This is a genomic window from Streptomyces sp. NPDC057280 (assembly GCF_042668605.1).
Lineage (GTDB): Bacteria > Actinomycetota > Actinomycetes > Streptomycetales > Streptomycetaceae > Streptomyces.
Window position 1 is genome coordinate 393,596 of record NZ_JBHUYR010000005.1, and the last position, 56,957, is coordinate 450,552.

At 71.1% G+C, this 56,957-nt stretch carries 47 protein-coding genes, 1 tRNA gene and 3 pseudogenes (2 of these 51 running past the window's edge); 26 read left to right on the forward strand and 25 right to left on the reverse strand.

The window, feature by feature from the left end; genetic code table 11:
- The 3 genes from ACFUO4_RS29325 to ACFUO4_RS29335 all read left to right on the forward strand — a co-directional run.
- Nucleotides 1-896, forward strand: partial view of a PQQ-binding-like beta-propeller repeat protein gene (locus ACFUO4_RS29325; protein ID WP_383490540.1) — the 3' portion only. Its footprint begins 883 nt before the window's first position; only the last 896 of its 1,779 coding nucleotides appear in the window; its start codon lies off the left edge, out of view; it ends in the stop codon at nt 894-896.
- A 46-nt stretch (nt 897-942) separates the two neighbouring features.
- Nucleotides 943-2,853 (forward strand): PQQ-binding-like beta-propeller repeat protein, encoded by a 1,911-nt coding sequence (locus ACFUO4_RS29330; RefSeq protein WP_383490542.1) that lies wholly within the window; start codon nt 943-945, stop codon nt 2,851-2,853.
- A 223-nt stretch (nt 2,854-3,076) separates the two neighbouring features.
- Entirely contained in the window at nt 3,077-3,784 is a 708-nt protein-coding gene (locus tag ACFUO4_RS29335) for a response regulator transcription factor (RefSeq protein ID WP_126272570.1), read from the forward strand.
- A 30-nt stretch (nt 3,785-3,814) separates the two neighbouring features.
- Here ACFUO4_RS29335 and ACFUO4_RS29340 read toward each other — a convergent pair whose 3' ends face one another.
- Both ACFUO4_RS29340 and ACFUO4_RS29345 read right to left on the reverse strand, forming a co-directional pair.
- Nucleotides 3,815-4,171 carry a hypothetical protein gene (locus ACFUO4_RS29340; protein WP_383490544.1) on the reverse strand — a complete coding sequence of 119 codons (357 nt, stop codon included), beginning with the start codon at nt 4,169-4,171 and terminating at the stop codon, nt 3,815-3,817.
- Between the two features lie 33 nt (nt 4,172-4,204).
- The gene (locus ACFUO4_RS29345; RefSeq protein WP_383490546.1) at nt 4,205-5,893 is read right to left on the reverse strand and encodes a sodium:solute symporter family protein; all 1,689 of its coding nucleotides are present in this window, start codon (nt 5,891-5,893) and stop codon (nt 4,205-4,207) included.
- Between the two features lie 109 nt (nt 5,894-6,002).
- On the opposite strand from ACFUO4_RS29345, the gene galT reads away from it, so the two are divergent.
- The 3 genes from galT to galK are packed head-to-tail and all read left to right on the forward strand — an operon-like array spanning nt 6,003 to nt 9,183.
- Nucleotides 6,003-7,064 carry a galactose-1-phosphate uridylyltransferase gene (gene galT / locus ACFUO4_RS29350; protein WP_383490548.1) on the forward strand — a complete coding sequence of 354 codons (1,062 nt, stop codon included), beginning with the start codon at nt 6,003-6,005 and terminating at the stop codon, nt 7,062-7,064.
- Nucleotides 7,061-8,029, forward strand: a complete 969-nt coding sequence (galE, locus tag ACFUO4_RS29355; RefSeq protein ID WP_383490550.1) for a UDP-glucose 4-epimerase GalE — start codon at nt 7,061-7,063, stop codon at nt 8,027-8,029. The genes galT and galE overlap by 4 nt, the downstream gene beginning before the upstream one ends.
- Nucleotides 8,029-9,183, forward strand: coding sequence for a galactokinase (gene galK, locus ACFUO4_RS29360; RefSeq protein ID WP_383490552.1), 1,155 nt, complete (start codon nt 8,029-8,031; stop codon nt 9,181-9,183). The genes galE and galK overlap by 1 nt, the downstream gene beginning before the upstream one ends.
- On the opposite strand, the gene ACFUO4_RS29365 is transcribed toward galK, so the two are convergent.
- Nucleotides 9,157-9,642 (reverse strand): GNAT family N-acetyltransferase, encoded by a 486-nt coding sequence (locus tag ACFUO4_RS29365; RefSeq protein ID WP_383490553.1) that lies wholly within the window; start codon nt 9,640-9,642, stop codon nt 9,157-9,159. The genes galK and ACFUO4_RS29365 overlap by 27 nt on opposite strands.
- Nucleotides 9,643-9,905: 263 nt before the next feature.
- Between ACFUO4_RS29365 and ACFUO4_RS29370 the strand changes: the two are divergent.
- A pseudogene (locus ACFUO4_RS29370) lies at nt 9,906-10,731 on the forward strand (LuxR C-terminal-related transcriptional regulator); the annotation flags it as partial.
- On the opposite strand, the gene tamR reads toward ACFUO4_RS29370, so the two are convergent.
- Entirely contained in the window at nt 10,693-11,190 is a 498-nt protein-coding gene (gene tamR, locus ACFUO4_RS29375) for a MarR family transcriptional regulator TamR (protein ID WP_383490759.1), read from the reverse strand. The pseudogene ACFUO4_RS29370 and the gene tamR overlap by 39 nt on opposite strands.
- Nucleotides 11,191-11,279: 89 nt before the next feature.
- Here tamR and ACFUO4_RS29380 point away from each other — a divergent pair, with 89 nt between their 5' ends.
- From ACFUO4_RS29380 to ACFUO4_RS29390, 3 genes are read left to right on the forward strand one after another with little or no spacing between them, the layout of a single operon-like run.
- Nucleotides 11,280-12,074 carry a trans-aconitate 2-methyltransferase gene (locus tag ACFUO4_RS29380; protein WP_383490555.1) on the forward strand — a complete coding sequence of 265 codons (795 nt, stop codon included), beginning with the start codon at nt 11,280-11,282 and terminating at the stop codon, nt 12,072-12,074.
- 35 nt (nt 12,075-12,109) lie between these two features.
- On the forward strand, nt 12,110-12,472 hold the full coding sequence (locus tag ACFUO4_RS29385; RefSeq protein WP_383490557.1) for a glyoxalase: 363 nt from the start codon (nt 12,110-12,112) through the stop codon (nt 12,470-12,472).
- A gap of 60 nt (nt 12,473-12,532) precedes the next feature.
- Nucleotides 12,533-12,706 (forward strand): CsbD family protein, encoded by a 174-nt coding sequence (locus ACFUO4_RS29390; RefSeq protein ID WP_383490559.1) that lies wholly within the window; start codon nt 12,533-12,535, stop codon nt 12,704-12,706.
- A gap of 28 nt (nt 12,707-12,734) precedes the next feature.
- Here ACFUO4_RS29390 and ACFUO4_RS29395 read toward each other — a convergent pair whose 3' ends face one another.
- Both ACFUO4_RS29395 and ACFUO4_RS29400 read right to left on the reverse strand, forming a co-directional pair.
- Nucleotides 12,735-13,412 (reverse strand): TetR/AcrR family transcriptional regulator, encoded by a 678-nt coding sequence (locus ACFUO4_RS29395; RefSeq protein ID WP_079311418.1) that lies wholly within the window; start codon nt 13,410-13,412, stop codon nt 12,735-12,737.
- Nucleotides 13,409-14,419, reverse strand: a complete 1,011-nt coding sequence (locus tag ACFUO4_RS29400) for a fatty acid desaturase (RefSeq protein ID WP_079311417.1) — start codon at nt 14,417-14,419, stop codon at nt 13,409-13,411. Before ACFUO4_RS29400 ends, ACFUO4_RS29395 begins: the two co-directional genes overlap by 4 nt.
- Nucleotides 14,420-14,722: 303 nt before the next feature.
- Here ACFUO4_RS29400 and ppc point away from each other — a divergent pair, with 303 nt between their 5' ends.
- Nucleotides 14,723-17,458, forward strand: coding sequence for a phosphoenolpyruvate carboxylase (gene ppc, locus ACFUO4_RS29405; protein WP_079311416.1), 2,736 nt, complete (start codon nt 14,723-14,725; stop codon nt 17,456-17,458).
- Nucleotides 17,459-17,603: 145 nt separating this feature from the next.
- Here the strand turns inward: ppc and ACFUO4_RS29410 are convergent, their stop codons facing one another.
- The 8 genes and pseudogenes from ACFUO4_RS29410 to ACFUO4_RS29445 all read right to left on the reverse strand — a co-directional run bounded on the left by ACFUO4_RS29410 (nt 17,604) and on the right by ACFUO4_RS29445 (nt 24,102).
- Nucleotides 17,604-18,287 (reverse strand): LPXTG cell wall anchor domain-containing protein, encoded by a 684-nt coding sequence (locus ACFUO4_RS29410; protein ID WP_383490562.1) that lies wholly within the window; start codon nt 18,285-18,287, stop codon nt 17,604-17,606.
- A 135-nt stretch (nt 18,288-18,422) separates the two neighbouring features.
- A complete protein-coding gene (locus ACFUO4_RS29415) occupies nt 18,423-18,929 on the reverse strand; it encodes a hypothetical protein (protein WP_383490564.1) in 507 nt (168 codons plus the stop codon).
- 52 nt (nt 18,930-18,981) lie between these two features.
- Complete coding sequence (gene pth / locus ACFUO4_RS29420; RefSeq protein ID WP_079311413.1) at nt 18,982-19,584, reverse strand: aminoacyl-tRNA hydrolase; 603 nt, start codon at nt 19,582-19,584, stop codon at nt 18,982-18,984.
- 95 nt (nt 19,585-19,679) lie between these two features.
- A complete protein-coding gene (locus tag ACFUO4_RS29425; RefSeq protein WP_079311412.1) occupies nt 19,680-20,273 on the reverse strand; it encodes a 50S ribosomal protein L25/general stress protein Ctc in 594 nt (197 codons plus the stop codon).
- Between the two features lie 201 nt (nt 20,274-20,474).
- Nucleotides 20,475-21,455 carry a ribose-phosphate diphosphokinase gene (locus tag ACFUO4_RS29430; RefSeq protein ID WP_059196110.1) on the reverse strand — a complete coding sequence of 327 codons (981 nt, stop codon included), beginning with the start codon at nt 21,453-21,455 and terminating at the stop codon, nt 20,475-20,477.
- A gap of 134 nt (nt 21,456-21,589) precedes the next feature.
- The gene (gene glmU / locus ACFUO4_RS29435) at nt 21,590-23,038 is read right to left on the reverse strand and encodes a bifunctional UDP-N-acetylglucosamine diphosphorylase/glucosamine-1-phosphate N-acetyltransferase GlmU (RefSeq protein WP_383490567.1); all 1,449 of its coding nucleotides are present in this window, start codon (nt 23,036-23,038) and stop codon (nt 21,590-21,592) included.
- A gap of 115 nt (nt 23,039-23,153) precedes the next feature.
- Nucleotides 23,154-23,224: transfer RNA gene (locus ACFUO4_RS29440), tRNA-Gln, on the reverse strand.
- 6 nt (nt 23,225-23,230) lie between these two features.
- Nucleotides 23,231-24,102: pseudogene (locus ACFUO4_RS29445) on the reverse strand (hypothetical protein).
- A 167-nt stretch (nt 24,103-24,269) separates the two neighbouring features.
- Between ACFUO4_RS29445 and ACFUO4_RS29450 the strand changes: the two are divergent.
- Entirely contained in the window at nt 24,270-25,580 is a 1,311-nt protein-coding gene (locus ACFUO4_RS29450) for a sensor histidine kinase (protein ID WP_079311409.1), read from the forward strand.
- Nucleotides 25,581-25,610: 30 nt separating this feature from the next.
- Here ACFUO4_RS29450 and ACFUO4_RS29455 read toward each other — a convergent pair whose 3' ends face one another.
- Together ACFUO4_RS29455 and ACFUO4_RS29460 are read right to left on the reverse strand one after the other, a co-directional pair.
- Nucleotides 25,611-26,105, reverse strand: coding sequence for an SUKH-3 domain-containing protein (locus ACFUO4_RS29455; RefSeq protein ID WP_383490569.1), 495 nt, complete (start codon nt 26,103-26,105; stop codon nt 25,611-25,613).
- Between the two features lie 150 nt (nt 26,106-26,255).
- Nucleotides 26,256-26,849, reverse strand: a complete 594-nt coding sequence (locus ACFUO4_RS29460) for a YwqJ-related putative deaminase (protein ID WP_383490571.1) — start codon at nt 26,847-26,849, stop codon at nt 26,256-26,258.
- 373 nt (nt 26,850-27,222) lie between these two features.
- On the opposite strand from ACFUO4_RS29460, the gene ACFUO4_RS29465 reads away from it, so the two are divergent.
- The 3 genes from ACFUO4_RS29465 to ACFUO4_RS29475 all read left to right on the forward strand — a co-directional run bounded on the left by ACFUO4_RS29465 (nt 27,223) and on the right by ACFUO4_RS29475 (nt 32,710).
- Complete coding sequence (locus ACFUO4_RS29465; protein WP_383490573.1) at nt 27,223-28,266, forward strand: SMI1/KNR4 family protein; 1,044 nt, start codon at nt 27,223-27,225, stop codon at nt 28,264-28,266.
- Between the two features lie 8 nt (nt 28,267-28,274).
- The gene (locus ACFUO4_RS29470; RefSeq protein ID WP_383490575.1) at nt 28,275-31,511 is read left to right on the forward strand and encodes an SUKH-4 family immunity protein; all 3,237 of its coding nucleotides are present in this window, start codon (nt 28,275-28,277) and stop codon (nt 31,509-31,511) included.
- Between the two features lie 311 nt (nt 31,512-31,822).
- Nucleotides 31,823-32,710 (forward strand): cellulose-binding protein, encoded by an 888-nt coding sequence (locus tag ACFUO4_RS29475; protein ID WP_383490577.1) that lies wholly within the window; start codon nt 31,823-31,825, stop codon nt 32,708-32,710.
- Between the two features lie 193 nt (nt 32,711-32,903).
- Here ACFUO4_RS29475 and ACFUO4_RS29480 read toward each other — a convergent pair.
- The 5 genes and pseudogenes from ACFUO4_RS29480 to ACFUO4_RS29500 all read right to left on the reverse strand — a co-directional run.
- A pseudogene (locus ACFUO4_RS29480) lies at nt 32,904-33,068 on the reverse strand (RNA polymerase subunit sigma-24); the annotation flags it as partial.
- A gap of 154 nt (nt 33,069-33,222) precedes the next feature.
- Nucleotides 33,223-34,833 (reverse strand): cation acetate symporter, encoded by a 1,611-nt coding sequence (locus ACFUO4_RS29485; protein ID WP_383490579.1) that lies wholly within the window; start codon nt 34,831-34,833, stop codon nt 33,223-33,225.
- Nucleotides 34,830-35,267 (reverse strand): DUF485 domain-containing protein, encoded by a 438-nt coding sequence (locus ACFUO4_RS29490; protein ID WP_079312858.1) that lies wholly within the window; start codon nt 35,265-35,267, stop codon nt 34,830-34,832. Before ACFUO4_RS29490 ends, ACFUO4_RS29485 begins: the two co-directional genes overlap by 4 nt.
- A 223-nt stretch (nt 35,268-35,490) precedes the next feature.
- Nucleotides 35,491-35,991, reverse strand: coding sequence for a GNAT family N-acetyltransferase (locus ACFUO4_RS29495; RefSeq protein ID WP_383490581.1), 501 nt, complete (start codon nt 35,989-35,991; stop codon nt 35,491-35,493).
- A 19-nt stretch (nt 35,992-36,010) separates the two neighbouring features.
- Nucleotides 36,011-37,513, reverse strand: a complete 1,503-nt coding sequence (locus tag ACFUO4_RS29500; protein WP_383490583.1) for an MFS transporter — start codon at nt 37,511-37,513, stop codon at nt 36,011-36,013.
- 413 nt (nt 37,514-37,926) lie between these two features.
- Here ACFUO4_RS29500 and ACFUO4_RS29505 point away from each other — a divergent pair, with 413 nt between their 5' ends.
- The 3 genes from ACFUO4_RS29505 to mfd all read left to right on the forward strand — a co-directional run bounded on the left by ACFUO4_RS29505 (nt 37,927) and on the right by mfd (nt 45,065).
- Entirely contained in the window at nt 37,927-38,715 is a 789-nt protein-coding gene (locus tag ACFUO4_RS29505; RefSeq protein WP_079312862.1) for an ABC transporter ATP-binding protein, read from the forward strand.
- The gene (locus ACFUO4_RS29510) at nt 38,712-41,276 is read left to right on the forward strand and encodes an ABC transporter permease (RefSeq protein WP_383490585.1); all 2,565 of its coding nucleotides are present in this window, start codon (nt 38,712-38,714) and stop codon (nt 41,274-41,276) included. The genes ACFUO4_RS29505 and ACFUO4_RS29510 overlap by 4 nt, the downstream gene beginning before the upstream one ends.
- Nucleotides 41,277-41,516: 240 nt before the next feature.
- Nucleotides 41,517-45,065, forward strand: a complete 3,549-nt coding sequence (mfd, locus tag ACFUO4_RS29515) for a transcription-repair coupling factor (protein WP_383490587.1) — start codon at nt 41,517-41,519, stop codon at nt 45,063-45,065.
- A gap of 145 nt (nt 45,066-45,210) precedes the next feature.
- Here mfd and ACFUO4_RS29520 read toward each other — a convergent pair whose 3' ends face one another.
- Nucleotides 45,211-45,795 (reverse strand): TetR/AcrR family transcriptional regulator, encoded by a 585-nt coding sequence (locus tag ACFUO4_RS29520; protein ID WP_383490589.1) that lies wholly within the window; start codon nt 45,793-45,795, stop codon nt 45,211-45,213.
- A 139-nt stretch (nt 45,796-45,934) separates the two neighbouring features.
- Between ACFUO4_RS29520 and ACFUO4_RS29525 the strand changes: the two genes are divergently transcribed.
- Entirely contained in the window at nt 45,935-46,834 is a 900-nt protein-coding gene (locus tag ACFUO4_RS29525; RefSeq protein WP_383490591.1) for a hypothetical protein, read from the forward strand.
- Nucleotides 46,835-47,096: 262 nt separating this feature from the next.
- On the opposite strand, the gene ACFUO4_RS29530 is transcribed toward ACFUO4_RS29525, so the two are convergent.
- Complete coding sequence (locus tag ACFUO4_RS29530; protein ID WP_079312993.1) at nt 47,097-47,282, reverse strand: antitoxin; 186 nt, start codon at nt 47,280-47,282, stop codon at nt 47,097-47,099.
- Between the two features lie 202 nt (nt 47,283-47,484).
- On the opposite strand from ACFUO4_RS29530, the gene ACFUO4_RS29535 reads away from it, so the two are divergent.
- Nucleotides 47,485-48,216, forward strand: coding sequence for an HNH endonuclease family protein (locus ACFUO4_RS29535; protein WP_079313001.1), 732 nt, complete (start codon nt 47,485-47,487; stop codon nt 48,214-48,216).
- A 146-nt stretch (nt 48,217-48,362) separates the two neighbouring features.
- A complete protein-coding gene (locus ACFUO4_RS29540) occupies nt 48,363-49,106 on the forward strand; it encodes an N-acetyltransferase (protein ID WP_383490593.1) in 744 nt (247 codons plus the stop codon).
- A gap of 12 nt (nt 49,107-49,118) precedes the next feature.
- Here the strand turns inward: ACFUO4_RS29540 and ACFUO4_RS29545 are convergent, their stop codons facing one another.
- Both ACFUO4_RS29545 and ACFUO4_RS29550 read right to left on the reverse strand, forming a co-directional pair.
- A complete protein-coding gene (locus tag ACFUO4_RS29545) occupies nt 49,119-49,922 on the reverse strand; it encodes a hypothetical protein (protein WP_383490595.1) in 804 nt (267 codons plus the stop codon).
- Nucleotides 49,923-50,024: 102 nt separating this feature from the next.
- Nucleotides 50,025-50,720 (reverse strand): hypothetical protein, encoded by a 696-nt coding sequence (locus ACFUO4_RS29550; protein ID WP_383490597.1) that lies wholly within the window; start codon nt 50,718-50,720, stop codon nt 50,025-50,027.
- 234 nt (nt 50,721-50,954) lie between these two features.
- Between ACFUO4_RS29550 and ACFUO4_RS29555 the strand changes: the two genes are divergently transcribed.
- The 5 genes from ACFUO4_RS29555 to ACFUO4_RS29575 all read left to right on the forward strand — a co-directional run.
- Nucleotides 50,955-53,201 (forward strand): N-6 DNA methylase, encoded by a 2,247-nt coding sequence (locus ACFUO4_RS29555; protein ID WP_383490599.1) that lies wholly within the window; start codon nt 50,955-50,957, stop codon nt 53,199-53,201.
- A 235-nt stretch (nt 53,202-53,436) separates the two neighbouring features.
- A complete protein-coding gene (locus tag ACFUO4_RS29560; RefSeq protein ID WP_383490601.1) occupies nt 53,437-54,099 on the forward strand; it encodes a hypothetical protein in 663 nt (220 codons plus the stop codon).
- Between the two features lie 38 nt (nt 54,100-54,137).
- Nucleotides 54,138-55,631, forward strand: coding sequence for a protein kinase (locus ACFUO4_RS29565; RefSeq protein WP_383490762.1), 1,494 nt, complete (start codon nt 54,138-54,140; stop codon nt 55,629-55,631).
- A gap of 167 nt (nt 55,632-55,798) precedes the next feature.
- Nucleotides 55,799-56,443 (forward strand): SurA N-terminal domain-containing protein, encoded by a 645-nt coding sequence (locus tag ACFUO4_RS29570; RefSeq protein WP_383490603.1) that lies wholly within the window; start codon nt 55,799-55,801, stop codon nt 56,441-56,443.
- Between the two features lie 123 nt (nt 56,444-56,566).
- Nucleotides 56,567-56,957, forward strand: partial view of a nucleoside triphosphate pyrophosphohydrolase gene (locus ACFUO4_RS29575; protein ID WP_383490605.1) — the 5' end (the start) only. It continues 605 nt past the right edge of the window; only the first 391 of its 996 coding nucleotides appear in the window; it begins with the start codon at nt 56,567-56,569; the stop codon falls past the right edge of the window.

Genomic DNA, 56,957 nt, shown 5'->3' on the forward strand with positions numbered 1-56,957 from the left:
AGGGCTGGACCGGTGAGGTCGCCGACGGCGACCTGTTCGACTCCACGCTCCAGATCGAGCTGACCATCACCGGCAAGACCCTGATGGTGGGCCGCTCGATGTCCGGCACCGCCTACGACGTCACCACCGGCAAGAAGCTGTTCGACAAGGAGAAGTACGGCGACGCCTGCTTCCCCAGCGCCTTCGCCGGCGGGCCCAGGCTGATCGCCGTCTCCTCCTGTGACGCCTCCGGGCAGAACGAGCACGACGAGGTGCAGGAACTGGACCCGACGACCGGCAAGGCCAGGTGGACCCAGAAGTTCGACAAGGGCTGGCGGGTCGCGCGCGCGTACTCCGTCGACCCGCTCGTCATCTACAGCACCAACGAGGACAAGAACGCCTGGAACATCTCCACGTTCACCTCGGGCGGCAAGTTCCGCTCCCAGGTCGCCTTCGACGAGAACTTCAAGCCCGCCTGCGACTGGGCGATCTTCGCGCGCGACCTGACCGGCTGCACCGGCACGGTCGCCGACGCCAACACCCTCTACCTGCCCACCGAGGCGACGACCGGCGCGAACGAGATCGTCGCGGTCAACCTCGCGAACGGCAAGGAGAAGTGGCGCGTGAAGTCCCCCGCGGACGACACGATGCTGCCGCTGAAGATCGAGAACGGCAAGCTCATCGCGTACGTCGAGCCGTCGTACGACGCGGGCGGCCAGGTCGTGTCCATCGCGACGACCGGCACCGACCACAAGCCGGCGAAGCTGCTCCAGAACCCGGCGTCCGTCGCCAAGGTCGAGGACGGCTTCTACTCCAAGGCCATCGACTGGGTCGGCGGACGCTTCTACCTCTCGACCACCCGGCTGAGCGGCGACGACGACGCGCAGGAGAAGTTGATGCTCGCTTACGGCAAGTAGCCCTCCCGCCCCGTCACCCGCCCCCGTTTCCCCGAGGTACTCCGCCATGACCCAGCCGCCGCCCCCGCCGAACCAGCCCCCGCCCGGGGGAGGCTTCGGCCCGCCCCAGGACCAGCCGCCGCAGACCCCGCCGCCCGCACAGCAGCCCGGCTTCGGCGCACCCCAGACACCTCCGGCTCCGCAGCCGCAGCCCGGCTACGGATACCCGCAGGCACCGCAGGCACCGCAGACGCCCCCGCCCCCGCAGGGCCCGCCGCAGTCCCCGCCCGGCCAGGGCTACGGCTACCCGGGCCAGCCGCAACCGCCGCAGCCGCAGCAGCCGTACGGCCAGCAGCCCGCCCCGGCACCGAACCCGTACGGCCAGCCGCAGCCCAACGCCTACGGTCAGCAGCCCGGCGGCTACGGCCAGCCGCAGCCGAACCCCTATGGCCAGCAGCCCGGTTACGGCTACCAGCAGCCCACCATGCCGCTCCAGCCGCAGGCCGGGCAGCCGGCCGGCGGGCGGAGGATCAACTCGCAGCTGGCGATCATCGTCGCGGCGGTCGTGGCGATCGCCCTGATCGTCGGCGGCGGCCTGTGGTACGCCAACTCCTCGGACGACGACGGCAAGAAGGACACCGCGAACAGCGGCGGCGGCACCGGCGGTGGCGGCGACGAGAAGGGCGGCACCGGCGGCACCGGCAGCAAGGGCGAGGAGAAGGTCCCGGCGAACACCGCCGCCTCCGTCCTCTTCCAGGTCCCGCAGCCCGAGGTCAAGGCCGACACCACCATCACGGTCAACGGCTCCTGGCTGACCGACACCGTCTACGCCAAGAGCGGCATCGCCGAGGTCGTCGGCTACGACCCCGACAAGGGCACCGAGAAGTGGACGATCAAGCTGCCCGGCCCGGTGTGCGCGGCCAGCCGCCAGATGACCGACAAGCATCTGACCGCCATCGCCTACGAGCCCGCGATGCCGACCAAGGAGAAGCCGACGGCCGGGTGCAGCCAGGTCTCGGCGATCGACCTCGACGCGGGCAAGCAGCTGTGGACGAAGACCGCCAAGGCCGGTGACCGGCTGATCCCCTGGGACAACGTCACGGTCAGCGCGAACACCGTCGCCACCGGCTCCACCAGCGGCGGCGCGGCCTGGGACATCACCACCGGCAAGTCCCTGTGGACGCCGAAGCCGACCGACTCCTGCTACGACTCGGGCTACGGCGGCGGCGCGAAGCTGGTCGCGGTCCGCAAGTGCGGTGACTACGACGCCCGTCAGCTGCACATCCAGACCATCGACCCGGCGTCCGGGAAGGTGATCTCGGAGTACAAGATGTCGCAGGGCATCGAGTACGCGAGCATCGTCTCCACCGAGCCGCTCGTGGTCGCCGCCGAGGTCGGCGAGGACACCGGCGCCAGCGGTATCTCCGACGTCTTCTCCATCGACAACAAGACCGGCAAGCTGCGCACCCGTATCTCCCTGCCGGGCGACGAGTACGCGGCCCGGTGCGACGGCATCTACCGGCCCGAGTACTGCTTCCGGATCGCCGTCGGCAACGACCGGCTGTACGTGCCGACGGAGGAGCACCAGGGCGCCGGCAGCGACTACAGCCGCACCAACGAGATCGTCGCCTTCGACCTGGGCACGGGGAAGCAGACCGGCCAGCGCGCCGACGCGGGCGACGGCTACACCATCAGCCCGCTGCGCATGGACGGCGGCAACCTGATCGCGTACAAGCGCCCGCCGTACGACAGGGGCGGGCAGATCGTCAGCATCGACGGCGGCACCTTCAAGGAGACCAAGCTTCTGGAGAACCCGGCGACGGAGGCGGTGCGCGACGTGGAGACGAGCATGTCCCCCGAATCGTCCGAGTTCATCTATCACGACGGCCGGCTGTTCATGTCGGAGGTCTACGCGAGCGATTTCGGCAGCAGTACGGGTGAGAAGGAGTACCTGGCGATCGCCTTCGGCGCCAAGTGATCGCGCAGTCGTCTCTTCGCACTGCCCCGTCCCTGCTCAGGGGCGGGGCAGTGCGCGTACCACCCATCAATCTCGAATGACGGAAATTCCGTCGATCCGGGGCACTTCTCACCAGTAGGGGCAGCGCAACGTCGAACAAGCGTGTAGCTTCCGGGGGCATGAAGAGCGGGGGAGCCGGGAGGGGGCTCCTGTCCGTGCGGAGGGGGGACTGGGGGGTTGCTCGATGGGAGTGCGGCTCATGGTGGTCGACGACCACCGACTGCTGGCCGAGGCACTGGCCTCGGCGTTGAAACTGCGGGGGCATCGGGTCCTCGCCGCGGCGGCACCGGCCGCGGGGGCGGCGGAGCTGGTGATCACCCGGGCGCCGGAGGTGTGCCTGCTGGGCACGGCGACCCCGGCCGAGCCGGGCATCTTCGACCCGGTGGTGAAGATCAAGCGGGACCGTCCGCAGGTGGCGGTCCTGGTGCTGGGCCCGGTACCGAGCCCGCGCGGCATCGCGGCGGCCTTCGCCGCGGGCGCCTCGGGTTACGTACGGCACGACGAGCGCATCGAGGGCGTCGAGCGGGCGATCATGAAGGCGCGGGCGGGCGAGGCGGCGGTGGCACCTCAGCTGCTGCAAGGGGCCTTCAGTGAACTGCTCAACCCCGCCGCCCAGCCCGACGACGAGGGCCAGCGGCTGCTGCAGATGCTCACCCCGCGGGAGGTGGAGGTCCTGGTCCGGGTCGCCGACGGCGAGGACACCCGGCTGATCGCGGCGGGCATGGGCATCGCCCCGTCCACGGCCCGCACCCATGTGCAGCGGGTGCTGATGAAGCTGGGGGTCGGATCGAGGCTGGAGGCGGCGGCGCTGGCGGCCCGCACGGGTCTGCTGGACCGGGCGGGCCCGGTGCCGCACTCTCCTCCCGACCTGGGAGCGGGGCCGGAGTCGTAGCGGACTCCGGCCCCGTCCGGGACCAGGGGGCTATGCGCCCGGGCGGCCACCGGGGTGGGCGCCCGGCCCGTCGCCCGTCACGTCCTCCGGAGTGACCTCGGGCGTGGCCGGGGGCGTGGGCCGCAGCTTCAGCCACGCCAGGAAGAAGATGCCGAGGAGCAGCATCCCGATCCCGGTCCACAGGTTGATGTTGACGCCCTCGGCCTTGTCGAGGGTGGCGTCGGAGGGGTTGATGCCGGCGATCGTGACGATGACGCCGTACAGCACGAACAGGCCGCCGATGATGCGGCGCAGGTCGAAGATGCGGGCCGCGGTGGCCGACTTGGCCTGGAGTTCGGCGACTTCCCGCTGGACGTCCTGCTCGGAGTATCCGTGGTGCTCAGACATGGTTCCTCAATCTCCCTTCCCAGCAGAGTGCCCTCAGAACGAGAACGGGATGTAGCAGGCCGCGGCCAGCACGATCGCACCCCAGCCCAGCAGGGCCGGCCTGCGGTACCAGGCGTCGTCGCCCTCGCCGGGCGGCTCGGACATGCCGGGGGAGCGGGTGCCGTAGACCAGACCCTGGAGCTCCTCGACCGGCTTCGGCGCGGTGAACAGCGACACCGCGACCATCACGACCGCGCCCGCGACGAAGCCGACGATCGCGGAGACGAAGTTGGCGCCCTGGTCGGAGGGGATGTCGATGATGCCCTGCTTGTAGATCCAGAAGTAGTTGACCATCGCCGCGACGGTGCCCGCGAGCAGGCCCCAGAAGCCGGACTTCACCGACGCCCGCTTCCAGAACATGCCGACGATGAAGACCACGAACATCGGCACGTTGAAGAAGGAGAACAGCGTCTGGAGGTAGCTCATGATGTTGGAGAAGGACGAGGCGAGGAACGCCGTGCCCACCGACGCGCACACGCCGATCACCGTGATCAGCCGGCCGAAGCGCACGTAGTACTCGTCCTCGCGGCCCTTGACGACGTACCGCCCCCAGATGTCGTTGGTGAACACCGTGTTGAAGGACGACACGTTGGCCGCCATGCCCGCCATGAACGCGGCCAGCAGACCGGTCACGGCGATGCCGAGCACGCCGTTCGGCAGCAGTTGCTCCATCAGGTAGGGGATGGCGTCGTTGTACTGGTAGCCGGACTTCTCCGTGCCGAAGCCGGGGATCAGGGCGGCGGCGGTCAGGCCCGGGATCATCACCAGGAAGACGATGAAGATCTTGGGGAACGCGGCGATCAGCGGGGTTCGCTGGGCGGCGCTCAGGTTCTTCGCGGACAGGGCGCGCTGGACCTCGGCGAAGTTCGTCGTCCAGTAGCCGAAGCTCAGCACGAAGCCCAGGCCGAGCACGATCGTCAGCCAGTTCGCGCCCAGCGGGTTGTCCGAGCCGATGCCCGTACCGCCCCAGGCGGTGGTGAAGTCGGCGCCGTGCTGCGCCGTCAGCTTGTCGGTCAGGCCGTCCCAGCCGCCGACCTTCTTCAGGCCCAGCACCACGATCGGGATGAGCGCCGCGAGGATCACGAAGAACTGCAGCACCTCGTTGTAGATCGCGGAGGAGAGACCGCCGAGGGTGATGTACGCCAGCACGAACGCGCCGGCGACCACGATCGCCACCCACTGCGGCCAGCCCAGCAGCGCCTCGACGACGATCGCGAGGGCGTACAGGTTCACCCCGGCGATCAGGATGGCGGCGAAGGCGAACAGGGCCGAACTCAACAGGTGTGCCCATTTGTCGAAGCGCAGCAGCAGCATCTCGGGGACCGAGCGGACCTTGCTGCCGTAGTAGAAGGGCATCATCACCAGGCCCAGGAAGACCATGGCCGGGATGGCGCCGATCCAGTACCAGTGCACGGTGTACGCGCCGTACTGGGCGCTGTTGGCGGCCATGCCGAGGATCTCGGTGGCGGCCAGGTTGGCCGAGATGAAGGCGAGGCCGGTGATCCAGGCGGGCAGTGAGCGGCCCGAGAGGAAGAAGTCGAGGCTGGTCTTCACCGATCTGCGGGCGGCGAAGCCGATGCCCAGGACGACGACGAAGTAGATGGCCAGGATCGTGTAGTCGAGCCAGTTCGTGGGGAGACGTAGCTCGGCCGCCAGATTTGTGACGTCTGTGGGGTTTTGCATGGGGGGATTGAACCCTTCGGCTGGCGCTCTTTGTTTGATTCTGATGTTGACGGTGCTGTCGAGTTATGGTTACTTGTGTTTAGTTCTGTTTGAGTGAAGGAGTCCGGCGGTGAAGAAGACCTCGACCCGGTTGGCCGACGGTCGCGAGCTCATCTACTACGACCTGCGCGACGACACCGTGCGGGACGCGGTCGACCGCCGCCCGCTGGAGCGGACCGTCACCACGTCCGAGATCCGCCGCGACCCGCTGCTCGGCGACTCGGTGGCCATCGCCTCGCACCGGCAGGGCCGCACCTACCACCCGCCGGCCGACGAGTGCCCCCTGTGCCCGTCCGAGGGCGACCGGCTGAGCGAGATCCCGGACTCCTCGTACGACGTCGTCGTCTTCGAGAACCGTTTCCCCTCCCTGGCCGGCGACTCCGGCCGCTGCGAGGTCGTCTGCTTCACCTCCGACCACAACGCGTCCTTCGCCGACCTCACCGAGGAGCAGGCGCGTCTGGTCCTGGAGGCGTGGACGGACCGGACGTCCGAGCTGTCGCATCTGCCCTCCGTTGAGCAGGTGTTCTGCTTCGAGAACCGCGGCGCCGAGATCGGTGTGACCCTCGGACATCCGCACGGGCAGATCTACGCGTACCCGTTCACCACGCCTCGCACCGCCCTGATGCTGCGCCAGGTGGCCCAGCACAAGGAGGCGACCGGCGGCGGGAACCTCTTCGACAGCGTGCTGGAGAGCGAACTCGCCGGTGAGCGGGTCGTCCTGGAGAGTGAACACTGGGCCGCGTTCGTGCCGTACGCCGCGCACTGGCCCTACGAGGTCCACCTGTACCCCAAGCGCCGGGTACCGGACCTGCTCGGCCTCGACGAGGACGCGCGCTCAGAATTCCCCCAGGTTTATCTGGAACTCTTGAGGCGCTTCGACCGGATCTTCGGTGAAGGAGAGCCCGCCACGCCCTACATCGCCGCCTGGCACCAGGCGCCGTTCGGGCAGCTGGAGGAGTTCGAGGGTGTCAGCCGTGACGACTTCGCGCTCCACCTCGAGCTTTTCACCATCCGCCGCACCTCCGGCAAGCTGAAGTTCCTCGCGGGTTCCGAGTCCGGCATGAGCGTGTTCATCAACGACATCCGGCCGGAGGCCGCGGCCGAGCGACTGCGAGAGGTAGCGAGTTCATGAGCGGTAAGTACCTGGTGACGGGCGGCGCGGGCTACGTCGGCAGCGTCGTCGCCCAGCACCTGCTGGAGGCGGGCCACGAGGTCGTCGTCCTCGACAACCTCTCCACCGGCTTCCGCGAGGGCGTCCCGGCCGGCGCCACCTTCATCGAGGGCGACATCCGCGACGCCGCCAAGTGGCTCGACGCCTCCTTCGACGGCGTCCTGCACTTCGCCGCGTTCTCCCAGGTCGGCGAGTCGGTCGTCAAGCCCGAGAAGTACTGGGACAACAACGTCGCCGGCACCATGGCGCTGCTCGGCGCGATGCGCGAGGCCGGCGTCCGCACGCTCGTCTTCTCCTCCACGGCCGCCACCTACGGCGAGCCGGAGCAGGTCCCGATCGTCGAGACCGCGCCGACGAAGCCGACCAACCCCTACGGCGCCTCCAAGCTCGCCGTCGACCACATGATCACCGGCGAGGCGGCGGCCCACGGCCTCGGCGCGGTCTCCCTGCGCTACTTCAACGTCGCGGGCGCGTACGGCAATTACGGCGAGCGGCACGACCCGGAGTCGCACCTCATCCCGCTGGTCCTCCAGGTCGCCCAGGGCAGGCGCGACGCCATCTCCGTCTTCGGCGAGGACTACCCGACGCCGGACGGCACCTGCGTCCGCGACTACATCCACGTCGCGGACCTGGCCGAGGCCCACCTCCTCGCCGTCGCGGCCGCCAACCCCGGCGAGCACCTGATCTGCAACCTCGGCAACGGCGAGGGCTTCTCCGTCCGGCAGGTCATCGAGACCGTCCGCCAGGTCACCGGCCACCCGATCCCCGAGGTCGTGGCCCCCCGTCGCGGCGGCGACCCGGCGACCCTGGTGGCCTCGGCCGTCACCGCCCGCGAGAAGCTGGGCTGGAACCCGTCCCGCGCGGATCTCGCGGGGATCGTCGCGGACGCGTGGGAGTTCGCGCAGAACATCTCGAGGGAGCAGTAGTGCGGGCACAGCAGGTCCGGGCCGGTTTCGTGGAGCTCTACGGCACCGAGCCCGAAGGTGTCTGGTCGGCGCCGGGGCGCGTCAACCTCATCGGTGAGCACACCGACTACAACGACGGCTTCGTGATGCCCTTCGCGCTGCCGCACACCGCCCTCGCCGCGGTCTCCCGCCGCGACGACGGCGTGCTGCGGCTGCACTCGGCGGACGTCGACGGCGGGGTCGTGGAACTCCGGCCGGACGAGCTGACCCCGGAGTCGGACCGCGACTGGACCGCGTACCCGGCGGGCGTGGTCTGGGCCCTGCGCGAGGCGGGCCACGCCGTGACCGGCGCGGACATCCACCTCACCTCGACGGTCCCGTCGGGCGCGGGCCTGTCCTCCTCCGCGGCGCTTGAGGTCGTCGTGGCGCTGGCCCTGAACGACCTGTACGAACTGGGCCTGCAGCGCTGGCAGCTGGCCCGCCTGTGCCAGCGCGCCGAGAACGTCTACGTCGGCGCCCCCACCGGCATCATGGACCAGACGGCGTCGGCGTGCTGCGAGGAGGGCCACGCGCTCTTCCTCGACACCCGCGACCTGTCCCAGAAGCAGATCCCCTTCGACCTGGCCGCCGAGGGCATGCGCCTGCTGGTCGTCGACACCCAGGTCAAGCACTCCCACAGCGAGGGCGAGTACGGCAAGCGCCGCGCCGGCTGCGAGCGGGGCGCGGCCCTGCTGGGCGTCGACGCCCTGCGGGACATCCCCTACGCCGACCTCGACGCGGCCCTCGCCCGGCTCGGCGACGACGAGGAGGCGGTCCGTCTGGTCCGGCACGTCGTCACCGAGGACGAGCGGGTGGAGAAGGTCGTCGACCTGCTCGAGTCGGGTCAGACGCGGGCGATCGGCCCGGTGCTGGTGGCCGGTCACGCCTCGCTGCGCGACGACTTCCGCATCTCCTGCCCGGAGCTGGACCTCGTCGTCGACACGGCCCTGAGCGCGGGCGCCCTGGGCTCCCGGATGACCGGCGGCGGCTTCGGCGGCTCGGCGATCGTGCTGGCGGACGTGGCCGACGTGGACACCATCACCAAGGCGGTCGAAGAGGCCTTCGCCGCGGCCGGGTTCACGGCGCCGCGCGTGTTCGAGGCGGTGCCCTCACCGGGGGCGCGCAGGCTGGCCTGACCCCGGACCGAGCCGCTTGGTGAGGGTGTACTCCGTGATCCCCGGCGGGTAGTCGGGGATCACGCACACCACGTCGTACCCCCGCTTCCGGTAGAACTCCGGCGCCTGGAAGTCCCACGTCTCCACCCGGGACATCGCGCACCCCCGTTCCTCACGGGCGACCCGCTCCGCCTCCGCGAGCAGCCGCGAACCCAGGCTCGCGCCCCGGTGGCGTTCGTCCACCCACAGGTACGTCACATGGAGCCAGGCCGTCCAGGTGTGGCCGACCAGTCCGCCGGCGAGTTCCCCCGCCGCGTCCAACACCCAGACATGGAGCGGAAGTTCGCGTTCGTCCGGGGTGCCGCGCAGGGCCCGCAGCACCGGGGAGGCCGCGGTGTTGGTCTCCCGCAGCCGGATACGCAGCAGATCGCGCCGGTCCTTGTCGACTTCTGTCTCCATACGAAACATGCGGCTCACCATAAACGCGCTGGACAGCCAGTTCTGCAAATTGCCTTCCGCTGCTGCCCCCCGGCCGTACCCTGATGAACAGCACCGGTGGGGGCCGGTGCTGATCAGGGGGCGAGACAAGTCGGGTACGACACCCGAAGTGGGGGTAGCAGTTCGGGCACGGCGGCGGCCGTGCGCAGCGCCATCGCGTTTCGGGCGTCGTACCCGCGCCTGGTCTTCCGTCTCCCGACGATGGGGTATCCCCTGCTCTTCAAGAGCTTGGGGAAGGGGGTTTCGTGGTTCGCATCCGAGTCCTGGTCGTCGACGACCATCGCATCTTCGCCGAGTCGCTCGCCGCAGCCCTGGCGGCCGAGCCCGACGTCGACGTCTCCGCGGCCGGCAGCGGTCCCGCCGCGCTGCGCAGCCTGGAGCGCGCGGCGGCCGAGGGCCGCCGTTTCGACGTGCTGCTCGTCGACGCCGACCTGGGCGGCAACGTCCAGGGCATCCGGCCCGCCGTGCCCGTCCAGGAGGCGGGCGAGGACGGTCTCGTCGACGGCATCTCACTGGTGGCCGGGGTGCGTTCCGCACAGCCCGGCGTCCGGATCGTCGTGCTGGCCGAGAAGGACGATCCGCGGCGCGCCGCGCTCGCTCTTCAGGCCGGTGCGTCCGGCTGGGTGGCCAAGGACTGCTCGCTGTCCCGGCTGCTGACCGTCATACGAGGGGTGCTGCGCGACGAGACCCATCTGCCGCCCGCCCTGCTCACCGGGGTGCTGCGGGAGCTGACCGCCGCGCGCAAGCACCGCACCGAGAGCGAACGGCTGGTGGAGTCGCTCACCCCGCGCGAGCGCGAAGTGCTGCGCTGCATGGTCGCCGGGCTGGGCAGAAAGGCCGTCGCCGAGCGGCTGTTCCTCTCCCCGCACACCGTGCGCACCCATATGCAGAACGTCCTCGGCAAGCTGGGCGTGCACTCCACACTGGCCGCCGTCGCACTCGCGCGGCGGGCGGGGGTCGGACCGGTGGATCTGGAGCCGGCCGGACGCATCCGGGCGGAGGAGACGCACACCGCCTGAGCGGTGCGACTCCTCAGCCGGGGATGTTGTCGAACGGGGCGGTCAACTGGCGCAGCAACCCCGCCAGTTCGCCCCGCTGGGCCTGGGAGAGCTCCGCGAGGATCGCCCGCTCCTGGTCGAGCAGTCCGGCCAGGGCCTGGTCCGCGCGGTCCCGGCCCTCGTCCGTCAGCCGGACCAGCACGCCCCGGCGGTCCGAGGGGTCCGGCAGCCGCTCCACCAGGCCCTTCTTCGCGAGCCTGTCGATACGGTTCGTCATCGTGCCCGACGTCACCAGGGTCTGCGTCAGCAGCTGGCCCGGCGAGAGCTGATACGGCGTTCCCGCACGCCTGAGCGCGGTCAGGACGTCGAACTCCCAGGGCTCCAGGCTGTGCTCGGAGAAGGCCAGACGGCGCGCGCGATCCAGGTGCCGGGCCAGTCTGCTCACCCGGCTGAGCACCTCGAGCGGTTCCACGTCGAGGTCCGGGCGCTCCCGGCGCCACGCAGCGACCAGCCGATCGACCTCGTCCTCCATGACGATCAGTGTAGTGGTTGTGTCGATGTGAAGTCTCTTGATGTGAAGTCTCTTGACGTCAAGATATATCGACGGGCACAGTGGGTCTCATGACGACTTGGGACCCCGCCCAGTACCTGCGCCACGCCGACCACCGCGCCCGCCCCTTCGCCGACCTCCTCGCCCGCGTACCCGACCTACCGGGCGACCCGGCCCGCATCGCCGACCTCGGCTGCGGCCCCGGCAACGTCACCGTCCTCCTCGCCGACCGCTGGCCCACCGCCCGCATCACCGGCTACGACAACTCACCCGAGATGCTCGACAAGGCCCATGTCGAGTACGCGGGCCCCACCCCGGGCGGCGGCGGCCTCGACTTCGCCCACGCCGACGTACGGACCTGGGCGCCCGAGGGGTCGTACGACCTCATCATCAGCAATGCCACGCTCCAGTGGGTCCCCGGGCACGTGGAGCGCTTCGCCGACTGGATCGGCGCCCTCACCCCCGGCGGCACCCTCGCCTTCCAGGTCCCCGGCAACTTCGACGCCCCCAGCCACCGGCTGATGCGCGAACTCGCCGCCTCCTACGGCCTCTCCGACGCCCTGCGCCACGAGGACGCCGTCCACACCCCCGAGGCCTACCTCGCCCACCTCACCGCCCTCGGCTGCACCGCCGACGTCTGGGAGACGACGTACGTCCACCTCCTCACCGGCGAGGACCCGGTGCTGGACTGGGTGAAGGGCACCGGACTGCGGCCCGTCCTCACCGCCCTCGCCGACGACCCGGCGGCCCGCGAGAAGTTCCTGACCGCCTATCGCGCCGCCCTGCGCGAGGCCTACCCGGCGGGCCCGCACGGCACCCCGTTCCCGTTCCGCCGCATCTTCGCGGTCGCCCGCAAGGAGGCGTGAGGGATGATCGCCGCGCCATGTCAGGGAGTACGTCCATGATCACCGCCGTCGACCACGTCCAGCTCGCCGCCCCGCCCGGCTCCGAGGACCGGCTGCGGGCCTACTACGCCGGTGTCCTCGGCATGACCGAGATCCCCAAGCCGCCCGCGCTCGCGGCCAGGGGAGGGTGCTGGTTCCAGGCCGGGCCCGTCCAGCTCCACCTCGGCATCGAAGCCGCCTTCCGGCCCGCCCTCAAAGCCCACCCGGGGCTGCGGGTCACCGGCATCGACAGCTACGCCGCCCGCCTGGAGATCCGGGGCGCCACCGTCACCTGGGACACCGACCTGCCGGGCCACCGGCGGTTCTACTCCTACGACCCCGTCGGCAACCGGCTGGAGTTCCTGGAACCGCGCGTTTGAGCGACCGCGTCACGGTTCACCCGGCAGCCGGGAAACGCAACCAGTCGGGAGTGAGTGACAGTGGCGAAGGACCAGAAGGCCAAGGCCAAGAAGGAACAGGCCAAGGGCAAGGCCAAGGAGGCCGTGGGCCGCGCGGTCGGCAACGAACGGCTGACCAGCAAGGGCCGGGCCGAACAGATGAAGGGTGACGCGCGCCAGGCGAAGGAGAAGGAGAAGGACATCTTCAAACACTGACGCCTTCACCGTGAGGGCGCCGCAGGGCTCAGCTCTTGCGGCGCCCTATCAGGTGCGGCTTCGCCTCCAGGCCGTCCAGGCCGTGCCAGGCCAGGTTCACCAGGTGGGCCGCGACCTCCGCCTTCTTCGGGCGGCGGACGTCCAGCCACCACTGGCCCGTCAGCGCGACCATGCCGACCAGCGCCTGCGCGTACAGCGGGGCCAGCTTGGGGTCGAAGCCGCGGCTCTTGAACTCGCGGCCCAGGATGTCCTCCACCTGCGTGGCGATGTCCGAGATGAGGGACGCGAAGGAGCCCGTCGACTGCGGGATGGGGGAGTCGCGGACCAGGATGCGGAAGCCGTCCGTGTACTCCTCGATGTAGTCGAGGAGCGCGAACGCCGCCTGCTCGCACAGCTCACGCGGATGCCCCGCCGTCAGCGAGCCGGTCACCATGTCCAGCAGCCGCCGCATCTCACGGTCCACGACCACCGCGTACAGCCCCTCCTTGCCGCCGAAGTGCTCGTACACCACCGGCTTGGAGACCCCGGCCTTCGCCGCGATCTCCTCCACCGACGTGCCCTCGAAGCCCTTCGCGGCGAACAGGGTGCGGCCGATCTCCAGCAGCTGGGCGCGGCGCTCGGCGCCCGTCATCCGCGTGCGACGGGTGCGCCGCGGCTTGTCATTGCTCTCGGTGCTGCTGGAGTCGGTCGCCACGGCGTCAATCATGCCGCCTCTACGGCGTCCTTCCGGCGTCGGGAGCCGTCTTCACCGGTGTTGCGGCGCGAATCGATACGCGAGCGTGACGGCCAGCGCACGTCGTACGCCCAGCCGGCCAGCTCGAACCAGCGGATCAGCCGCGCCGAGGAGTCCACCTGGCCGCGCATCACACCGTGCCGCGCCGACGTCGGGTCCGCGTGGTGCAGGTTGTGCCAGGACTCGCCGCACGACAGCACCGCCAGCCACCACACGTTGCCCGAACGGTCCCGCGACTTGAACGGCCGCTTGCCCACCGCGTGGCAGATCGAGTTGATCGACCAGGTCACGTGGTGCAGCAGGCAGACCCGCACCAGCGAGCCCCAGAAGAACCCGGTGAACGCGCCCCACCAGGACATCGTCACCAGACCGCCGATCACGGCCGGCAGCGCCAGGGACAGCATCGTCCAGTAGATGAAGTTCCGGGAGATCGAACGGATCGCCGGGTCCTTGATCAGATCCGGCGCGTACTTGTCCTGCGGCGTCTGCTCCTCGTCGAACATCCAGCCGATGTGCGCCCACCACAGGCCCTTCATCAGCGCCGGGACCGTCTCGCCGAACCGCCACGGAGAGTGCGGGTCACCCTCGGCGTCGGAGAACTTGTGGTGCTTGCGGTGGTCGGCCACCCAGCGGACCAGCGGGCCCTCGACCGCCATCGAGCCCGCGATCGCCAGCGCGATCCGCAGCGGCCGCCTGGCCTTGAAGGAACCGTGCGTGAAGTAGCGGTGGAAACCGATCGTGATGCCGTGGCACCCGAGGTAGTAGAAGAAGACCAGCAGGCCGAGGTCCAGCCAGCTCACGCCCCAGCCCCACGCCAGCGGCACCGCCGCCAGCAGCGCGAGGAACGGGACGGTGATGAAGAGCAGCAGCGTGATCTGTTCGATCCCGCGCTTCTGCTCCCCGCCCAGCGTGGCGGAGGGCAGGGGTGAGCCGTCGGTCGCCTTCGGGGCGTCACCGATCACATCGGAACTTGTGGTCATGGGGCGTCCCCTGTGGGGTTCGAGGGTTGGAGAAGGGCCGTGGTACCGGTAACCACACGAGAAGCAGAGCGGGACTTCCCTACGGTTCCGTAACCTACGGCGTCGTAAGTATGGCAGCGCGTCGCCCGACGGCAAGAGCCCGAGAGCCTGCGCGTCCGCACCGGCACCTATCCTGGAGTCGTTCGGACAGCGCGGTCCGCTCTCATTTCTTCCCGGATGCCCGGCCCGTATGCGGCAGCCGCCGCGCGACGGTCACCCGGGTTCCCTCCAGGACGAGTTTCAACACTGCAAGGAGCCGCACCTGTGAGCAGTGCCGACGACCAGACCACGACGACGACCTCCAGTGAGCTGCGCGCCGACATCAGGCGGCTCGGTGACCTCCTCGGCGAGACCCTCGTCCGGCAGGAAGGCCCTGAGCTGCTGGAACTCGTCGAGAAGGTCCGCCGCCTCACCCGCGAGGACGGTGACGCCGCCGCCGAGCTGCTGCGGGGCACGGAACTGGAGACCGCCGCCAAGCTGGTGCGCGCCTTCTCCACCTACTTCCACCTGGCCAACGTCACCGAACAGGTGCACCGAGGCCGCGAGCTCAGAGCCAAGCGCGCCGCCGAGGGCGGCCTCCTCGCCCGCACCGCCGACCGCCTCAAGGACGCCGACCCCGAGCACCTGCGCGCCACCGTGCAGAACCTCAATGTGCGTCCCGTCTTCACCGCCCACCCCACCGAGGCCGCCCGGCGCTCCGTCCTCAACAAGCTCCGGCGCATCGCCGAGCTGCTGGAGACCCCGGTCCTGGAGACCGACCGCCGCCGCTACGACACCCGCCTCGCCGAGAACATCGACCTCGTCTGGCAGACCGACGAGCTGCGCGTCGTACGCCCCGAGGTCACCGACGAGTCCCGCAACGCGATCTACTACCTCGACGAACTGCACGCCGGCGCCGTCGGCGACGTCCTGGAGGACCTCACCGCCGAGCTGGAGCGCGTCGGCGTCACGCTCCCCAAGGAGACCCGCCCGCTGACCTTCGGCACCTGGATCGGCGGCGACCGCGACGGCAACCCCAACGTCACCCCCCAGGTCACCTGGGACGTCCTGATCCTCCAGCACGAGCACGGCATCAACGACGCGCTCGACATGATCGACGAACTGCGCGGCTTCCTCTCCAACTCCATCCGCTACACCGGAGCGACGGAAGAGCTGCTGGAGTCCCTGCGCGAAGACCTCGAGCGCCTCCCGGAGATCAGCCCCCGCTACAAGCGCCTCAACGCCGAGGAGCCCTACCGGCTCAAGGCCACCGCGATCCGCCAGAAGCTGGAGAACACCAAGCTCCGCCTCGCCAGGAACACCCCGCACGAGCCGGGCCGCGACTACCTCGGCACCAGCGAACTGCTGAACGACCTCACCCTCATCCAGACCTCCCTGCGCGAACACCGCGGCGGCCTGTTCGCCGAGGGCCGCATGAACCGTACGATCCGTACGCTCGCCGCCTTCGGCCTCCAGCTCGCCACCATGGACGTCCGCGAACACGCCGACGCCCACCACCACGCCCTCGGCCAGCTCTTCGACCGCCTCGGCGAGGAGTCCTGGCGCTACGCCGACATGCCCCGCGACTACCGCGGCAGGCTGCTCGCCAAGGAACTGCGGTCCAGGAGGCCCCTGGCACCGACCCCGGCCCCGCTGGACGCCGCCGGCGAGAAGACCCTCGGCGTCTTCCACACCGTCAAGCGCGCCCTCGACGTCTTCGGCCCCGAGGTCATCGAGTCGTACATCATCTCCATGTGCCAGGGCGCCGACGACGTCTTCGCCGCGACCGTCCTGGCGCGCGAGGCCGGCCTCATCGACCTGCACGCCGGCTGGGCCAAGATCGGCATCGTGCCGCTCCTGGAGACCACCGACGAGCTCAAGGCCGCCGACACCATCCTGGAGGACATGCTCTCCGACCCCTCCTACCGGCGCCTGGTCGCGCTGAACGGGGACGTCCAGGAGGTCATGCTCGGCTACTCGGACTCCTCGAAGTTCGGCGGCATCACGACGTCGCAGTGGGAGATCCACCGCGCCCAGCGCCGCCTGCGCGACGTCGCCCACCGCTACGGCGTGCGACTGCGCCTCTTCCACGGCCGCGGCGGCACCGTCGGCCGCGGCGGCGGCCCCTCCCACGACGCGATCCTCGCCCAGCCCTGGGGCACCCTGGAGGGCGAGATCAAGGTGACCGAGCAGGGCGAGGTCATCAGCGACAAGTACCTGGTGCCGTCGCTCGCGCGGGAGAACCTGGAACTGACGGTGGCCGCCACCCTCCAGGCCTCCGCCCTGCACACCGCCCCGCGCCAGTCCGACGAGGCGCTCGCCCGCTGGGACGCGGCGATGGACGTGGTGAGCGACGCCGCTCACGCGGCCTACCGCCGCCTGGTCGAGGACCCCGACCTGCCGAACTACTTCCTCGCCTCCACACCGGTCGACCAGCTCGCCGACCTGCACCTCGGCTCCCGGCCCTCCCGCCGCCCCGGCTCCGGCGTCTCCCTCGACGGACTGCGCGCCATCCCGTGGGTCTTCGGCTGGACCCAGTCCCGGCAGATCGTCCCCGGCTGGTTCGGCGTCGGCTCCGGCCTCAAGGCGCTGCGCGAGGCCGGCCTCGACACCGTGCTCGACGAGATGCACGAGCAGTGGCACTTCTTCCGCAACTTCATCTCCAACGTCGAGATGACCCTCGCGAAGACCGACCTGCGCATCGCCCGCCACTACGTCGAGACCCTCGTCCCCGCCGAGCTCCAGCACGTCTTCGCCACCATCGAGGCCGAACACGCCCTCACCGTCCGCGAGGTCCTCAAGGTCACCGGCGAGAGCTCACTCCTCGAGGCCCAGCCCGTCCTGAAGCAGACGTTCACCATCCGCGACGCCTACCTCGACCCGATCTCCTACCTCCAGGTCGCCCTGCTCAAGCGCCAGCGCGACGCCGCCGCGGCCGGCGAGGAACCCGACCCGACCCTGGCCCGCGCCCTGCTCCTCACCGTCAACGGTGTCGCGGCGGGCCTGCGCAACACCGGCTGAGGCCGCACGCGCACACGACGGTGCCCCCGAGCTTCGGACAAGCTCGGGGGCACCGTCGTATCAGCGGCTACGCCTCACGGCGACGGACAGCGGCTAGGCCTTACGGCGAAGGACAGCTGCTAGGCCTGACGTCGGCGGTCAGCGGCTATGCCTTACGGCGGCGGAAGACCAGGTAGCCGCCCGCGGCCACCAGCGCCGCCGCGGCGCCGCCCAGCAGACCCACCGGGGCGCCGTTGCCGGTCTCCGCGAGGTCACCGCCGTCGCCGCTGCCGCCGCCCTGGGCGGACGGCGACGAGGACGCCGACGGCTCCGAGGACGACCCGCCGGCGGGCGCCGACTCGGACGGCGAGGCGGAGGGAGAGGAGGAAGCCGGCGAGGAAGCGGACGAGGACGGCGTCTCGCTCGGCTTGCCGTCGTCGGAGCCCTCGCAGTCGGTCCAGAAGACCTTGTGCTTGGCCGCGCCCTTCTCGCCCTCGAAGTTCCAGAACAGCTTGTAGTGGCCGTCGGGCAGCGACAGGTCCTCGGTCCGGCCGTGGCCCTCGGCGTCGAGGGTGATCTCGCCGGACTTCACCGTCTCGCCCTTGACGTCGGCCGTCGGGGCCCAGGCCTCGATGTGCCAGTCCACCTCCTGGACGGAGTCGAAACCGAACGCGTCGAGGTAGAAGGTGCACACGTGCGGCTCGTTGCGGCGCAACTCCTCGCCGGTGGTGGCGTCGTGGATCTTCACAGTGCCGTTGTCACCGGGAGCGGTGGCATAGGCGTTCGGGGCCGCGAACAGGGCGGCAGCGGCGACGGCGGACAGGGCGCCGGCACGGATGAGGCTACGCATGGGGCAGTCCATCTTCGAGATGTGGCAGGGAAGATGTGGAGGGGGCGGCTCAGCTTCCAGCCACGACTGACCTCAGGTCAATCACGAACAGACAACACTCACACCCTTCACAGAAAGACAGAACGGCGAAAGCTTTCAGATCGTCACGAAAGCTGCGGTGAGCAGCGCGACACCCGCCCCCGCCATGACCCACGCGCCCCGCGCACGCCCCAACCCGCCCGCCACCACGACCGACGCCAGCAACAGCGCACCACCCAGCGGAACCCAGGCATAGAGAATCCCGGCAGGCCCGGACCGTACGACCTCGTCACTGCTCGGCTTCACGACGACCGTGTACGTCTCGCCCTTCTTCACGGCGACCGTCTTCTCGATGACGACCTCGGCCCGCGCCGTGGACCCCTCGGAGACCGGCGTGTACGGCCCGCTGCACGTGTCCTCCCCGCACCGCGTCACCTCGATCGTGCCGCTCTCCCGGCCCTTCGTCAGCATCACGTGCTGCGCGGTGCCCCACGACGCCCACACCCCCGCGATCAGGATCAGCACCGCGACCGCACCCATCGCCGCGAGCCGCCCGAACCGGAGGGCGGCAGCCGAGGCCTGGCGGGCGGAGACGGAGGCGGTGGCAGGCATGGCCGGGATCATTGGCCATGCCTGAACGGCCCGTCAACCTGGGCCCGGTCCGCGACCGGACAAGTCAGGAGTTGTACGTGCTTTGCGCCCGCTCCAGCCCCTCGATCACCAGACACTCCACCGCGTCCGCCGCCCGGTCCACGAAGTAGTCGAGCTCCTTGCGCTCCGCGGAGGAGAAGTCCTTCAGCACGAAGTCCGCGACCTGCATCCGCCCCGGAGGCCGCCCGATCCCGAACCGCACCCGGTGATACTCGGCACCGAACGCCTTCGTCATCGACTTCAGCCCGTTGTGCCCGTTGTCCCCGCCCCCGAGCTTCAACCGCAGCACCCCGTAGTCGATGTCCAACTCGTCATGAACGGCCACGATGTTGGCGACGGGCACCTTGTAGAAGTCCTTGAGCGCGTTCACCGGCCCACCGGACAGGTTCATGTACGACATCGGCTTCGCCAGGATCACCCGGCGGTTCAGCGGCCCCGGCGGCCCGATCCGCCCCTCCACGACCTGCGCCTGCGCCTTGCCGGCCCGCTTGAACCTCCCCCCGATCCGCTCGGCCAGCAGATCGGCCACCATGAAACCGACGTTGTGCCGGTTGGCCGCGTACTCCGGCCCGGGGTTGCCGAGCCCGACGATCAGCCAGGGCTCGTTGGCGGGGGTCGTCACGTCCATGTCTCCTCGATATGCGCCGGCCGCCACTCCCGTACGGAAGCGGCGGCCGGTGAATTCTTGCAGAGCCCCTGCGAGCTACCGCAGAGCCTTCAGGCTCAGGCCTCGGCGGCCTCGTCGCCCTCGGCAGCCTCCTCAGAGGCCTCCTCGGCCTGCGCGGCCAGCACCTGGAGAACGACAGCGTCCTCGTCGACGGCCAGGGTCACACCGGAGGGCAGCTTGATGTCCTTGGCGTGGATGGAGGCACCGGCCTCCAGGCCCTCGACGGAGACCGTGACGGCCTCGGGGATGTGGGTGGCCTCGGCCTCGACCGGAAGCGCGTTCAGCACGTGCTCCAGCAGGTTGCCGCCGGCGGCCAGCTCGCCCTCGGCGTGGACCGGGATCTCGACCGTGACCTTCTCGCCACGCTTGACCAGCAGCAGGTCGACGTGCTCCAGGAAGCCCTTGATCGGGTCACGCTGAACCGACTTCGGGATCGCCAGCTCGTTGGTCTTGCCGTCGATGTCCAGGGAGATCAGGACGTTCGGCGTACGCAGCGCCAGCAGCAGGTCGTGGCCCGGGAGGGTCAGGTGCAGCGGGTCGGAACCGTGGCCGTAGAGAACACCGGGAACCTTGGCGTCACGGCGGATGCGACGGGCGGCACCCTTGCCGAACTCGGTACGGGTCTCGGCGGTGAGCTTCACCTCGGACATGATCACTCCTCGTATGGGTGAGAAACGGACAGGTCACCCGGCCACGAACGGCCTGCTACGAAGAGCGCGTCGATAACGGATCGCCGACCTCACCAGAAATGAGGACGGCCTCCCTCGCCGAGCAACTTGTGCAGTGTACTCAGCAAGGAAGGCCGCAGAAAAATCGATCATGCAGAAGCGTTCTGCCCCATGGGCAAGGGCCTACTGCTCGTCGAACAGGCTCGTCACCGAACCGTCCTCGAACACCTCACGCACCGCACTCGCGATCGTCGGCGCGATCGACAGCACCGTCATCTTGTCCAGGTCACGACCCAGCTCACCCGGCGTCGGCAGCGTGTTCGTGAACACGAACTCGCTCACCCGGGAGTTCTTCAGCCGGTCCGCCGCCGGACCCGACAGCACACCGTGCGTCGCCGTCACGATGACGTCCTCGGCACCGTGCGCGAACAGCGCGTCCGCGGCAGCGCAGATCGTGCCACCGGTGTCGATCATGTCGTCGACGAGCACGCAGACGCGACCCTTCACCTCACCGACCACCTCATGCACGGTGACCTGGTTCGCCACGTCCTTGTCCCGCCGCTTGTGCACGATCGCCAGCGGAGCGCCGAGACGGTCGCACCAGCGGTCGGCGACACGAACACGACCGGCGTCAGGAGACACGACCGTCAGCTTGTCCTTGTCGACCTTCGCCCCCACGTAGTCCGCCAGCAGCGGCAGCGCGAAGAGGTGGTCGACCGGACCGTCGAAGAAACCCTGGATCTGGTCCGTGTGCAGATCCACCGTGAGAATGCGGTCCGCGCCGGCCGTCTTCATCAGATCGGCGATGAGACGGGCCGAGATCGGCTCACGCCCGCGGTGCTTCTTGTCCTGACGCGCATACCCGTAGAACGGCACGATCACGGTGATGGAACGCGCCGAAGCCCTCTTCAGGGCATCGATCATGATCAGCTGCTCCATGATCCACTTGTTGATCGGAGCCGTGTGGCTCTGGATCAGGAAGCAGTCCGCACCACGCGCCGACTCCTGGTAACGGACGTAGATCTCGCCATTGGCGAAGTCGAAGGCCTTCGTCGGGACGACCCCGACACCCAGCTGCTGGGCGACCTCCTCGGCAAGCTCGGGGTGGGCGCGGCCGGAGAAGAACATCATCTTCTTCTCGCCGGTCGTCTTGATCCCGGTCACAGCACTGTCTCCTCAGAGGTGTCTCAGCTGGGTGTCGAGAGACCTCGCCGCTGGGCGCGACGGGGCCGTCTCAGCTGGTGGGGTGCGGGTGTGCACTTATCACGGTACGCCGTGTTTGACGCACCTGTTTCCGGTCAGCCCTCGCTGCCCGGCTCCCGGGAAGCCGCCTCGGCCGCCTTCGCCGCCGCGCTTCCCGGACGCTTACGGGCCACCCAACCCTCGATATTCCGCTGCTGGCCACGGGCCACGGCCAGCGAACCGGGCGGCACGTCCTTCGTGATCACCGACCCTGCGGCGGTGTACGCGCCGTCCCCGACCGTGACAGGCGCCACAAACATGTTGTCCGAACCCGTCCGGCAGTGCGACCCGACGGTGGTGTGATGCTTGTCCTGCCCGTCGTAGTTCACGAACACGCTCGCGGCACCGATGTTGGAGTACTCGCCGATCGTCGCGTCACCGACGTAGGAGAGATGGGGAATCTTCGTCCCCTCCCCGATCGAGGCGTTCTTCGTCTCGACGTACGTCCCGATCTTGCCCTTCGCGCCGAGGCGGGTACCGGGCCGCAGATAGGCGTACGGCCCCACGGACGCGTCCGGGCCGATGTGCGCCCCGTACGACACGGTGTTGTCGACGCGGGCCCCGGCGCCCACGTGGGTGTCGGTCAGCCGGCTGTTGGGACCGACCTCGGCGTAGGAGCCGACGTGAGTGGTGCCGTGCAGCTGGGTGTTCGGGTGGACGACCGCGTCCTGATCGAAGCTGACGGTCACGTCGACCCAGGTGGAGGCGGGGTCGATGACGGTGACCCCGGCGAGCATGGCCTCGGTCAGCAGCCGGTCGTTGAGAATCCGGCGGGCCTCGCTGAGCTGGACGCGGTTGTTGATGCCGGCGATCTCACGGTGGTCGGCGGCGACGGAAGCCCCCACGCGGTGACCTGCCTCGCGCAGAATCCCGAGTACGTCGGTGAGGTACTCCTCGCCCTGCGAGTTGTCGGTCCTGACCTTCCCGAGAGCATCGGCGAGCAGCTGCCCGTCGAACGCGAACACCCCGGAGTTGATCTCACGGATCGCGCGCTGCGAGTCGGAGGCGTCCTTGTGCTCGACGATCTCGGTGACGGCACCCGAGGCGCCGTCCCGCACGATCCGCCCGTACCCCGTGGCGTCCGGGACCTCGGCGGTCAGGACGGTGACGGCGTTGCCGTCGGTGGAGTGCGTGTGCGCGAGGGCGCGGAGGGTCCCACTGGTGAGGAGGGGGGTGTCCCCGCAGACGACCACGACGGTCCCGTCGACGACCCCACCGAGCTCTTCCAGTCCCATCCGTACGGCGTGCCCGGTGCCGTTCTGCTCGGCCTGGACGGCGGTCCGTACGTCGGGGTCGATGTCGTTGAGATGCGCGGTGACCTTCTCACGCGCGTGCCCCACGACGACGACGAGATTCTCGGGGTCCAACTCACGGGCTGCGGCGAGCACATGGCCCACGAGGCTGCGGCCGCAGAGCTCATGGAGAACCTTGGGTGTGGTCGACTTCATACGGGTGCCCTCACCCGCTGCGAGAACGACGACGGCTGCCGGGCGGTTGGCGCTCACGGGATGCCCTTCGGCTGTGGAGGGGGTGGGGTGACATCCGCAGGATACCGGGGTGTTTCTTGGGGGACATGAGTGTGGGCCCTGACTGTGCTGTCAGGGCCCACCTCGGGTTGGGCTCCCGGGGGAGGACTCGAACCCCCATAAGCGACACCAAAAGACGCTGTCCTGCCCTTAGACGACCCGGGATCGCCCTTATGTCCGGTTCGGTAGATCGTCCGGACGGACAGCTCCTACTATGCCGTACCAGGAGCCCTCGATGCGACGGTACAGATCGGCTCCTTGTCGCACTTTGATGCTGAGGCAGCCGCGATACGCGTCTCCTGTGTTCTTGCGTACCGTCGTCGGATTGTGTTTCTTGCGGATCGTCTTGCCGAAGGCTGTCGCGTCGATGCCGACGATGTCGGCCCAGTAGCGCTCGGCGGCTTCGACATCTGCGGATTCGTGGATCATGACGCGGCAGTTCAGCCGCTCGCGGTCCACTTCGAGCAGGTCGAGCCAGACCAGGAAGACGGCGATCATGCCTGGGTCGCTGTTGACGAACTCCACGGTTTCCCGGCGCGCGTGCGGCTTGTCCTTGGTTCCCTCGGCCCAGTACAAGGCCACGCCAATGATGAACAAATCGCGGTCCGACAGCTCACCCACGGCTTCCGCTGCCGCCTCCTTTGTCGCCTGCCGCTCCTCATCCTGCGCGGCACGCAGTCGTGCCAGCCCCGCGTTCATCCGCGCCCGCTGCTCCTCCGGCGTGCACTTGGGCTCTGGATGCGGCAGATCCCGAACCCACAGCGACACCGAACTCTTCGACAGCCCAGCTCGGCCTGGATCTGGTTGTACGTCCACCCTTGCTTGCGTAGCTCCCGCGCCCTCTCGCGCAGGTCGTCCTTCGCTCGCGGTCGCTTCGTCCATTCCGGAGGTGGCTCGCCCTCTACGAGGCGTTGCAGGGTCTCCTTGTTGTGGACCTGGAGCTCGTCGCGGATCTGGCGAAGGCTGTAGCCCTGGCGCCGTAGCGCCACCGCCCGCTCCCGCAGCCCCTCGGAGTCGGCGTATTTGCCAGGTGAAGTTGCCATAGGCATACCGTCCAGACGGAATCTCCGCTTCCGGGGTCGAACAGGGGCTGGTTCAGCAGTTCGAGGGAAATCGGGCGGTTTCGCTTCTGGCCGGTCACGCCATGTGGTGTAGGCCAGTACCGGAAACTCACCGGAAAAGCCGCGCCTTGCGCCCGTAGGCTGGAGGCATGACCACGACGGGGGAAGACCACGCCGCGGCCCGGACGGGGCCGTGGTGGTGGGCCAGGTGGCGTACCGCACTGTTGGACATCGGCCTCGCGTTCGTCTCCGTGCTCGAGTGCGCGGTCGAGGGCGTCGACTTCGCCGGGGACGCCGGGATCCCGACGGCGGCGGGGGTCGTCTTCGGGGCGCTCGCCGGTGCCGCGCTGCTCGTGCGGCGGAAGTGGCCGATCGCGGTGGTGCTGGTGTCCATCGCGATCACGCCTGCCCAGATGGGGTACCTCATGGGCATCGTCGGCCTGTACACCCTCGCCGCCTCCGAGCTGCCGCGGCGGATCATCGGGTCGCTGGCCGGGATGTCGTTCGTCGGCATGCTGATCGTGATGTTCGTGCGGGTGCGGCAGAGCATGGAGACGGGGGAGAGCGACCTCGGGGGGTGGTCCGTTCCGTTCGCCGCGATCGCCATTTCGATTGGGTTGACCGCCCCGCCCCTGCTGCTCGGGCTGTATGTCGGGGCTCGGCGGCGGCTGATGGAGAGTCTCCGTGAGCGTGCCGACAGTCTGGAGCGGGAGCTTCAGCTGCTTGCCGAGCGGGCGGAGGAACGGGCCGAGTGGGCGCGTAATGAGGAGCGGACCCGGATCGCCCGGGAGATGCACGACGTCGTCGCGCATCGGGTGAGCCTGATGGTGGTGCATGCGGCCGCGTTGCAGGCCGTTGCGCGGAAGGATCCGGAGAAGGCCGTCAAGAACGCCGCGTTGGTGGGGGACATGGGGCGGCAGGCGCTGACCGAGTTGCGGGAGATGCTCGGGGTGCTGCGGAGCGGGGACGGGGCTGCCGCGCGGCGGGCCGCAGTGCCGTTGGCCGCTGTGGGGGTTGCCGCTGCGGCTGCCGCTGCCGCGTCGAGGGCCGTGGAGGAGTCCGACGGGCCTTGTCTGTCGGAGTTGGAGGAGTTGATCGGGCAGTCGGCGGCCGCGGGGATGGTCGTGGATCTGACCGTGGAGGGGGATGTGCGGTCGTACGCGGGGGAGATCGAGCAGACCGCGTACAGGGTCGTGCAGGAGGCGTTGACCAACGTCCACAAGCACGCGGCGGGCGCGAAGACGCACGTACGGCTCGCGCACCGGGGGTCGGAGATCGCGATGCAGGTGGAGAACGAGCCGCCGCCGGAGGTGTCGGTGGCGTCGTCGGCGCGGTTGCCGTCCGGGGGGAACGGGCTGGTGGGGATGAAGGAGCGGGTCGCCGCGCTGGGCGGGGTTTTTGTGTCCGGGCCGACGGACGCGGGGGGTTTCCGGGTGTCGGCGGTGATTCCGGCGGTGTAGCGCGGCGTTGCCCGGGGTCGCCGGGGTGGTTCAGCTTGCCGTGAGGCGTATCGGTTCCATGCCTGCGACGAGGGCGGCGAGGGCGTGGTCGATGTCGGGGCCGAGGTACCAGTCGCCGGTGTGGTCGAGGACGTAGGCGCGGCCTTCGGTGTCGATGGCGAGGAGGGCCGCGGTCTCGGTCTCGGTGCCGAGGGGGCAGACGTCGGTGTCGAGGGCGCGGCCGAGGTCGGCGAGGGTGCGGGCCATGTGGAGGCCGTGCAGGGGGTCGAGGTGGAGGTGGGCGGGGGCGACCTGGCGGCCGGGGCCGGTGGGGGTGATGTGGAGGCCGCCGAACTCGGCCCAGGCCTCTACGGCGGCGGGGAAGACGGTGTGGCGGTGGCCGGCCGGTGAGGTGTGGTCGCGGAGGGCGTCGGCCCAGATCTCGGCCTGTTTGATGTCCCATCGTCCGGGTTGCCAGCCGGCTGCGCGCAGGGCGGCGTCGACGGGTACGGGGAAGCGGGTGGTGCTGGTGCGGTCCGGGTGCATCTGCCTTCGATCGTCGTGGTCATGGGTGTGGTGCGGCTGTGGCTGTGGCTGTGGCTGTGGCTGTGGCTGTGGCTGTGGCTGTGGCTGTGGCTGTGGCTGTGGCTGTTGTGGTTGCGGTTGTGGCTGTGGTCTGGGGTTCGTGCGTGGGGGTCAGTCGTCCGCCGCCGGGTCGACGATGCGTACGCCGAAGTGGGCGCTGAGGGCAGTGCAGGCGCGGCAGGGGGCGGCGAAGCTGCCGTGGAGGGGGTCGCCGTCCTCGCGGATGCGGCGGGCGGTGAGTTTGGCCTGCTTGAGGGCCTTGCGGGCCTCGCCGTTGGTCATGGGTTTGCGGGCGGCGCGTTTGGTGCGGGCGGCGTCGGCGGCGGCGAGGTGACGGGAGATGAGGATCGTCTCGGCGCAGCGGCCGGTGAAGCGGTCGCGCTGGGTGGATGTGAGGGTGTCGAGGAAGTCCTGCACGAGGTGGTGCAGGGGTGGGGCCTCGTCGCCGCGGGCGGCGGTGCCGGTGAGGGTGGCGCCGCGGACGGAGAGGGCGGCGGCGACGGTGGGGAGTATGCCGTCGCGGCGGTGGCGCAGGGTGGGGGCGTGGGCGGCTTCGCTGCTCCAGCCGATGCGCGGGTCGCCGGACAGTCCGGTCCGCGGGTCGGCGGACGGTCCGGTCCGCGGGTCGGCGGACGGTCCGGTCCGCGGGTCGCCGGGTGTGGCTGGTCGCGGTCCTGGGTGCGGTCCCGTCTGCGTCGTATTCATGATCATCATCCCCTCCGAGCATCCCCCCGGATCACACAGAGTGCCAAATGCCGTGGCTGGTGCGGAAGCTGGGGCGGTGCGACACGCCCGTGTTTGGGCGGGCTGTCACGGCGGGGTGACGGCTGGTCACGGAAGCGGAGGGCGGCTGACCGGTGCCCGGTGACCGGTGTCGTCGTACCGCATAGGCTGTCGGCACCCGCATGTATGCGACCGCGTGTGTGCGACTTCGTGCACGCGACTGCGTGTATGTGGTCAACACGCTGGAGAACGTCGGAGAAGTCGAATACGGGCTGGGGTGGCGGGGCGGAGCCGGGTGGACCGGGGCCGGGCCGGTCGCCGCGGGTCGTACAGAGTGCCGCAGGGGGCAACCGCCATGACGACAGGTCGGCTCGGGCAGCAAGCCGCGCCGCCGAACGCGGCCTATGCCGGGCAGGTCGTGCATTTCCCGGATCCGGTCCGGGCTGCCCGTCACCCGAGGGGGGTGCGGGTGGACGAGCGCGGCTATCCGGACTTCTCGGCTTATGCGCGTGCAGCTGCGGAGATCGCCGATCCGCCGGAGGGCTTCGGTGTTGACGAGCTTCGGCTGACCGACTATGTGTCGGCGAACGCGGCGCTCGCGGCGACGGGCCATGAGCTGTGGGACACGATCCCGGCGGTGGCGACGCCGCACGGCTGGACGTGGCATCACGTGGTGGGTTCGCGCCGTCTTGAGCTGGTGCCGGTCGAGGTGAAGGCGCTGCTGCGGCATCACGGCGGCATCGCGACGGCGGCGGTGGAGCACGGGAAGCGGGGGACACGGCCGTTGCAGGAGACGCGGCCCGCGCACTTCGGGTTGCCGAAGTCGGGTACGGCGGTGTCCGAGTCGCAGGTGCTGGGGGTCGAGGAGGATCTCGGGTACCGGCTGCCGGGTGCGTACCGGTCGTTCTTGAAGGCGGCGGGCGGGTGCGCCCCGGTGGGCACGGCTCTGGACCCGGAGTTGGGTCTGCTGGTGGACCAGCCGTTCTTCACGGTGCGGGACGAGGCGGCCGTCAACGACCTCGTGTACGTGAACAAGTGCCTGCGTGACCATCTGACCAAGGACTACCTGGGTGTCGGCTTCGTGCAGGGCGGGCTGCTGGCGGTGAAGGTGAAGGGCGACCGGATCGGTTCGGTCTGGTTCTGCGCGTACGACGACGCCCGCGACGTCGATCCTTCGCTGGCGCCGGCGGAGCGGGTGGAGCGGCTGTTGCTGCCGTGCGGTGATGACTTCGATGTGTTCCTGTCCCGACTGGCCGGTTCTCCGCCGGAGTTGGAGACGGTGGCGAACCTGATGGTGGACGGCGGTTTCGCGCGGTCCGTGCCGGTGGCGGCCGCCGGAGCCGGAACTGGGGCTGGAGCCGGGGCTGGAGCCGGGGCTGTTGCCGGGGCTGGGGAGTGAGCTGACCGATGGTGACGTTCGCGCAGGCGCAGGAGCGCGCGGAAGAGTGGATCAACGGGGACGTGCCCTCGTACCAGCACCGTGAGGTGCGGGTGCGGGAGTTCGAGCTCGGGTTCGTGGTGTGGGCGGAGGACCGCGCGGACGGTCCGCGTTCGGACGGCGGCGCGCAGCGGCTGGTGCTCGCCCGGGACAGCGGGGAGGCCACGTTGTGGCCGGCGCTGCCGGTGGGTGAGGTGATCCGCCGGTACGAGGAGGAGTACGGGCGGGCTGCGCAGGACGCGGCGGCCGCGGCCGCGTCGGCGCCTGCGGCTCGGGTGGATCTCAATCAGACGTCGTTCCTTCTGACGCCGCCGGAGTGGTTGCAGGAGGCGGCGGACCAACTGGGGATTCCGGATCGGCGGGCCGGGTCCGGGTCCGGGTCCGGGGCCGGGTCCGGGGCCGGGTCCGGGGTCGGTGTCGGGTCTGATGCCGGGGCCGGGATGGGTCAGGGTTCGGCCGGTGCCGGTGCCGGTGCCGGTGCCGGTGCTGGTGCGGGTGCCGGTGCTGGTGCGGGTGCCGGTTTCGGTGCGGGTTCTGGGGGTGGCGCCGGGGTCGGGTCTTCGGCGTTGCCTGAGACGCAGGCCGGGGTGCCGGTCGGGCCGGGGAACGGGGCCGTGGGGTCCGGTGCCGGTGCCGGTGCCGGTGCCGGTGTGGGCCTGGGTGCGGGTGCGGGTGCGGCTTCGGCTGGTGGTGCGCCGGGGGCGCCCTCAGCGTCGAGTGCGCCGGGGGCGCGTGATGTGCCCGCTGGGGCGACTCCGTGGGCCGGGACCGACACCAACGCCGATGCGGGCGACGACCGTTCGGTGCCGTTGCCCGCGACCGTGTTCGCGCCGCCGCTGAGTGGGACCGACGACGACACTCCGCCGCCCGCGACGCCGCCGGAGGCCAAGACCGCGCTCATGTCGGGCGGCAGCCAGCTTCCGCCTACGGCGCTCGCACCGGCGCTCGACGATCCGAATGCGCCGGGTGCGTCTGTGGGTGCGCCTGCGCCTGGCGGTCCGGGTGCGCCGGGGGCGCCTGGTGGGCACGGGGCGCTCGGGGTGCCGGGTGCGCCGGTGCCGGGTGCGCCTGCGCCGGGTGGCGCGGCGTACGGGTATCCGCAGGGTGCGGGGGGTGTGGGTGGTGCTGGAGCGCCGGGTACGCCCCCTCCGGGTGCGCCGCCCGTGACTGCGCCGGGTGCGCCGCAGGGCAGTACGCCGCCGCCTGTTCCGGGTGCTTCTTCTTATGGCTATCCGCAGGGGCCCGGGGGTGCGCCGGGGGCGCCTCAGCCTCCTGTGGGCGCCGGCGGGCCCGGCGTTCCGGGGGCGCCCGAGCGGCCGCTCGCGCCGAACGCCGGGGACATCGCCGACGCCGCGACCAGCAAGGCGGCGCCTCCGCCGCGCCGTGTGCGTGGGGGTGCGACGCCGCCTCCGCCGCCGAGTGCTCCGGGGGCGCCGGGCGCGCGAACGGGCGGTACGCCTCCGCCTGCGCCGGGTGCGCCCGGTACGCCGGGAGCGCCGGCCGGTGGGTATGTGCCGACGCAGCTCGTGTCCGCGCTCGGGCCGGACGGTCCTGAGGGTGGGCCTGCGGGGCCCGGCGCGCCGACTCCGCCGGGCGCCCCTCAGTCGCCCGGTGCGCCGAACCCGCCCGGCGGTACGCCTCCGGGCGGCATGCACCATGCCGCGACGATGCTGGCCGACCCGGGGCGTATGGGCCCGGGTGGGGGCGCTCCGCAGCCGCCGGGCGCCCCTGGCGTGCCCGGTGCGCCGGGCGTGCAGACTCCTCCGGGCGCCCCGGGTGCACCTCACGCGCCGGGCGCTCCGGGAGTTCCTGGCGCCCCCGGTATCGCGGGTGCGCCTGGCGGCCCTGGGGCACCGCACGCCCCCGGCGCTCCGGGTGTCCCCGGCGCACCGCAGGCTCCTGGCGCCCCGGGTATGCCGGGTGCGCCGGGCTCTGCCGGAGGTGCGCGGGGTGCGGTTCACCAGGCGGAGACCATGCTGGCCGCGCCGCCGGTCGGCGGCCCCGGCGCGCCTCCGCCGCCGTCCGCCCCGGGCGCACCCGGCATGCCCGGCGCACCTGGTGTTCCGGGCGCCCCGGGCATGGCGCCGGGCGCGCCTCAGCCGATGGCGCCCGGTGCGGTGCCGCCTCCCGGTGCGGTGCCGCCTCCCGGTGGGATGCCGCCCGGTGCCGTACCGCCGCCGGGGCAGCCCGGGCCCGGTCAGGCGCCGGCGTACGGATACCCGCAGCAGGGGCAGCCGACCGTCGGTCCGGGCTACCAGGCCGTGTTGCGCTACCGCGCGCAGGACGGGTCGGAGCAGCAGCTGATCCGGCGTTCGGCGCCGGGTACGCCGCACCCGGAGTGGCAGATCTTCCACGAGCTGCGGGCGATGAACATCCCGCCGGACCAGGTGCTGGAGCTGCACACGGAGTTGGAGTCGTGTGAGCTGCCGGGAGCGTACTGCGCGCGGATGATCCGGGAGCAGTGGCCGCAGGCGCGGCTCGCGAGCATCGCGCCGTACGGCACGGACCACGCGAGCCGGCAGCAGGGGATGCAGCAGTTGCTGGCGCACCAGGGCGAGTTGCACCAGGTGGCGGACGGGCCGGCGCGGCCGGGACCGGTGCGCGCCCCGCTTCCGCCGGTGCAGGCGGCGCCGCCGATTCCGCCGGAGGGCGTGGCGCAGGAGCTGGCGGGGGCGTTCGGGCCGGGGATCTTCCGGTTCGAGCAGGCCGCGGTGTCCCGGCAGGGGGTGCCGCCGGTGGTGGCGCACTCGTTGGTCGCGGCGGGGCTGCCGATGGACATGGGTCCGTTCTTCTGGGCGCAGGCCCAGCCGGGCCGGCCCGTGCCGACGCTGGCGGAACTGGCGCAGGAGCGCGGGGTGCAGCCGGCCGCGGACGCGGGGTCGTACCTGGTGATGGGCAGTGACTTCGGCAGGGCGATCTGTGTGCAGTACGGGACGGCGAACATCGTGGCCGTGCCGGTGGAGGCGGGGCCCGGTGGGGCGCCCGTGCCGCCGCAGTTCGTGAACACGGGGCTGCCCGAGTTCCAGCGGTGCCTGGCGCTGCTGGGGCGGATGTGGCGGCTCAGGTTCGGGCTGAACCAGGAGCAGGCGGGCCGTTGGACCGTCGACTTCCAGGCGCAGCTGGCCTCTCTGGACCCGGCGGCGCTGGGTTCGCCGGAGAGCTGGTGGTCGGTGCTGCTCGAGCAGATGTGGGACGGGCTGCTGTAGGGCCCGTCGCGTGGGCGACGCAGAAGGTGCGGAGGAGGCGGGTCCGGTCACGGCGACCGGGCCCGCCTCTTCGTCGTCCCGGAGTGCCCGTCCCGGAGCACATCAACGCCACCGGTCGGCACCACCTGGGGCCGAACCATGGGCTCGTCGGCCCGCGTTTTCAGCGGTACGGGTCACGCCGGTACCCCCGCCTACCGGGGGACGGCCGTGACCTCTGTGCGGAGTGTCGCGTTATGCACTGTTATGCCTGATACATCAAGATGTGCGCGAAATCATCATTTTGCGTCCTTTTGATGGAGAGGGGTTCCAGGATGAGCGGCACACCTGTCTCGTCCCACGGCTTCGTGGTCGTACGGGGGCGCGGCTACCGTCCCGACCAGGTCGACGCGTACGCCGCGGCGCTCTCGCAGGACCGTGACGCCTCCTGGGAGCGTGCCGCCCGTCTGACCGTGCTCGCCAAGGAGATGGAGGCGGAGCTGGAGGCGCTGCGCGAGACGGTCGCGCGGCTCGCGCCGCAGTCGTACGAGACGCTCGGGGAGCGTGCGCGCCGGATCTTCCAGCTCGGTCAGGAGGAGGCGGCGGCTGTGCGTGACGGCGCGCGTCAGGAGGCGCAGCGCCTCGCGGAGGTGGCGCAGGCGCGCGCGAACGGCGTGCGCGACGCGGCACAGGCACACGCCGACGCCGTGCACGCCGAGGCGGAGGAGCGCGCCCGCCAACGCCTCCTCGCGGCGCGCGCCGAGGCCGACGAGATCCGCATCGCCGCCCGGCGCGAAGTGAAAGAGGGGCGCACGGAGGCGCTCGAAGCGTTGCGCGAGGTGCGGCAGCGCACCACCGGCATGCTCGCCGAACAGGCCAGGGAGCACGCCGAGCGCTGGGCCGAGGCCGAGCGCGCGGAGACCGAGCGCGCCGCGGCGCTGGACGCCCTGCACGCCGAGCAGGTAGCGCGTGCGGAGGCCGCACTGTCGGAGGCGAAGCAGGCGTTCGCCGACGCGGAGGCCGCCGGACGCCGACGCCAGGAGGAGGCGCGGGCCCGGGCCGCCGAGATCCTCGCCGAGGCGCGGCTGCGGGAGGACCGCATCGCGCGCGAGACGGAGCGGGTGCTGCGCGAGCACGGAGAGCGCTGGGACGACGTACGCGCCCACATGGACCTCGTACGCAACAGCTTGACGACGCTGACGGGCCGGGCGCCGGCGGAGTAGCCGCACGGGGGCGCGAGGCTGTGGTGATGCGCGGGGGCGCCTTCCGGCACCGCGGCACGCCGGCGCCCCGTCACCCGCTCACGCCCTCGACGCCGCCTCACGCCCCCGTCACCCACTCGCACGCTCCCGTCACCCACTCGCGCCCCAACACCGCCGCACGCACCCCACGTCCCATCCCCCACTGCGCCCCCACTCACCGCCCCTGCCGGGTCTCCCGAGCCTCCCGAGTCACCGCCCACGCGTCCGCCACCGGGCCGAGGTGGGTGAGTTTGTCGGGGTTGATGACGGTGCGGATCGTCTGGACGCGGCCGTCGAGCACGTCCAGCGTCCAGGTGTGGAGCACCTTGCCGTCACGGTCGCCGCGCGGCTCCCGCCGGGGTCTCCGGGCCCTCTGCTCCCCGCGCCGCACAGCCCCGCCGGGATCGACCGGCCCGCTGCTCCCCGCGCCGCACAGCCCCCCGCCAGGGCGGCCCCCGCCAGGGCGGCCCGCGCCAGAGGGGCCCACCGGCCCCCTACTCCCCCCTCCGCCCCGCCCCCGCCAGAATCCACCCCTCCACGGCCTCGTACTGCCGTCGCTGCTCCTCCGAGCCGCGGTGGCCGGAGAGGACCGTGCCCAGCCAGCCGAAGGCGAAGCCGGCCGGGATGGAGACGAGGCCGGTGGTGGTGAACGGGAACCAGTTGAAGTCGCTCTCCGGGAACGCCGACACGGGCGAGCCGGAGACGAGGTTGGTGCCCGGCATCAGCAGCAGGACCACCAGCGAGCCGCCGATCAGTGTGCAGAGCAGGCCCGTTCGGGTGTAGCGGCGCCAGAAGAAGCCGTAGACGAGGGCGGGGGCGATCGCGGAGGCGCCCAGGCAGAACGACAGGGTCACCAGCGGTTGAAGGCTGCGGTGCTGGACGAGGGCGGCCAGCAGGATCGCCGGGACGCCCACGGCGAGCGCGGACACACGCGCGAGGGTCATCTCGCGGCGCGCCGTCATCTCGCGCGCGTGGCCCGCGAACACGTCGTGGGCGAGGGAGTTGGCGCAGGCGAGGATCATGCCGGCGACCGAGGCCAGCAGGGTGAGGAAGATCGCGGTGGTGACCGTGGTGAAGAGCAGCGTCTCGGCCGTCGAGACCTCCGCGCCGAAGACGGCCCGGGAGGCCAGCAGATAGGCCGTGTTGCCCTGCGGGTCGGCCTCCGCGATGACCGCGCGTCCGATCAGCGCCGTGGCGCCGAACCCGACCACGGTGATGACGAGCACGAACAGCACCACCGACGACACGGCCCAGGACATCGAGCGGCGGACCGCGCGGGCGCTGCGGGCGGTGTACATGCGCATGGTGACGTGCGGGAGGCAGGCCCCGCCGACGACCACCGTCAGCTGCGAGACGATCATGTCGAGGCGGGGCGCGGGGCCGCCCGCGAACTGGAGTCCGGAGTGCAGGAACGCCGGTCCGACGCCGCTCTGCGCGGCGGCCGCGTCGAACAGCGCGCCGGGATTCCAGTCGTAGCGCTGGAGGATCAGTACGGCGACCACGGCGCCGGAACCCAGCAGCATCACCATCTTCAGGATCTGGATGAGGGCGGTGCCCTTCATGCCGCCGATCGCGGCATAACTGATCATCAGCACGCCGAGGCCGAGGATGCAGCCCGTCTTCAGGGAGTCGCCGGAGAAGCCGAGGATGAACGCCAGCAGCTGTCCGGTGCCCGCGAGTTGGACGAGCATCAGCGGCAGGAGGGCGGCGAGGGTCACCGCGCTGGCGGCGATGCGTACGGCGCGTCCCGGCATCCGGCGGGCCAGCGCGTCGCCCATGGTGAACCGGCCCGCGTTGCGCAGGGGTTCGGCCAGCAGGAACATCAGCAGCATCAGCGACAGGGCGGTGCTGAGGGCGAGGACGACCCCGTCGTAGCCGCACAGGGCGATCACTCCGCCGGTGCCGAGGACGGTCGCGGCGGAGATGTAGTCGCCCGCGATGGCGAGGCCGTTGCGCATGGGGGAGAGGGAGCCGTAGCCGGTGTAGAACTCGTCGAGGTCGTCGCGGTCGGGGCCGGTCATCACGCACAGCAGCAGCGTGATCGTGGCCACCGCGGAGAACGCCACCAGGGACATCGCCTGAGCGGAGTCGCTGAATCCGGTCATGACCTGGCCTCTCTCTTGGCGTCGACGGCGGTTTGTCTGCGGATGCGGTCGGCGACGGGATCGACGTACACGCGCGCGGTGTGCTCGTACAGCGTGATCGCCAGCCAGGTGACGGGGAGTTGGAGCAGGGCGAGCAGCAGGCCGGTGGGCAGTCCGTCGGTGACGCTGCTGGTCATGAGGGACGGCGCGAACGCGGACAGGATCAGGAAGAGGGTGAAGTAGCCGAGCGCGGTGAGTGTCGCGACGCGCCGCTGCCGGCGGTACGCGCCGCGCAGGACGCGCAGGTCGCTGTGGTGGCCCAGTGGGGGGTGGGGCGGACGGCGGCGGCCTGCGGCCGGTTGGTCTTCGAGGGGCGGCTGCCAGGGGTAGGTGGGGTACGCCGAGTGGGTCGGCGGCGGGGACGGGTACGGGGACGCGTACGGGTCGTGTGACATCCCGGTGCTCCTTGCGCGGCTCGGGTCCGGTGCGATGCGGACCGCAGGGAGTTGGGGGGGTGGGACGAGCGGAGCCACGCACGCTACTCGTAGGTAGCCGACGGTTGCGAGCTTTTCACCAAACTGATTGGTCGGTATGCGCTTACTTCGCTGACCTGGGGTGTTACCCGGATTAACTCAGATTTTTGAACGGCCGTCAGGGCTACGACGGGTTGAACGTGCGCTACGGACGGTGGTGCGCGGAGGTGAGGTCGCGGCGGAACCGGATGCCCGGGCGGCCGGCGACGACCGTCTCCTCGACGACCATGAAGCCGTTCCGTTCGAGGACTGTGCGAGAGGCTGGGTTGTCCAGCGTGGTGACGGCCTTCAGGGAGGTCAGTCCGTACGACGTCGCCGCCGTCCGGCACAGCAGCGCCACCGCCGCCGTCGCCACCCCGCGGCCCGCCGCCTTCTCGGCCACGCGGTAGCCCAGTTCGGCGCAGCCGTCCTCGACGTCGATCAGGTTCATCCGGCCGATCAGGGTGCCGGACGTGTCCAGTACGACGTGGAAGTGGCAGATCCCGGCGTCCTGTTCGGCCAGCCGCGCGCGGTGGATCTCCGCGAAGTCGGCGAAGTAGGCGTCCCCGCGGTCCGAGATCGAGCGGGTGAAGTACTCCCGGTTCTCCCGCTCGAAGGCCAGCAACGCCTCCGCGTGGTCCGCCCGCAGCCGCTCCAGCCTCACCATGAGGGCACTGTACGGCGGCTCACTCGGACAGCACCGGGAATTTCCGCGGCGCCAGGAACAGCAGCACCAGGAACGCCAGCGCCGCCGCGCACGACGCCCCCAGGTACACGGCGTGGACGGCGTCCGCGATGGCCCGCCGGGTCGTCTCGGGGGCCGTACCGGCGTCCAACGCGCGCGTGACGGAGTCGAGGTCGCTCGCCCCGCCGAGCCGGGCGGCCAGCACCCCGTTGGCGACCGCCCCGAACAGCGCGGCGCCGAAGGTCTGCCCGATCTGCCGGCAGAACAGGACCGAGGCCGTCGTCGTGCCGCGCTCGGCCCAGCCCACCGTCGACTGCACGCCGACGATCAGGGGCAGTTGGAACAGCCCAAGGGCCGCACCGAGGACCAGCATCAGCAGCGTGGGCTGCCAGGCCCGGCCCGGGTACGGCAGGAACGGGAACGTGAACAGCACCAGCGCCGCCGTGCCGATCCCCAGCATCGCGGTGTTGCGGAAACCGATCCTGCGGTACACGTGCTGGCTCAGCGCGGCCGACACCGGCCAGCTCAGCGTCCAGACGGACAGCACGAATCCGGCGGCCACCGGCGCCAGTCCCAGCACCGACTGGGCGTACGTCGGCAGGAACACCGAGGGCGCCACCATCAGCAGCCCCAGCGCGCCCAGCGCCAGGTTCACCGCGGCGATCGTACGGCGCCGCCACACCCACCCCGGGATGATCGGCTCGGCCGCCCTGCGCTCCACGGCCACCACGAGCGCCACCAGCGCCAGTCCCGTACCGAACAGGCCCAGCGACGGCGCCGACAGCCACGGCCAGGCCACCCCGCCCTGCACCAGCGCCGTCAGCAGCACGCCCCCGCACGCGAACACCGCGAGCGCGCCCGCCCAGTCGATCCGCGGGCGTACGGTCGAGTCCCGTTCCGGCTCGTGCAGGTGACGGACGATCAGCCACAGGGCCACGGCGCCGATCGGCAGGTTCACCAGGAAGATCCAGCGCCAGTCCGCGTACGCCGCCAGGACGCCGCCCACGCCGGGGCCGGCCACCGCGGACACCGCCCACACCGTGGAGAGCTTCGACTGGATCTTCGGACGCTCCTTGAGGGGGTAGAGGTCGGCGGCGAGCGTCTGGACGGTGCCCTGGAGCGCGCCGCCGCCCAGGCCCTGCACCACGCGGAACGCGATGAGCGCGCCCATGTTCCAGGCGAGCGCGCACAGCAGGGAGCCGAGCAGGAAGAGCGCCGCGCCCGCGACCAGCACCGGCTTGCGGCCGAAGGTGTCGGACAGCTTGCCGTAGACGGGCAGCGTCACCGTCACGGCCAGCAGATAGCCCGAGAACAGCCAGGAGAAGACGGAGAAGCCGCCCAGGTCGCCGACGATCTGCGGGACGGCCGTCGAGACGATGGTGGCGTCCAGCGCGGCCAGCGCCATCGCGAGCATCAGCGCCGCCACGACGGCGCCGCGCCGGTGCGAGCCGTGCGGGTTCGCGTCCGTCGCGGCGGGCTGTATGTCCGTGTCCCCCTGGTCCACCAAAGATCCTTTCCCCTTGCATCTATCTGCCGCGGGACAGCCTCTCACTTGACCCTCACGTCGCGGCAGGGTGCAGCCTGATCGCGCCGAAGGGGGGAGCGGACCCCGAGATCGGCTCCACCCGGGGGTGGACTGCCCCTAGGGGTCCCTCCGTACTACGGCTCGGGGAGGGTTCGTCCCACTGGAGGACGAGAGCGGCCTTGGCCGGTACTTAACTTGGCTTTACGCCGCTCGGGAGGGGTTCGGGGCGGCGGACCGGAGGTCGGGGGGTGGGGTTTTCCCCCGCAAAAGACTGCGCTGGGCACCAGCGCGCCGGACCCCCGGTGAGCAGCAGACTCATCGACGTAGCCAGAACGCATGCAGGACCCAGCAGCACACGCGCTTCATTCGCTGACCGACATAGGAGACATACCGTGACATCGGCTGTGACCATCACCAGGCACGGGGGCACTGGAGGGACTACGGCCGTTGCCGCGCGGGCGCGGCAGGTCGTGAAGGCGTACGGGTCCGGCGAGACCCGTGTCGTCGCCCTCGACCACGTGGACGTGGACATCGCACGCGGCCAGTTCACCGCGATCATGGGCCCCTCGGGGTCCGGCAAGTCCACGCTCATGCACTGCCTCGCCGGGCTCGACACCGTCAGCAGCGGCCAGATCTACCTGGACGACACCGAGATCACCGGGCTGAAGGACAAGAAGCTCACGCAGCTGCGCCGGGACCGGATCGGCTTCATCTTCCAGGCGTTCAATCTGCTGCCCACACTCAATGCGCTCGAGAACATCACGCTGCCCATGGACATCGCGGGCCGCAAGCCGGACAAGCAGTGGCTGGCGAGGGTCGTGGAGACGGTCGGGCTGTCCTCGCGGCTCAAGCACCGGCCCACCCAGCTCTCCGGCGGCCAGCAGCAGCGCGTCGCCGTGGCCCGGGCGCTGGCCGCCCGGCCGGAGATCATCTTCGGTGACGAGCCGACCGGAAACCTCGACTCACGCGCGGGCGCCGAGGTACTGGGCTTCCTGCGCCGCTCCGTGGACGAGCTCGGCCAGACCATCGTCATGGTCACCCACGACCCGGTCGCCGCCTCCTACGCCGACCGCGTCCTGTACCTGGCCGACGGCCGGATCGTCGACGAGATGCTCAAGCCGACCGCGGACGCCGTCCTGGACCGCATGAAGGACTTCGACGCCCGGGGGCGCACGTCATGACCGTCATGAAGACCTCGATGCGCAACTTCTTCGCGCACAAGGGGCGCATGGCCCTCTCGGCCGTGGCGGTGCTGCTGTCGGTGGCGTTCGTGTGCGGCACGCTGGTGTTCACCGACACCATGAACACCACGTTCGACAAGCTCTTCGCCACCACCGCCTCCGACGTCACGGTCTCCCCGAAGGAGGCCAAGAGCGACGACACCCCGCAGAACGGCAAGCCCGCCTCCCTGCCGGCCTCGATCGTCCAGCAGGTCGCGAAGGCGGACGGTGTGAAGTCCGCCGAGGGCGGCGTCAGTTCGATGAACGTGACGGTCGTCGACGACGAGAACAAGAACATGGGGTCGTCCAACGGCGCCCCCACCATCGCGGGCAACTGGACCAAGGGCGACCTGCGGTCCATGGAGATCACCTCCGGGCACGCCCCGCGCGGGCCGACCGAGACCATGGTCGACGCGGACACCGCCGACAAGCACCACCTGAAGATCGGCGACGAGCTGCGCACCATCTCCGTCGTCGGTGACTTCAAGGCGAAGATCGTCGGCATCGCCACCTTCAAGGTCACCAACCCCGGCGCGGCGATCGTCTACTTCGACACCGCCACCGCCCAGCGTGAACTCCTCGGCTCCGAGGGCCGCTTCACCCAGGTCTTCGCCACCGCCGCCTCCGGCGTCAGCGACACCCGGCTCAAGCAGAACGTCACCAAGGCCCTGGACGGCTCGTACAAGATCCAGACGGCCAAGGAGAACGCCGACGAGAACCGCGAGGACGTCGGCGAGTTCATGAACGTCATCAAGTACGCCATGCTCGGCTTCGCCGGGATCGCGTTCCTGGTCGGCATCTTCCTGATCATCAACACCTTCTCCATGCTGGTCGCCCAGCGCACCCGCGAGATCGGCCTGATGCGGGCCATCGGCTCCTCCCGCAAGCAGGTCAACCGTTCCGTGCTGGTCGAGGCGCTGCTGCTCGGCTTCGTCGGCTCGATCCTCGGCGTCGGCGCCGGTGTCGGCATCGCGATCGGCCTGATGAAGCTCATGTCCATGACCGGCATGAACCTCTCCACCGACGACCTCACCGTCAAGACCTCCACCCCCGTGGCCGGCCTGGTCCTCGGTGTCGTCGTCACCGTCCTCGCCGCCTACCTGCCCGCCCGCCGGGCCGGCAAGGTCTCCCCGATGGCCGCCCTGCGCGACGCCGGCAACCCGGCCGACGGCAAGGCCGGCTGGGTGCGCGGCCTGATCGGGCTCCTCCTGACCGGCGCGGGCGGTTACGCCCTCTACGCCGCCGCCACCGCCGACACGGCCAAGGACGGCTCGCTGCTGCTGGCCGGAGGCGTCGTCCTCTCCCTGATCGGCTTCGTCGTCATCGGCCCGCTCCTGGCGGGCGGGGTCGTCCGCGTCATCAGCGCGCTGATCCTGCGGGGCTTCGGCCCGGTCGGCCGCATGGCCGAGCGCAACGCCCTGCGCAACCCCCGCCGTACGGGCGCCACGGGCGCCGCCCTGATGATCGGCCTGGCCCTGGTGGCCTGCCTTTCGGTGGTCGGATCCTCCATGGTCGCCTCGGCCACCTCCGAGCTCGACAAGTCGGTCGGCGCGGACTTCATCGTCCAGGGCAACCAGCGGATCGTCCCGCAGGCCCAGAAGGCCATGGAGCAGACCCCGGGCCTGGCCCACGTGACCTCGTACAAGGAGGTCGCGGCGGTCCTGACCTCGCCCGACGGCAAGAAGGACGACTCCGAGGTGACGGCGGCCGACCCGACGTACGCCCAGGACCTGCGTCGCGCCACGACGGAGGGCACCCTCTCCGCCGCCTACGGCAAGGACGCCATGTCCGTCGGCTCCGACTACGCCAAGGACCACGGCGTCCACGTCGGCGACACCATCTCCGTCGCCTTCAAGGGCGGCAGGACGGCGAAGCTGAAGGTCGCGGCCATCACCGACGACGACTCGGCGCTGGACCAGGGGGCACGCTACCTCTCCATCGCGACGATGAAGCAGTACGTCCCCGCCGACCAGATCCCGCCGAACACGATCATGTTCGCCAAGGCCAAGGACGGCCAGGAGAAGCAGGCCTACGCCGCCCTGAAGAAGTCGCTGGACGAGTACCCGCAGTACCAGGTGCGCGACCAGACCGACTACAAGCAGGAGCTGAAGGACCAGATCGGCCAGCTGCTCAACATGGTCTACGGCCTGCTGGCCCTGGCGATCATCGTGGCGGTCCTCGGTGTCGTGAACACCCTGGCGCTGTCCGTCGTCGAGCGGACCCGGGAGATCGGCCTGATGCGGGCCATCGGCCTCTCGCGGCGGCAGCTGCGCCGGATGATCCGCATGGAGTCGGTGGTCATCGCCCTCTTCGGTGCCCTGCTGGGCCTGGGGCTGGGCATGGGCTGGGGCGCCACCGCGCAGAAGCTGCTCGCCCTGGAGGGCCTGAACGTCCTCGACATCCCCTGGCCGACGATCATCGGGGTGTTCGTCGGATCGGCCTTCGTGGGCCTGTTCGCCGCCCTGGTCCCGGCGTTCCGGGCGGGACGGATGAACGTCCTGAACGCGATCGCCACCGAGTAGCCACAGCCGACGGGGGAGCAAGGGCCCGGCGCCGAGAAGTCACGGGGGACTTCTCGGCGCCGGGCCCGTTCGTTTCCGTGGGTGCGCGGAACCGGCGGGAACCGGCGTTATCCACAGGCCCGGCAGCGCCGCGCGCAGCGACGTACGCTGGATACCCCCCGGCCGGTCACCGTGTCGGGCCCTTCGTGTTGCCCGCCCACCCTCGTGTCGCCCCCCTCCCAGGACGGAAAGCCCCTCTCCATGAGCCTGCACGGTCTGCTCGACGCCGTAGTCAAGGACACCGCCCTCGCGGAAGCGATCACCGCGGCCGCGGACGGCAACCGTATGCATGTCGACCTGGTCGGCCCCCCGGCGGCCCGCCCCTTCGCGATCGCCGCGCTGGCCCGCGAGGCCGGCCGCCCGGTGCTGGCGGTGACGGCGACGGGCCGTGAGGCGGAGGACCTGGCGGCGGCCCTGCGCTCGCTGCTGCCCTCCGAGGGCGTCGTCGAGTACCCCTCCTGGGAGACGCTGCCGCACGAGCGGCTCAGCCCGCGCAGCGACACCGTCGGCCGCCGCCTCGCCGTCCTGCGCCGCCTGGCCCACCCGCGCGCCGACGACCCCGAGACCGGCCCGGTGTCGGTGGTCGTGGCCCCTGTCCGCTCGGTGCTCCAGCCGCAGGTCAAGGGCCTCGGCGACCTGGAGCCCGTCGCCCTGCGCACGGGGCAGAACGCCGACCTGAACACGATCGTCGAAGCCCTCGCGGCCGCCGCCTACGCGCGCGTGGAGCTCGTCGAGAAGCGCGGCGAGTTCGCCGTCCGCGGCGGCATCCTGGACGTCTTCCCGCCCACCGAGGAGCACCCCCTCCGCATCGAGTTCTGGGGCGACGACGTCGAGGAGATCCGCTACTTCAAGGTCGCCGACCAGCGCTCCCTGGAGATCGCCGAACACGGACTGTGGGCCCCGCCCTGCCGCGAACTGCTCCTCACCGACGAGGTACGCGCGCGTGCCGCCGCCCTCGCCGAGGAGCACCCCGAACTCGGCGAGCTGCTCGGCAAGATCGCCGAGGGCATCGCCGTGGAGGGCATGGAGTCCCTCGCGCCGGTCCTCGTCGACGACATGGAGCTGCTGCTCGACGTGCTGCCGAAGGGCGCCATGGCCGTCGTGTGCGACCCGGAGCGGGTACGCACGCGTGCCGCGGACCTGGTGGCGACCTCGCAGGAGTTCCTGCAGGCCTCCTGGGCGGCCACCGCGGGCGGCGGCGAGGCGCCGATCGACGTCGGCGCGGCCTCCCTGTGGTCCATCGCCGACGTCCGGGACCGGGCGCGCGAGCTGGACATGATGTGGTGGTCGGTGTCGCCGTTCGCCGCCGACCTGGAGCTGGAGGCGGACACCCTCAAGCTCGGCATGCACGCGCCCGAGACCTACCGCGGCGACACCGCCAAGGCCCTCGCCGACACCAAGGGCTGGCTCGCCGAGGGCTGGCGCACGGTCTTCGTGACCGAGGGCCACGGCCCCGCCGCCCGCACGGTCGAGGTGCTCGGCGGGGAAGGCATCGCGGCCCGTCTGGCTGCATCTGATTCAAAAACGGGCGAGCTGGGGGAGATCTCCCCGTCCGTCGTGCACGTGGCGTGCGGCTCGATCGACTACGGCTTCATCGACCCGACGCTGAAGCTCGCCGTCCTCACCGAGACCGACCTGACCGGCCAGAAGGCGGCCGGCAAGGACGGCGCCCGGATGCCCGCCCGGCGCCGCAAGACCATCGACCCGCTCACCCTGGAGGCGGGTGACTACATCGTCCACGAACAGCACGGCGTGGGCCGCTACATCGAGATGGTCCAGCGGACCGTGCAGGGTGCCACGCGCGAGTACCTCGTCGTCGAGTACGCCCCCGCCAAGCGCGGCCAGCCCGGCGACCGCCTCTACATCCCCACCGACCAGCTGGAGCAGATCACCAAGTACGTCGGCGGCGAGGCCCCCACCCTGCACCGCCTCGGCGGCGCCGACTGGACGAAGACCAAGGCCCGCGCGAAGAAGGCCGTCAAGGAGATCGCCGCCGACCTGATCAGGCTCTACAGCGCCCGCATGGCCGCCCCCGGCCACACCTTCGGCCCGGACACGCCCTGGCAGCGCGAGCTGGAGGACGCCTTCCCGTACGCCGAGACCCCCGACCAGCTGACCACCATCGCCGAGGTCAAGGAGGACATGGAGAAGTCGGTCCCCATGGACCGCCTGATCTGCGGCGACGTCGGCTACGGCAAGACGGAGATCGCGGTGCGCGCCGCCTTCAAGGCGGTGCAGGACGGCAAGCAGGTCGCGGTGCTCGTCCCGACGACGCTCCTGGTGCAGCAGCACTTCGGCACCTTCTCCGAGCGCTACTCCCAGTTCCCGGTGAACGTCCGCGCGTTGAGCCGCTTCCAGACGGACACGGAGGCGAAGGCGGTCCTGGAGGGCCTGAAGGACGGCTCGGTGGACGTCGTCATCGGCACCCACCGCCTGTTCTCCTCCGAGACCAAGTTCAAGGACCTGGGTCTGGTCATCGTCGACGAGGAGCAGCGCTTCGGCGTCGAGCACAAGGAGCAGCTGAAGAAGCTCCGCGCCAACGTCGACGTCCTGACGATGTCCGCAACCCCCATCCCCAGGACCCTGGAGATGGCCGTCACCGGCATCCGCGAGATGTCGACGATCACGACCCCGCCGGAGGAGCGCCACCCGGTCCTCACCTTCGTCGGCCCGTACGAGGAGAAGCAGATCGGCGCGGCCATCCGCCGTGAACTGCTGCGTGAGGGCCAGGTCTTCTACATCCACAACCGGGTGGAGTCGATCGACCGCGCGGCCGCCCGGCTGCGCGAGATCGTCCCCGAGGCGCGGATCGCGACGGCCCACGGCCAGATGTCGGAGTCGGCGCTGGAGCAGGTCGTCGTCGACTTCTGGGAGAAGAAGTTCGACGTGCTGGTGTCGACGACGATCGTGGAATCCGGCATCGACATCTCCAACGCCAACACGCTGATCGTGGAGCGCGGCGACAACTTCGGCCTGTCGCAGCTGCATCAGCTGCGGGGCCGGGTGGGCCGAGGGCGGGAGCGAGGCTACGCCTACTTCCTCTACCCGCCGGAGAAGCCGCTGACGGAGACGGCTCACGAGCGCCTGGCCACCATCGCCCAGCACACGGAGATGGGCGCGGGCATGTACGTGGCCATGAAGGACCTGGAGATCCGTGGCGCGGGCAACCTGCTCGGCGGCGAGCAGTCCGGTCACATCGCGGGCGTCGGCTTCGATCTGTACGTCCGCATGGTCGGCGAGGCGGTCGCGGACTACCGGGCCTCCCTGGAGGGCGGTGTCGAGGAGGAGCCGCCGCTGGAGGTCAAGATCGAGCTCCCGGTCGACGCCCACGTCCCGCACGACTACGCACCCGGCGAGCGGCTCCGCCTGCAGGCCTACCGGGCGATCGCCTCGGCCAACACCGAGGAGGACGTCAAGGCCGTACGGGAGGAACTCGTCGACCGCTACGGCAAGTTGCCGGAGCCGGTGGAGAACCTGCTGCTGGTGGCGGGCCTGCGGATGCTGGCCCGCGCGTGCGGTGTCGGCGAGATCGTCCTGCAGGGCACCAACATCCGCTTCGCGCCGGTGGAGTTGCGGGAGTCGCAGGAACTGCGCCTCAAGCGGCTGTACCCGGGGACGGTCATCAAGCCGGCCGTGCACCAGGTGCTGGTGCCGCGCCCGAAGACGGCGAAGGTGGGCGGGAAGCCGTTGGTCGGGCGGGAGTTGCTGGGGTGGGTCGGGGAGTTCCTGACGTCGATCCTGGGGTCGTAGTGGGCCTCGGCGGGGCGTAGCGGTTCTCAGCGGGGTGGGGTCGGGCGCCGGGCGGTGTGGCGCCGGGGCACGGGCTGTCGGGTCCGGCGCCCTGTTGGTTTCCGGTGTCCCGTTGCTTTCCGGCGTCTCTGAGCATGGATGCCGGTCAGCGGAACAGCGTTGCCGCGAGCGTCCGGAACACCTCCTCGGGGTCCTGCTCGCCCACCGGGCCGTCCAGGTTGTGGCTCAGGAGGAGCGTCGCGAAACCGTGGGCAAGGGACCAGGCGGCGACACCGGCGAGGCGGGGGTCGACGTCGCCGGGGTCCACGGCGGACACCGACTCGCGCAGGGCGTCACCCGCGAGGGCGCGCGCCGTGGTGAGCTCGAGGTCGTCGGTGCGCAGCAGCCCGGGCGCGAACATCACCTGGAAGTGCGCGGGGTGCTCGCGTGCGAAGCGCACGTAGCGCACGCCCGCCTCCTTGAGGTCCGAGGCCTGACGGAGCGTGGTCGCCAGTAGCCCGAAGCCCTCGGCGGCGATCGAAGTCAGCAGACCGGTGCGGTCCTTGAAGTGGTGCGCGGGGGCCGCGTGCGAGACGCCGGCCCGGCGGGCGAGGTCGCGCAGGCTCAGCGCGGTGGGCCCGTCGGCGGCGATGACGTCGAGCGCGGCGGTGAGGATCGCGCGGCGCAGGTCGCCGTGGTGATAGGGCCGGCGCGCGGCCGGCTTGGTGCTGTCGGTGTCCGCAGGTGCCATGGACAGCAGCGTACGCCCAATCTAGGCATTGACAAGTTCGGGCGGCCGAGGCAATCTTGTCAGTGTCAAGTTGTGCGGTGGGTGGCCGAGCGGCTCCCACCGGCTTCGATGCGACTTCGATACGACGAGGAGGCGTGGCATGTCACAGCACGAGGGTGGGACCGGCGTCGTCGGCGGCGTGGAGCCGGCCCGGGCGCGTCAGCTCTGGCACCTGCTGGAGCCCCTGCACGCGGTCCTCTACTACGCGCCGGAGGTCTTCGAGGAGGCGGCGGCGCTCGGCTTCGACACGAAGGAGCGCTGGCCGAGCTACTTCCCCTTCCGCGCCGCGCCGTTGGGGGCGGTGGACGCCGGGCGCGTGACGTCCGCCTTCTACAGCTTCAGCCCGCGCATGGTCGCCGAGCATGTCGACACCGCGTGGGGCACAGCGCCGCCGGAGGAGGTGCTGGCGGCGCGATTGCGGGGCATCGACCGGGCGTACCGCGCGATGTTCGGCGACCGCGTCGACAGTCCCGAACTGGCGGAGGCCGCCGCCCTCGCCCGGCGTGCGGCCGAGGCGGCGAACACCGCGGGCCGCCCGCTGGCCGCGGCCAACGCCGCGCTGGAGTGGCCCGACGCCCCGCACCTGCAGCTGTGGCAGGCGGCGACGATCCTGCGCGAGCACCGCGGCGACGGCCACCTCGCCGCTTTGCTGGTCGCCGGTCTCGACCCGACCGAGTCGCTCGTCTCCTTCGCGGCGATAGGTGCCGCGTCCGTCGAGCGCTTCGAGAGCCGCGGCTGGAGCGAGGCGGAATGGACGGCCGCCCGCGAACGCCTTGTCGCGCGCGGCCTGGTCGACGCCGACGGGACGGCCACGGACGTGGGCCGCACTCTGCGCCGCCGCGTCGAGGAGCACACCGACCAACTCGCCGTCGCCCCGTGGCAGTCGCTCGCGCCGACCGAGATCGACCGGCTCGTCGAACTGCTCGGTGACTATTGGGTGGCGGTGCTGTCCTCGGGGTTGCTGCCATCGGAGTCGACGCTGGGGATCGGGAAGGTGTGAAGCTGGCAGTCACTGCTCGACCCTCGTCGTGGAACGCGGCTGAACGGCTCGGCAAGCCGGTCTTCATGGACCCGGAGGGTTCCTACGGCGATCCGATCCCGGGATACGGCACCGGGACCGACCGCGTGGAGCTGCTGATGCAGCCGTGGGCGACCTCCCGGCCGGGCGCTCCCCGGGCGCGGGACGGACGAAGCCGCCCGCGGGAGAACTGGTCCCCGCAGGCGGCCTCCACGGTTTCGTGTTCCTCCGTGGGCCTCCGGCCTTACGGCTGCTCGGGCCTGTCTCGGTCCATGCCCATCGCGCCTTCGATCTTCTGCTGCGCGTCGTCGACTTGGCTCTCGTACTTGTTGCCTGTCTTCTCGTTGGCCTTTCTCTCCGCCATGTCGGACATGCCCTTGGCCTTGTCCTGCATCTGGCGGTTGCTCTTGAACCTGTCGAAGATGCCCATCCAGAGCTCCTTCCGGAGGTGACTCGATTCGACGATACGCCCGAGATGCGAGTGATGCCCCTTGAGACCCCATATGGTCTGGACCTCTCGCCCGCTACGGTGAGTACCGGCAGGAGCTGCCTGTGCGGGGCGGAGACGAACAGAACAAGGGGAGGGACGCACCGTGACGCGTCTGAGGGGTGGGGCGGCGGTCGCCGCCGCGATGCTCGGCATGGTCGTACTGCTCACCGGATGCGAGGGCGTCGACCTGCCCTCGGACAGCGAGCCCTCGGGCGCCGACCCGGCCGTCGGCTCCGGTCGTGCCGTGAGCCCGCTGGACAACCCGGACGGCACCAAACCGGGCCTCGCGGCCATCACCTCCGACGCCGACAAGGCGAAGGCCCGGGACCTCATAGCGAAGGTGGCGACCAAGGGCCGCGGCCCAAAGACCGGCTACGACCGCGACGAGTTCGGCTACGCCTGGATGGACTCCGCCCCCGGCGGCGTCCCCTTCTCGCACAACGGCTGCGACACCCGCAACGACCTCCTCAAGCGCGACGGCGACGACGTCCGCTTCCGCTCCGGCTCGGACTGCGTCGTCACCTCCATGACCCTGGCCGACCCCTACACCGGCAAGGAGATCGACTGGGTCAAGGCCCGTGCCACGACGGTGCAGATCGACCACGTCATGCCGTTGTCGTACGACTGGCAGATGGGCGCCGCGCGGTGGACGAAGGGCAAGCGCGAGGACATCGCCAACGACCCGCTCAACCTGATCCCGGTCGACGGCCCCACCAACGGCTCCAAGAGCGACTCGGGACCGGCCTCCTGGCTGCCGCCGAACAAGGTCATCCGCTGCTCGTACGTCGTGCGCTTCGCACAGGTCGCCCTGAAGTACGAACTGCCCGTGACGAAGGCGGACAAGGAGATGATGCTGACCCAGTGCGGCGGCTGACCCCGCCGTACGGCCCGGCCACCGATCCCGCCATACGGCCGGCCGCCGGTCCCGCCGTGCGGCCGGCCGCCGGCCCCGGCCGAGGGCGCCGTCGCGGTCCGGAAATCCGGTTCCCGCCGCTGTCGCCGCCCGCCTACGGTGGCCGCATGGAATGGAAGGTGTCGAGTCTCGCCGAGCGTCCCGACGACCTCGAGCGGGTGGTCGGGATGGCCGACAGCTGGCCGGAGTTCGTCACCCGCGACCTCGTGGGTGACTACCACTACGGCCGGATCGCCAGGGAGTTCCCGGCGTATGTGCTGTTCGCCGAGGACGAGCGGGGCGAGGTCGTCGCCACCGGGTTCAGCGTGCCCGTCGCCCTCGACGCCGAGGGGCGGGGCGCACTGCCCGCCCGGGGCTGGGACGAAGTCCTCCTGTGGGCCTTCGCCGACCTGCGCCGCGGGACACGGCCCGACACGGTCAGTGCGATCGCCATCAACGTCCGGCCCGACCTCCAGGGCAAGGGCCTGTCCGGCCGCATGCTCTCGGCGATGCGGGACAACGCCCGCGCCCACGGCTTCGACGAGGTCGTCGCCCCGGTCCGCCCCAGCGCCAAACACCTCGAACCGCACACCCCCATCGAGGAGTACGCCCGCCGCGTGCGCCCCGACGGGCTCCCGCACGACCCGTGGCTGCGCGTGCACGCCAGAGCCGGCGCCACCATCGAGGCGGTGGCGCCGGCGTCCATGACGGTGGTCGGCTCACTGGAGCAGTGGCGCCGCTGGACCGGGCTGCCCTTCGACACCCAAGGCGACATCGAGGTGCCCGGGGCGCTGGTGCCGGTGCGCTGCGAGCCGGAGCGGGGGTACGCGGTGTACGTCGAGCCCAATGTGTGGATGCGGCACCCGCTCTAGACGGCGCGGGGCTCAGCCGCCCAGCGCGTCCAGGTCCAGGATCTCGCCGCCGGGCTTCTGCGCCGGGACCTTCTTGTCGTAGTCGCTGAAGGTGAGGCTGCCCGGGTCCTTCGCGGAGACGCTGTCCACGCGCAGCAGGTACGGCTTGCCCTCGGTGGCGACGTACAGGGTGTAACGCTCCTTGCCGTCCCGCTCGTTCAGCACGATCGCGGGCGTGCCGTCCACGGTGGTCGTCTTTCCGCGCGAGGCGTCCGTCTCGGCGTCGTCGGCGTCGCCGAGGACCGTGTCGAGGTCGCAGAAGCTCGCGATGTCCTTGGCGTCCTTGCCCTTCGCGGACATCTTGGTCCACTTCCCGGCGAGCAGCGCCACGGCCGCGTCGACGTCCGACTTCTTCTCGCCCTTGCTCTGCTCGCGCAGGAACTTCTCGTCGTACTTCATGTAGACGGTGTCACCGACCTTGATCAGGTCGGCCTTGCCCTGGCCGCCCATGCTCATCGTGCCGGCGCACTCGCCCTTCCTGTTCAGGGCCATGTCGATCGTGATGGTGCCGCCCGACTCGTCGTCGGGGACGTCCCCCTTCATCCGCAGCGACGAGGCACCGGTCGTGGCCTCGACGGCCTTGTCGGCGATCTCGGCGCCGGTGAGTCCGGCGAAGGGCTCCTTCGCCTCGCTCTTGCTGGGCGAGGGCGAACCCGCCGCGCTGGAGCCGGCCTTGTCCGGCTTGCTGTCGGCCTTGTCCTGCCCGGACTGGCAGCCGGTGAGAGAGAGCGTGGCCGCGGCGGCGAGGCAGAGGGTGGCAAGTGCGGTGTGACGCATGGGAATTCCCCGATGGTGAGGCGGTGGGATGAGCGGGTACGGCGAGACGTGCCGCGGGTCCGTCAGCGGAGCCGGGCGGATCTCGCCGTACGGGGGCCGGTGTCAGCCGGTCTTCTTCCAGTCCGTGCAGCCGGACGTCTTGAAGTAGGTGTCCTTGGCGCTGATCGTGACGACGGCGCTGCCGGAGACGTTGTCGTTCGCGATGATCGAGTCGAGGCCGTGCTCGGCGTCCTTGGTGCGCTCCCAGTAGCACATGTCGTCCTCGTTGCCGATGGACTTGTACGTGCCGGGCGCGATGTCCGCGCCGACTCTGAACATGCCACCGTCGCCGGCCATCTTGGAAGCGGGCGAACCCTTGGCCTTGGTGTCGACGGCCTCCCAGTCGTTGCAGTCGCTCGACTTGAAGATCTTGTCGGTGGCCTTGATGGTGACGTAACTGGTGCCGGTGACATTGTCGTTGGCGAGCAGCGAGTCCATCTCGCCCGAGGCGTCCTTGGCGCGCTCCCAGTAGCACATGCCGTCCTCGTTGCCGGAGGTGCGGTAGGTGCCGGGCTTGACGTCCGAGCCGACCTGGAACTGGCCGTCCCCCTCGAAGGCGACCTTCTCCTCGGCGGCCTCAGCGGCATCGGCGGACCCCTTCTCCTTGCCGCCCCCGGGCTTCGCCTGAGCGGACGACGAAGAGCCCTTGTCGCTGCTCTTGGAACCCCCGTCGGAGTCGTCACCGGAGTTCGCCGACACGGCGCCGATGACGACGATCCCCACGACGGCCCCCAGCGCGATCTTGCCCTTCATGCCCATGACTGTGTCCCCTCCCGGCACGGTGACAGCCGCTGCTCGGCTGTCGCTCGTTCGCTGGGTCAATAAGAGCAGAGGCTGTGAACCGAGTCAACACGGTTCACGCAATGTCTCGCGTACACGCCCGTGAATGGGTAGATCTTGCATACGCCGCTATGCTCGGCGTCACACGCGCAGCGGACGTGTACGGGGATGTGCCCAGGGACACGCGTGCAGGGACGACGAGGGAGCGGGCCGGTGCAGGACAACGCCACAGAGGTGACCGCCGCCGGGATCGCCCGGCTCGCCGGGGTCGGACGAGCCGCCGTCAGCAACTGGCGCCGCCGCCACGCCGACTTCCCCAAGCCGGTCGGCGGCACCGAGACCAGCCCGTCCTTCGCCCTCGCCGAGGTGGAGGCCTGGCTGCGCAAGCAGGGGAAACTCGCCGAGGTCCCGTTGCGCGAGCGCGTCTGGCAGCAGCTCGTCGGCCACCCCGAGGGCCCGGTCGCCGCGCTCACCCACGCCGGATGTGTGCTGCTGCTCATCCACGACCGGCCCACCGTCTGGCTGGAGGTGAGCGCCGGCTCCGACGAGCGGCTCGCCGCGATGCTCCCCGGCGCGCTGGAGGAGGTGCTGACGCCGCGCTTCGGCCCGGTCTCGGCTGTGAACTCATGGCGTGCTGTGAACTCGCCGCGCCCCGGCACCGCGCCCCGCGCTGTGAACGCCGCTCACGCGGGCGGCGACCGTGTGAACACCCCGGCGGGCGGCGCTCCACGCACTCACGCCGACCGTGTGAACACCCCGGCGGGCAGTGCTCCAGGCACTCACGCCGACCGTGTGAACACATCCGCCCCCGACGCCGCTGTGAACACCCACCCCGCCGTTCACCTCCCCACCGGCCCCGACCTCCTCCCCTCCACGCCCCTCCTGCGCGGCACCGCCGAACTCGCCGCCGAGCTGGGCGCCCGGCAGACCTTCGAGTTCCTGCTCGGCCGGCACCTCGACGCCAACCCGCGCCAGTACACGCTCACCCCCACCGACCTCGCCGGTCTCATGGCCGACCTGGCCGGCCCCGCCCGCACCGTCCTCGACCCGGCCTGCGGCACCGGCGCCCTCCTGCGCGCCGTCACCACCCGCCCCGACCAGGAGCTCTACGCCCAGGACAGCGCCCCCGAACTCGCCGCCCTCACCGCGCTCCGGCTCGCCCTGCACACCAGGGCCGTCGTCCGCGCCGCCACCGGCGACACCCTGCGGGCCGACGCCCACCCCCGGCTGCACGCCGACGCCGTCCTGTGCCACCCGCCCTTCAACGAGCGCAACTGGGGGCACGACGAACTCGCCTACGACCCCCGCTGGGAGTACGGCTTCCCGGCCCGCACCGAGTCCGAGCTGGCCTGGGTCCAGCACGCGCTCGCCCGCCTCAAGGACGGCGGCACCGCCGTCCTCCTCATGCCACCCGCCGCCGCCTCCCGCCGCTCCGGCCGCCGCATCCGCGCCGACCTGCTGCGCCGCGGCGCGCTGCGAGCGGTCGTCGCCCTGCCGGTCGGCGCGGCGCCGCCGTACAACATCCCGCTCCACCTGTGGGTGCTGCGCCGGCCCGAGAAGGCGCCGGCGCAGCCCGAGGTGCTGCTCGCCGACACCGGGCAGTTCGCCGCCGACGGGCGCGGCGGCCCCGACTGGCGGGACGTCGGCGAGGCCGTGCTCGACGCCTGGCGCGCCTTCGACCGCGCGGGCACCCTCGACGAACGGCCCGGCCTCGCCCGCTCCCTGCCGGTGATCGACCTCCTCGACGACGACGTGGACCTCGCCCCGGCCCGCCACCTCCCGCCGCCGACCGCGGCCGAGGGCACCGGCGCACTCACCGCCGTGCGCGAGGACCTCGGCGCGACCCTGCGCCTGACCGCCGACCTCACCCCGCCGCCCGCCGAGGCCGCACACCCCGTACCGCGCTGGCCGCTCACCACCATCGGCGAACTCGCGCGCGGGGGAGCCCTGGTGCTGCGCACCGGCGGAAACGGCGGCCACGCGCGCGTGCCCGTCCTCACCGACCACGACGTCCTCGCCGGTACGGCACCCTCCGGCTCGCTCCCGGAGAGCGACGAGGAGGCCGTGCTGGTCGAGCCCGGCGACGTCGTCGTGCCGGTGCTCGGCGGCGGCTCGATGGCGCGCGTGATCGACGACGCGACGGGGGGCGCCGCCCTGGGGCGCAACCTCGTGCTCCTGCGCCCCGAGCGCACGGCGCTCGACCCCTGGTTCCTCGCCGGCTTCCTGCGCGGCACCGCCAACAACCGCCAGGCCAGCAGCTACGCCTCCACCGCCACCCGTCTCGACGTGCGCCGTCTCCAACTGCCCCGGCTCCCGCTCGACGAACAACGGCGCTACGGCGCGCGCTTCCGCGCACTCGACGAGTTCGAGCGGGCGCTCAGGCGCGCGGGCCGGCTCGGGGAGCAGCTCGTGCGCGGGATGTACGACGGCCTCACGGACGGCACGGTCGCCCCCGACTGACCCTCCGGCGCGCCCGCATGGCGCACGCCCCGCGCGGAAGCCGCCCCTCCGCCGACCTGCGCGGGCGCGAGAAGTGATCAGTGCGGCAACGGTTCGGTACAACCCGGGACCGCTTGTCCGTGTCGGCCTATACGCTCGCCTGTACGCGCGAGTACGCGCGAAGCGACAATCGCAGGAACGGGGTTGCCGGGCGACGGCCGCCCTCGTACGCCCACCCGAGGCACCAGGAGCTGTCATGCATGGCCACGGCTACCCGCAGCCGGTGAAGCAGCCGCCCCACCCGGCATGGCTGGTCGTCCTGCGTGTGCTGTTCGTGGTGCTCGGGATCTTCACCATCGGCCTGTTCTCCTGGGCGATGCTGCTGCGCCTGGCGCTGGTGACCCGCAGGGCGCTCGACTGGGGCCTGTTCGTCGCCTCGCTCGCCGCGGTCACCCTCGGGCTCGTGCTGATCGGCGTCGAACCGGGCGACGAGATCCACACCGCGGGCGGCTGGACCGGCATGGCCCTGTTGTTCGGCACGCTGGTCGCGGCGATCGCGTACTACCTCTCCGCGGACATACGCCACTTCCACCAGCTCCGCTACGGCGGGTACGCCCAGCAGCCCGCCCCGGCGCCGGCGCCCGCACCCGCGTACGGCTATCCGCAGCCGCACCCCCAGCCGCCCCTCCCGCAGTCGCCGTACACCGCCACGACCGTGCCCCAGGCGCCCTCCCCGATCCCGCAGCCGCACTTGCAGAACCCCGTGCCGCAACCCCCCGCGCCCCACACGCCCCCACCCGCCCCCCAGCGCCCCGCGCCCGCCCGCATCGACCAGGTGCGCGCCGAGCTCGACGAGCTCAGTGACTACCTGCGCCGGCAGGACGGGCAGCCCGGCGGCCACCCCGAGGGCGGCAGGTGACCGTGGCGACAGGACGTGTCGTCGCGGGCCGCTATGAACTGTCCACGCTCATCGGGCAGGGCGGCATGGGACAGGTCTGGACGGCGTACGACCAACGGCTCGACCGGCGCGTGGCGGTGAAACTGCTGCGCCCCGACAAGGTCGCCGGGCAGGAGGCGGACGAGCTGCGCCGCCGGTTCGTGCGCGAGTGCCGGGTGACCGCGCAGGTCGACCACCCCGGGCTCGTCACCGTGCACGACGCGGGCAGCGAGGGCGAGGAACTGTTCCTCGTCATGCAGTACGTCGACGGCGCGGACCTCTCCGACCACCTCGCCGAACACGACCCGTACCCCTGGCAGTGGGCCGTCGCGGTCGCCGCGCAACTGTGCGCCGTGCTGAGCGCCGTGCACGCCGTGCCGATCGTCCACCGCGACCTCAAGCCGCGCAACGTGATGGTGAAGCAGGACGGCACCGTCACCGTCCTCGACCTCGGCGTCGCCTCCGTCATGGACGCCGACACCACCCGCCTCACTCACACCGGCACCCCCATCGGCTCGCCCGCCTACATGGCGCCCGAGCAGGCCATGGGCGGTGCCGTCGGCCCGTACACCGACCTCTACGCACTCGGCGTACTGCTCCACGAACTCCTCAGCGGCGACGTCCCGTTCTCCGGCTCGACGGCGCTCGGCGTCCTGCACCGCCACCTCTACGAGCCCCCGCTCCCCGTGCGCCGCCTGCGCCCCGAGGTGCCGGAGGCGCTCGAGACGCTCGTCCTGCGCCTGCTCGCCAAGGACCCGCAGCACCGCCCCGCCAGCGCCCAGGAGGTCTACGAGCACCTGGCGCTGCTCCTGCCCGCGCGCGGGATGCCCACAGGGGCGCCCCTGGACCCCACGCGCCCCTTCCTGCGCCCGCACGCCCCCTGGCCGGACCGCGCGCGCACGCCCGCACCCCAGCCGGCGCCCGCCATGCCGCACACGCCCCCCACCGCGAAACCCGACGTCGCGCGCGCCGTCGACGAGGTCAAGCGCCTCCTCGGCGAGGGCCGCATCACCCAGGCCGTCGACATCCTCGGCGCGATCCTGCCCGCGGCGGCGGAACAGCACGGCGAGCACTCACCCGTGGTCCGCACCCTGCGCAAGCAGTACGCCGCCACGCTCATGGACGACGGCCAGTACCGGCGTGCACTGCCCGAACTGCGCCGCCTCGCCGACGAACGCGCCGCCGAGGCAGGCCACGCCGACCCCCAGTCCCTCCGCTTCCGCCACGACGCCGCCCAGTGCCTCGAACAACTCGGCGAACCGGCGGCCGCGCTCGCCGAGTACCGCGCGCTGCTCCCCTTCTACGAGAACCAGTACGTGGCGGGCGACCCCGACATGGCCCACGACATCCGCCGCCGCATCGGCCTCCTCCTGCTGGCCCTCGGCGACCGTCCCGCGGCCCACGACACCCTGGCCCGCCTCGTCCACGACGTGGAACACCTCCACGGCCCCGGCCATCCCCTCGCGACCGAGGTACGCCGGACGCTGGAGTGGCTCGGACAGGTACGCGGCTAGGGCCTGTCCGGGCCGCGTGCGGAACCCGGCGTCACCCCTCAGGCGCGCCGGTGCCCCAAGTCCCGGTGAATCGTTGGTCGAATGGGTTGGCCAGAGCTTGCCCACTGCCTACCATCGATCACCGCAAGACTTTGTGCACCGTCGCACAAGCTCCCCGGGAGGCTTCCTTGCACCGCCGTCGTCGCACCGCGCTCCTCCTCTCCGCCGCGATCGCCGCGGCGCCCCTTCTCACCGCCTGCGGCAGCGACGCGCACCCCGGCGCGGCAGCCGTCGTCGGCGGCCAGCGGATCACCGTCGCGCAACTGGAGACCAGGGTGAACGAGGTCCGCGACGCCCAGCGCGCCGCGGTGACGGACGACGCGCAGTACGCGCAGGCCATCGCCAAGAGCGGCACCCTCACCCGCGACACCCTCCACGGCATGGTGTTCTACCGGGTCCTGCACCGGGCGGCCGAGGACGCGGGCATCACCGTCACCCGCAAGGAGATCCAGACCATGCGGGCGGGCCTGGAAGAGCAGGCCGGCGGCGCCAAGGGCCTGGAGACGGCCTGGCTCCAGCAGTACGGCATCGCCCCCGAGCGCCTCGACGAAAACCTCCGCCTCCAGCTGGAGGCCCAGAAACTCGCCGCCGCCCTCGGCACCGACACCAGCCAGCCGGCCTTCTGGGCGGCCCTGTCCAAGGCCTCCAAGGAACTCGACGTCGACCTCAACCCCCGCTACGGCACCTGGGACGTCGAGAAGAGCAGCCGCGTCGACGCCAGGACGCCGTGGGTACGCGAGGTCACGGCATCGGGGACCCGGCAGACCGCCTGACACGATCGGGGACCCGGCAGACCGCCGGACACGCGACACGCAGCCCGGCGGAACGGTACGGCAGCGCCGATCACCCTGTGGATAACTCGCGGGGTGGTCGGCGCCGTGCGTTAGCTTCGAACCGTGAACACCACCAGCCCCGAAGCCACGCCGGACACTCCCGCCGTCCCCGGCCGCATCGTCCTGCTGACCACCAGCCACCGCGTCGCCCCCGGCCTGCTGTCCTGGCCCGCCTGGCAGGCACTGCACGCCGCCGACCGCGTGCTGTGCGCCGACGGCGCGCACCCGCAGCTGCCGTATCTGCGCGAGGCCGGGATACGGGTGGACGAGGCGTCGCCGACGGCGGAGGACCTGGTCGCCGCCTGCGCGGGCGGTCACACCGTGGTCGTCGTGGCGACCGGCGAGGGCGAGCCCGCCCTCACCGACGGTCTCGCCCGCCTCGCCGGCTCGGGCCGCGTGTCCATGCCCGAACTGGAACTCCTCCCCGCCTCCTACGACCTCCCGGGCGCCCGCC

Coding starts and splice junctions, on each gene's coding strand:
- ACFUO4_RS29330 (WP_383490542.1), top strand. CDS start 943: ATGACCCAGCCGCCGCCCCCGCCGAACCAGCCCCCGCCCGGGGGAGGC.
- ACFUO4_RS29335 (WP_126272570.1), top strand. CDS start 3,077: ATGGGAGTGCGGCTCATGGTGGTCGACGACCACCGACTGCTGGCCGAG.
- ACFUO4_RS29340 (WP_383490544.1), bottom strand. CDS start 4,171: ATGTCTGAGCACCACGGATACTCCGAGCAGGACGTCCAGCGGGAAGTC.
- ACFUO4_RS29345 (WP_383490546.1), bottom strand. CDS start 5,893: ATGCAAAACCCCACAGACGTCACAAATCTGGCGGCCGAGCTACGTCTC.
- galE (WP_383490550.1), top strand. CDS start 7,061: ATGAGCGGTAAGTACCTGGTGACGGGCGGCGCGGGCTACGTCGGCAGC.
- ACFUO4_RS29365 (WP_383490553.1), bottom strand. CDS start 9,642: ATGGTGAGCCGCATGTTTCGTATGGAGACAGAAGTCGACAAGGACCGG.
- tamR (WP_383490759.1), bottom strand. CDS start 11,190: ATGGAGGACGAGGTCGATCGGCTGGTCGCTGCGTGGCGCCGGGAGCGC.
- ACFUO4_RS29380 (WP_383490555.1), top strand. CDS start 11,280: ATGACGACTTGGGACCCCGCCCAGTACCTGCGCCACGCCGACCACCGC.
- ACFUO4_RS29385 (WP_383490557.1), top strand. CDS start 12,110: ATGATCACCGCCGTCGACCACGTCCAGCTCGCCGCCCCGCCCGGCTCC.
- ACFUO4_RS29395 (WP_079311418.1), bottom strand. CDS start 13,412: ATGATTGACGCCGTGGCGACCGACTCCAGCAGCACCGAGAGCAATGAC.
- ACFUO4_RS29400 (WP_079311417.1), bottom strand. CDS start 14,419: ATGACCACAAGTTCCGATGTGATCGGTGACGCCCCGAAGGCGACCGAC.
- ACFUO4_RS29410 (WP_383490562.1), bottom strand. CDS start 18,287: ATGCGTAGCCTCATCCGTGCCGGCGCCCTGTCCGCCGTCGCCGCTGCC.
- ACFUO4_RS29415 (WP_383490564.1), bottom strand. CDS start 18,929: ATGATCCCGGCCATGCCTGCCACCGCCTCCGTCTCCGCCCGCCAGGCC.
- pth (WP_079311413.1), bottom strand. CDS start 19,584: ATGGACGTGACGACCCCCGCCAACGAGCCCTGGCTGATCGTCGGGCTC.
- ACFUO4_RS29425 (WP_079311412.1), bottom strand. CDS start 20,273: ATGTCCGAGGTGAAGCTCACCGCCGAGACCCGTACCGAGTTCGGCAAG.
- ACFUO4_RS29450 (WP_079311409.1), top strand. CDS start 24,270: ATGACCACGACGGGGGAAGACCACGCCGCGGCCCGGACGGGGCCGTGG.
- ACFUO4_RS29455 (WP_383490569.1), bottom strand. CDS start 26,105: ATGCACCCGGACCGCACCAGCACCACCCGCTTCCCCGTACCCGTCGAC.
- ACFUO4_RS29460 (WP_383490571.1), bottom strand. CDS start 26,849: ATGAATACGACGCAGACGGGACCGCACCCAGGACCGCGACCAGCCACA.
- ACFUO4_RS29465 (WP_383490573.1), top strand. CDS start 27,223: ATGACGACAGGTCGGCTCGGGCAGCAAGCCGCGCCGCCGAACGCGGCC.
- ACFUO4_RS29470 (WP_383490575.1), top strand. CDS start 28,275: ATGGTGACGTTCGCGCAGGCGCAGGAGCGCGCGGAAGAGTGGATCAAC.
- ACFUO4_RS29475 (WP_383490577.1), top strand. CDS start 31,823: ATGAGCGGCACACCTGTCTCGTCCCACGGCTTCGTGGTCGTACGGGGG.
- ACFUO4_RS29485 (WP_383490579.1), bottom strand. CDS start 34,833: ATGACCGGATTCAGCGACTCCGCTCAGGCGATGTCCCTGGTGGCGTTC.
- ACFUO4_RS29490 (WP_079312858.1), bottom strand. CDS start 35,267: ATGTCACACGACCCGTACGCGTCCCCGTACCCGTCCCCGCCGCCGACC.
- ACFUO4_RS29495 (WP_383490581.1), bottom strand. CDS start 35,991: ATGGTGAGGCTGGAGCGGCTGCGGGCGGACCACGCGGAGGCGTTGCTG.
- ACFUO4_RS29510 (WP_383490585.1), top strand. CDS start 38,712: ATGACCGTCATGAAGACCTCGATGCGCAACTTCTTCGCGCACAAGGGG.
- mfd (WP_383490587.1), top strand. CDS start 41,517: ATGAGCCTGCACGGTCTGCTCGACGCCGTAGTCAAGGACACCGCCCTC.
- ACFUO4_RS29520 (WP_383490589.1), bottom strand. CDS start 45,795: ATGGCACCTGCGGACACCGACAGCACCAAGCCGGCCGCGCGCCGGCCC.
- ACFUO4_RS29525 (WP_383490591.1), top strand. CDS start 45,935: ATGTCACAGCACGAGGGTGGGACCGGCGTCGTCGGCGGCGTGGAGCCG.
- ACFUO4_RS29530 (WP_079312993.1), bottom strand. CDS start 47,282: ATGGGCATCTTCGACAGGTTCAAGAGCAACCGCCAGATGCAGGACAAG.
- ACFUO4_RS29535 (WP_079313001.1), top strand. CDS start 47,485: ATGCTCGGCATGGTCGTACTGCTCACCGGATGCGAGGGCGTCGACCTG.
- ACFUO4_RS29540 (WP_383490593.1), top strand. CDS start 48,363: ATGGAATGGAAGGTGTCGAGTCTCGCCGAGCGTCCCGACGACCTCGAG.
- ACFUO4_RS29545 (WP_383490595.1), bottom strand. CDS start 49,922: ATGCGTCACACCGCACTTGCCACCCTCTGCCTCGCCGCCGCGGCCACG.
- ACFUO4_RS29550 (WP_383490597.1), bottom strand. CDS start 50,720: ATGGGCATGAAGGGCAAGATCGCGCTGGGGGCCGTCGTGGGGATCGTC.
- ACFUO4_RS29560 (WP_383490601.1), top strand. CDS start 53,437: ATGCATGGCCACGGCTACCCGCAGCCGGTGAAGCAGCCGCCCCACCCG.